The following is a 57671-nucleotide window of genomic DNA, read 5'->3' on the forward strand; positions in this document are numbered from 1 at the left end:
GCTGTTCTGTCGCTCCGACAAGGGCATGGAAGTACTCGGCCCACCGCAGCGCTTTATTGTTAACGCCAACTGGAAAACGGCGGGCGAGCAATCGGCGGCCGACGGTTTCCACACGCTGACCTTGCACCGCTGGTTGGGTGAAGTGGGTAATTACGCCAAGAAAGGTGAGGGCGAAACAGCCGACCTCAGCCCGGAAATGATCGGCGTTGAAATCAGCTCGCCCCACGGCCATGCGTTACGCTGCATCGACCTGGCGCGCAAGATCAAGCGCCTGACCGGCCTCGATCCGGCAGAGTTGAGTGTGCAGCAAAAGCTCGAAGCATTGCCGCCTGCCGGCATGACCGCGGACATGGTCGAGCAGTTGGCACGCAATCTGACCGAAGATCAGTTGAAAGTGCTCACCAGCATGCCGCCGCAGGTCGGTGGGATGTTCCCGAACATTCTCTTCGGCTTTGTCTACATTCCGCAGCCAGATGGCACTGTCGTCGGCTCGATGACGCTGCACGCCTACGTACCGCAAGGTCCGGACAAGCTCGAGTTCGTCAACTGGGTATTTGCCGAGAAAGACGCCTCCCCGGAACTGCGCGACAAAATGCTCAAGCAAACCATCCAGCTGTTCGGCACCTCGGGCATGGTCGAACAGGATGACTCCGATACCTGGCCGCACATGACCCTGGCCGCCAAAGGCGCGATGGGCCGCAAGAGCACGATGAAATACCAGGCAGTCTTTGAAACCGGAGCACCTGAGGGCTGGCCTGGCCCCGGCATCGTCAACGAAGGTTTCACCAAGGACGATACCCAGTGGCACTGGTGGTTGTACTGGCACGAGCTGATGACGGCTTCGGACGACCAGTAAAGCGCCCGTCAGGCCGGGTTCGATGGCGGTCCTCGCGGGCCGCCATCGCCGGTAACGGCATCAACAAGAATAACAGTGAGGGAATGACTCATGGCTCAGGTTCAACAACGCGGTGTGGAGGATATCCAGCCGGGTTCCCCTGTCGGTACCAAACGGGTGCCTGTAGGTTCGCCGATATACAACGATGTGGTGACCTTTCTCTACGAGGAAGCCACGCTGCTCGACCAGATTCGCCTGCAGGAGTGGGCCGAACGCCTCGACACCGACCTGGTGTACACCGTGCCGCTGCGCCAGACGCGCCTGGCGGCCGAACTGAAAACCACCATCGTGCGCAGTGTTCAGCATTACCACGATGATTACCGTTCGATCATGGGCCGCATTTTGCGCCTGTCCGGCAAAAGTGCCTGGGCGGAAGATCCTCCCTCGCGTACCCGGCGACTGGTGACCAACGTGTTTGTCGAAGAAACCGACAAGAGCGATGAGTTTGTGGTGACCAGTTACCTGCTGCTGACCCGTAGCCGGTTCAAAGACCACCACGTCGACATCATCAGTGGCGAACGCCGTGATGTGCTGCGTCTCGGCGAGGCGGGCTTCAAGCTGGCACGGCGCGAAGTCATCATCGACCAAGCGGTGCTCGGAACGCCCAATCTGGCCGTCTTCCTCTAGTTCGTATCGGCGGTCTTTTTGGCTATGCCCGCGACTCACGGGCATAGCCAGCTCATGGAGCTGCCGCAGGCTGCGATCTTTTGATCTCGCTGTTCAGCGACTGTCTGACTGCGAGTCGCCGTGCCTCCAGGGCGCCAGCCGCACTGCTCTTGACGCAAGAGCGGTGCGGCTAGTGCCGCTGTCTGAGCCATTCCTGGTCCTGGGCGCACAAGCTGTGCTGCTCGTGAGTGAAGTCCAGGGTCGAGCCCTTCATGCGCAGGGCCTGATCGGCGCGTTCGGGTTGTTGGCTGTAGCACCGGGCGGTGTTCGCGGCGTGAATCTGCTCGTCGAGGTCGTAGGCGCGCCCCATCGAAATCAGTGTGCAGCGGCGAAGTAGCAGAGCCGCTTCGGCGGCTTCTTCACTGAGGGCATTCAGTGCCCAGCGTGCCATGCCTTCGCGAAGGTTGATGCCGCAATAGGGTGAGGGGCCTTCGATCATTGTGCCATTCACTTCCCAGGTCAGGTCTTCATTGCCATCGCGTATCAGGATCGCGCGGGTGCGGTGGTCGATGCGCTGGCCGATATTGACGTCATAACGACGTTGCTGGGTACCGCGTGCGGCGGCTGCGATGGCAAGACCCGCCAGGTCGAGCAGGTGGGTGCATTGATGACTGGCATCGGTCTGCCGGGTGACGGAGTGGGCTACCCGGTCCAGTTTCATGCCCAGCAACTGCTGTAGTTGAGCGCAAGCCTGCGAGCACAAGGAATAGGGATAGCGCAGCGCTTCACCGCCAATGGCGGTGACTTCACCATCCTGGTGGCGGACCCATGCGCGGAAGTGGTGGAAGTCGTCTTCCAGAGCGGCGCGGACTTCACCCGTGCCATTGGCAGGATGGGCAATGATGTCCACGCGGCGACGAAATGCAGTCATCCTCAATATCCTTGTTTCAATGCTGTTCAGGCTGACAAAATCAGATATATTTGAACACTATAATCAAAAATGTTCACTAAAAAACAAGAAACGGAGTGACTATGGCACTGCTAAACGAACAGGTTGCGCTGATTACTGGCGCAGGCGGCGGAATCGGCCGCGGCATTGCGCTGAACTTTGCCAAAGAGGGCGCGGCCGTGGTGGTTGCCGAACTGGATGTCGCCAGTGGAGAGGCCGTAGTCGCCGAATTGAAAGCGCTCGGCGCCAAGGCGGTATTCATCAAGACCGACGTGTGCAGCAAGGCCGATATCGAAGCCGCCGTGCAGTTGGCCGTTGATCAGTTTGGTGGTTTGGACATCCTGGTCAACAACGCCTTTGCGCCCACCCCCAATGTCCTGCTGGAAGATAAAACCGATGCGATGCTGGAGCAGACCCTGGGCTCTACGGTATGGGCGGCCTGGTGGGCGATGAAGGCCGCGCTACCGCATATGAAAGCGCGGGGCGGCGGCAAGATCATCAACTTCTACTCCATCGATATCGAGATCGGCGCCTGGCTGCATGGCGACTACAACACGGCGAAGTCGGCGATCGTCGGGCTGACCCGTAGCGCGGCTTCTGAATGGGGACGCTTCAACATCCGTACCAATGCCATTGCCCCTACCGCGATGGGCGCCACCTTCCACAAACTCGCCGCAGAAAACCCCGGCTTTGCCGAAATGTCCGCTTCAATGCGGCCGCTGGGCCGCTGTGGCGAGCCTGAAGCCGACATTGGTCCGGTGGTGGTGTTTCTCGCGTCGGAGATGTCGCGTTTTATCACTGGCGAGACCATCCACGTCGACGGTGGCCTGCATCTGCCCGGCTACAACTCTCGCCCTAAAGGCATTCCCGTGCGCGAGTATTGATTTCACCCGATTAATGTAGAAGCGAGCTTGCTCCGGGCGGCGTTCCGACGATGAACTCAAGGACAACGCGTTCTACCAGAACGTACGCGTTATCGTTAAAGTCCATCGCAAGCAAGCTCGCTCCTACAAAGGCGACGCCAGGCTCAAGAGACGCGAAAGCCCGCTTCAAGGCGGGCTTTCGACGTTGGCCGACACAAGTCGGGTAGGACAGTTACTTTTTGGACACCACGATCGACGTGGTTTCCAGATCCCAGGTAGTGTCGGTTTTGCCTTCATCGCGCAGCAGATACTTCAACACCCGACCTTGCGGGTTTTTTGGCAAACTGCTGCGAAATTCGATATAGCGCGGCAAGGCATAGTAGGGCACCGAATCGGTGGCCCAATGGAACAGTTGCTCCGGTTCAAGCGTCACGCCCTCATGCAGCACGGCAGTCACCTTCACATCATCCTCGCCCCTATCTGAAGGGACCGCGTGGACTGCCACTTCGGCCAGGGCCGGGTGAACAGCAAAGGCGGCTTCCATCTCGAAGCTGGAAATGTTTTCACCCCGGCGGCGCATATAGTCCTTCTTGCGGTCGACAAAGTAAAAGAAGCCGTCATCATCGAACCTGCCGACGTCGCCGGTGTGGAACCACATATTGCGCATCAACTTCTGAGTGTCCTCCGGACGACGCCAGTAGCCCTGGAACATGATGTCCGGACGTAGCGGGCGCACCACGATTTCGCCCGAGGAGTTGGGCGGTACTTCCTGATCGAGGTCGTCGACGATTCTTACGTCAAAATCCGCAATGCGTTTTCCCGAGGAGCCGGGCGCGGCGTATTCACCGGCGGCCAGCGAGGTGATGACACAGGCTTCGGTCAGGCCATAGCCGTTGCCGCCGACCAGTTTGGTACCGAAACGCTCGCGCCAGATTTTTTTGGTTTCTTCGGTGTAGGGGTTGCCACGCGCGGTATGGATTTGCCCGACGCAGCGCAGCATCGCTTCGTTGTCTGGCGCCTGGGCGAGGAGGCCGCCCATGCCGCCCAGGATCGAGGCGATGGTCGCGCCCGAGCGTTCCACTTCGGGCCAGAAGTTCGAGACCGAGAAGCGCGGGAGGATCGCCGCGCGCGCGCCCACCAGAATGCTGGCGATGATCGATACGCACAGCGCATTCATGTGGAACAGCGGCAGTGGCGTGATGGTGACGTCATCGGCACTGGCTGGACCGGCACGCAATTGCAGGCGCGCCAGGTTGCACATGAAGTTGTAGCTGATCATGCAGCCCTTGGAAGGGCCTGTGGTGCCTGAGGTGTAGATCAGGCAGGCAAGGTCTGAAGGCTGCGGTTTATTGGCGAGTGGGGTGGCGTCATGGCCACGCCATTCATCCAGGGGCGCAATGCGAATCGGGCATTCGGGTGCCGCCTCGAGCGTGCCACGGTGAAGGATGTGGTGAACGTCCTGCAGTTGTCCCGCGAGCGGCGTGATGCGTGGCAGGTAGGCCGCTTCACAGATCACCACCGAGGTACCGGTATCGGCGATCTGATGGCGCAGAAACTCGCCCTTGAGCGCGGTGTTGATCGGCACGCTCACGGCGCAGAGCTTATTGATGGCCAGCCAGGTGGTGACCGCATCGATATTGTTATCGAGCATGGTCAGCACGGTTTCACCGGCTTTCACGCCAAGCGTAGAGAGGGCATTGGCCATCTTGGTCGAGAGTGAGTCAACCTTGGAATATGTGTATAACTCACCGCCGAAATCCAGCAATATTTTGTCTGGATGCCTTGCTACCGCACGATCTAACGCGTCGATGACAGTGTCTCGATCTCCCACTGCCCAGGTTTCTGGATTTCCACTGCTGCCCATATATTTTCTCCTTTTAGGCATTGACGACCATTGGTCTGCCTGATTTTATTTTGAAGAGAGAATTAGATTCTAAATACAAAATATGAAAATGTCTTTAGCAATAAGTTGAACATATCGTGTTATTTATGCACAGATCCTGTGGTAACGTTGCGCTATCTTTACTCCCCTTGAGCCCGTCAATCCATGCCAAAAGCCGCATCCCAGAAAGCAGAAGCGCCTTCGCCGGCCTCCAGAACGAAAAAAAAAAGCGCTGCCTGCTGCAGCGGCGAGCCCGGTCAAAACTGTCGAGCGACGTACCGCCGCCAACGCAGTGGCAGGGGTCAAGGTCAAGCCGAACCGCCGGTCGGAAGAAACCATCGCCAATATCCTCAAGGCCACTGAAGAAGTGGTTCTGATGTCTGGCGCGGATCGTATTTCGATCCTGGATGTGTGCCAGGTGGCAGGTGTTTCCCGGGGGACCTTTTACCGCTATTTCGCCTCACAAGAGGACTTGTTGGACACCTTTTCCCGGCATAAGCGCGAAAGTTTCCACAGTTCGCTGTCCCAGGAACTGGGCCATATCAGTGACCCGGAAGCGCGTCTGAACGCGCTGTTTGCCTACCTCGACAACTACCTTGAGCAGAGTCGGGCACGACGCCTTCTGGTGGTCGCGCCTGACTACGCGCTGGGCTTCTTCAGACGAATTTTCCATGATTCGATCGTGCGGTTTCAGGATGGCCTGGGCATCGTGTTCGACGACTGGGACGAGCGCCTCGGGGTGCGTCTGGACCGTGAACTGATCTGCGAAATGATCATTCGTTACGTGCTGAGCGAAATCCTTGTGCCGGAAGCGGCGGGGCGTCGATTGTTCCCGGTGCGGGTGAAGAAACTGCTGGGCGCGCTGATAATGGGTTCCACCTCCCGGACCCGCCGCTGAGCTTCAAGCATCACCCATCGTTCTAACCAAAGCCCCCGTATTTCGGGGGCTTCGCGTTTCTGTGGGCTCATTTTCTCCCGCCTGTACTTCACGCTTTTCCCCGTCTGACTCGTATTTTTTAACTGTTCAGAGCGTTTGCGACGCAGGCCGAGGGCTCTGGCTCAGGCTTCTTCACGCCTTATAAAAATAAATTGAACAGTATTTTGATTTCTGCTCAATTTAAATTTAAGCTTTGGTCAGAGCAGTGAGCCCCCGGCTTCCCTTTTTCGCGGCGATTTGATCCTGGCCACGTGAAGGCACCGCGCTAATAACCAACAAAAAGTGCCAACTTCGAGGTACCTAGACATGCTTATCGATCTCCACGCCCACGCACCGCACCCTGGCTATTACAACCAGCACCCTCACTGGGGGCCGTTCTTCGAGCAACACGCCGACGGCGATATCAAGCTGCGTGTAGGTGACTGGATTCTTGGCCTTGGGTCGCCAGAGCGTAAGGCTGCCGTGCGCTCCGGCAAAGGTCCCAAGCTGGAAGAATATTTTGCTCGCTGGGCTGATCCGAAAGTACGCCTGGCGGGTATGGATGCCGCGGGACAGAACCTGCAAGTGGTTTCCGTCCCATCCCATTGCTACATGTACTGGACCGAAGCCGAATTCGCCGTACCGTTCGCCCGCACCGTCAATGAGACGCTGGCGCAGTACTGCTCCGCAGCCCCTGATCGCCTGATGTTCTGGGCTCACGTTCCTTTGAATGCACCAGAAGCGGCGGCGGCTGAATTGCGTTACGCCTGCACCGTATTGGGTGCTAAAGGTATGGTCGCCGGCGGCGCCAACTTCGGCGGCCTGGAATTCGATTCGCCGGAACTCGACGTGGTGTGGAAAACCCTCTGCGACCTGGATCTGCCGATGTTCATTCACGGCTACAACCAGTCGGTTACCTGGGGCAAGAACGCCAACGACGACCGGTACGAAACCACCGCAATCGTGGGCATGCAGTACGACGAAAGCCGTTGTTTCTGGAACCTGATTTGCGGCGGTGTGCTGGATCGCTTCCCCGACCTGAAGGTGTACATCACCCACGGTGGCGGTTATGTCCCGTACCAACTCGGCCGTCTGGCCAAGACCAACGAAAACCTCGACGTCAAATACAACAAAAAGCCGCTGCTCGAGTACATGAAAAACTTCTACTTCGACGTCGAGCTGCATGAAGTGCCGATGCGCCAGGCCCTGGTCGACATCATCGGCGCGGACCATGTGCTGTACGGCAGCAACTTCGGGGGCAGCGATGCGGTGCGTCACGACCTGACCCACGGCCTCAAGTTGTCCGACGCGGACCTGCGCAAGATTCGTTATGAAAACGCCTGCCGCTTGCTGCACATCGATCCTGCCAAGTTGGGCAAGGTAGGTGCCTGATGAAACTGGCGCGATGTGAGTATTTTGAAACGGGCATTTTCTGGGCCGTGGTGGATGTCGCCCAGGATCAGGTGACACCGATTTCCGGCAATTACAAAGACTGGGCACCCGGTGTGGCCGCCGGACGCGGTATCAGTTCGTTGCGTTTCGCCGGGCCAGCGCTGCCGCTCTCGAAAGTGCGCCTGTTGCCACCGATTGAACCCGTCAACCGGGTGGTCGTGGCAGGCGCGAATTACGCCAAGCATCTGGTGGAGTTCGGATTGAGTGCGCCGTCCCAGCCGGTAGCGTTTCTCAAGGCCTATGGCGCGCTGATTGGCGCCCATGACCCTATTCGCTTTCCGCCGCTGACTGAAGAACTCGATCACGAAGTCGAATTGGTCGCGGTCATCGGCACTGACGAGATCGACCTGGAAAACCCGCTGGCTTGCGTGCTCGGTTACACCGTCGGCAACGACGTCAGTGCCCGAGACCTGCAGCGCAGCGGGCCGGCGGGTATCGGCATGGACCTGTTCGCGGCGAAAAGCCAGGACCGGACCACCGGTCTTGGGCCCTGGATCGTCACCAAGGACGAGTTTCCGGAAGGCTCGCCGCGGCTGCGCCTGACCCTGAAAGTGAACGGCGAAGTACGTCAGGACGGCTCGACGGGCGAAATGACCTGGGATGTGGCTCAATTGATCCGCTTCGTGCAACAGCGTTCGAGTTTTGCCGGGGGTGACGTGCTATTCACCGGTTCGCCAGCCGGAGTGGGGATGGGCACCGGTCTGTTCCTCAAGGAAGGCGATGTAGTCGAGGCCAGCGTCGAGGGCATTGGCACGTTGCGCAATGTGGTCAGTAAAAAGAACCGCGCCTAATCGAGAGCCAAACATGAACGCCAATAAAGAAAAAGTAGTAGTCGTCGGTGCTGGCCTGATGGGTACCGGTATTGCACATGCGTTCGCCAGCTCCGGGTTCAACACGTTGCTGGTCGACACCAATGCTGCCTCATTGACGAATGCCCGGGCAAGCATCGAAAAGATCCTTGCCGATGGCGTGCGCCTGGGCAAAGTCAGCGAAGAAAAAGCCCAGCAGTCCCTGGCCAACCTGCAGACCTGCGGTGATTTGAGCGAAGCGGCAAGCGGTGCCAACTGGCTGGTGGAAACGGTCTCCGAGCAGTTGGCAGTGAAGAAGGCGGTGCTCGCTCAAGCGGCGCCACTGCTGGCGCCGGACGCGATTATTGCCACCAATACTTCGGCCCTCAGCGTGACCGAGATTGCGGCGTCGGTGGAGTGTGCAGACCGCGTGATCGGCATGCACTTCTTCAACCCTGTGCACAAAATGAAACTGGTGGAGCTGGTACGGGGTTTGGCTACAAGCGATGAGGTGGTGACGCGCACTCGCACCCTGTGCGACCAGATCGGCAAAACCTCGATCATCGTCAATGAATCGCCAGGCCTGACCACCAGCCGCATGTCTGCGCTCCTGGGTAACGAGGCGATGTGGATGCTGCAAGAGGGGACAGCCACTGCCGAAGACATCGACACGGCGCTGCGGCTGGGTTTTAACCATCCGATGGGCCCGTTGGAACTGGGTGACCTGACCGGTTGGGATACGCGGCTGTCTGTTCTGCGTTATCTGCACCAGACCCTGGGTGAGAAATTCCGGCCCTGCCCGCTGATCATCAAAATGGTCGCCGCCGGGCGTCTGGGACGCAAGTCAGGGCAGGGGGTTTACCGCTATGAAGAGGGTAAGCAGGTGCCGGGTTCAGGACTCAAGGCGAGTGCGCTATGAAAGACATCGTCATAGTTGATGCGGTGCGTACGCCAATCGGCAAGTTCCGCGGCAGCCTGGCCGGCGTGCGCGCCGACCACCTCGGGGCGCTGGTGCTCAGCCGCTTGCTGGAACGGGTCGATCTGTCGCCGACCTTGGTCGACGATGTGATATTTGGCAATGTCACGCAAATTGGCGAGCAGTCCGCCAACATTGCCCGCACGGCCTTGCTCGGTGCCGGTTGGCCGGTCACCGTCGCGGGGCTGACCATCGACCGTAAATGTGGTTCGGGCGAAGTGGCGGTGCATCTGGCCGCTGGCGCCATTGCTGCAGGGAGCGCCGATATTGTGGTGGCCGGTGGCGCGGAAAACATGAGCCGTGTGCCCATGGGCAGTAACCGCCAAATCCACGGTGAGGCGTTTGGCTGGATGGCAGCGCAACGCTATGAACTGACCAGCCAGGGTGAAGCGGCCGAGCGCATCGCCGACAAGTGGTCGCTCAGTCGCGATGCCCTGGATGATTTTGCCTTCGCCAGCCACCAGCGCGCTGCTGCGGCGTCTGATGCCGGGTACTTCGATAACGAAATAGTGCCGGTTGCTGTCGAGGAACTGCGTGAGTTGGAGCTGACGGAATCCGTCGCTGTATTGCGCCAGGACGAAACCATTCGCCGTGATACCTCGCGGGAAAAGCTGTCGACGCTTAAAACCAGCTTTCGCCCGGACACCGGTCGCATCACCGCTGGCAACTCGTCACAGATCTCCGACGGTGCGGCGGCATTGCTGTTGATGAGTGCCGACACTGCGAAAAAACTGGGGCTTCGGGCGCGTGCGCGCGTTGTGGCCTTCACCACCGTCGGTTCCGATCCGACGTTGATGCTCACCGGCCCCATGGCTGCTACCCGCAAGGTGTTGGGCAAGGCAGGGCTGAACATCAACGACATCGACTTGTTCGAAGTCAATGAGGCGTTTGCCTCCGTGCCTCTGGCATGGATGCAGGAGACCGGTGTGTCTCACGACAAGTTGAACGTCAACGGTGGCGCCATTGCCCTTGGTCATCCATTGGGCGCCAGTGGTGCGCGATTGATGACCACCTTGTTGAACGAGCTTGAGCGCCGTGGTGGTCGTTTTGGTCTGCAAGCCATTTGCTGCGCCGGCGGCATGGGCACGGCAACCATCATCGAACGGCTCGATTGAGATGGCGCGCCTGCCGCTGATTCCTCTGGATGCCATGCCGGCTGCGTTGCAGGACGCGGTCGAGCGTGGCCAGCGCAGTCGCATGCTCAGCTCGACGACGCCGGTACAGGTCTGGGCGCATCGACCACAGGTAGCGCTGGCATGGTTGGGTTTGATGGAGAGCCTGCACAGCGACAGTCTGCTGGATGAGCGTTTGCGCGAGCTGGTGCGGCTGAAGATTGCCAGCATCACCACCTGCAAGGCCTGCCAACTGGCGCGCAAGTCCGACGCTGTCACTGAACAGGATATTGCCTGCATGGCGACGGACAGCGAGTACTTCACGCCAGCCGAGCGTGCCGCGCTGCGCTACGCCGAATTGTTTGCCAGCGATTACCTAGCGATCGACGACACGCATTTCCTACGACTCGGGGAGTTTTTCTCCGTCGCTCAGGTGGCGGAGCTTGGGCTGTACTGCGCGCTGATGTTGGCGGGTGGGCGCATGACGCTGGTACAACAGGCCTACTGACACGTCTCGCAGTACAAGCAGTTGATCGAAATACTAATAAGTGTCCAATATCGTTCTGTTAAGGCCTATGATTAGCCGAAAGGCATGGCCTTAAACGGGCCGACTGAAAAAATAATGACAAAAACAACGGAGACGATCATGTCCACACCGGCGCAGAACGACCTCACGAAGGCTTTTACCGACGTAGCCAGCAATTATCGCGGCACCAGCGATATCGACCTGCACGCGACCTACCGCGATATGCGCGCCAACTCGCCCGTGCTGCAAGACAATTTCATGGCTCGCCTGGGCGTGCCCTCGATTGCCGGGCTGGATGCCAACCGACCAACCTTCACCTTGTTCAAGTACGACGATGTCATGGCGGTCATGCGTGACGCTGGCACCTTCACCAGTGGTTTTATCGCCGAGGGACTGGGTGCATTTTTCGATGGCTTGATCCTCACGGCAATGGACGGGGAAGCCCACAAGAACATCCGTAATCTGCTGCAGCCGGTGTTCATGCCAGAGACAGTGAATCGCTGGAAAGAGACCAAGATCGACCGGGTGATTCGCGAGGAATATCTCAAGCCGATGGTACCGGCCAAAGGTGCGGACCTGATGGATTTCGCCCTGTATTTCCCGATCCGGGTGATTTACTCGTTGATCGGCTTTCCCGAGGACCGTCCCGAGCAGATCGAGCAGTACGCAGCCTGGGCCCTGGCCATTCTGGCTGGCCCGCAAGTCGATCCGGAAAAAGCCGCTGCTGCCCGTGGTGCCGCCATGCAGGCCGCACAGGCGTTGTACGATGTGGTCAAAGTGGTGGTGGCCGAACGTCGCGCAGAGGGCGCCACGGGCGATGACTTGATCAGCCGGCTGATTAACGCCGAGTATCAAGGCCGGTCGCTGGACGATCATGACATCGCCACTTTTGTGCGCTCGCTGCTTCCTGCCGCCAGTGAAACCACGACCCGTACCTTCGGCACCTTGATGTCGTTACTGCTGCAAAACCCGGAAGTGCTGGAACGGGTGCGCAATGATCGCAGCCTGGTAAACAAGGCCATCGATGAAGCGGTGCGCTTTGAGCCGGTGGCCACCTTCAAGGTGCGTCAGGCCGCCAAAGACCTGGAAATTCGCGGTGTGCCTATCCCTAAAGGGGCGATGGTGCAATGTATCGTGACCTCCGCCAACCGCGATGAAGACGCATTCGAAAATGCCGACCGATTCGACATCGACCGCAAACCCAAACCCTCGTTCGGCTTCGGCTTCGGCCCACACATGTGTATCGGCCAGTTCGTGGCCAAGACCGAGATCAACTGCGCGCTCAATGCCGTCCTCGACTTGATGCCCAACATCCGCCTCGACCCGAGCAAGCCCGGCCCGCAAATCGTCGGCGCGCAGCTGCGCGGGCCGCACTACCTGCATGTGCTGTGGGACTGACAGGTGCTTGTATCTTGATTTAATATGAACACATTCAAAAAAAGTGTTTAATTAAATCAAGATGTGCACTATGATTCAGACACAACAACAAGCCCGAATGCGAAGGGGAAAACAATGAAAGTTGAAGATCTGATTCTCGTCAGTGTCGATGACCACGCGATCGAGCCGCCAAATGCTTTTGCTCGCCACATGCCTGCACGCTTCAAGGGGCGTGAGCCTCATGTGGTCAAAAAAGGCGATCGCGATGTGTGGGTGTTCGAGGAGCAGGCCACTGGCTACATGGGCCTGAACTCCGTGGTCGGTCGGCCCAAAGAGGAATACGGCATGGAGCCGCTGGGCTACGAGCAAATGCGCCGTGGCACCTGGAACATCAAGGACCGTGTCGACGACATGAACGCCAACGGCGTGCTCGGTTCATTGTGCTTTCCAACCTTCCCGGGCTTTGCCGGGCAGCGTTTCCAGGGGCACGCTGACCGCGATGTGTCGATGGCGGCCATCCAGGCCTACAACGACTGGCATTTGCACGACTGGTGCAACGCAGCGCCAGGCCGCTTCATCCCGCTGATGATCGTGCCGTGGTGGGACATGAAGGCCGCTGCAGCCGAAGTCGAACGACTGGCCAAACAGGGCGTGCACGCGCTGTCGCTGTCGGACAACCCGGCCATTCACGGTTACCCGTCGATCCACAGCGATTACTGGGACCCGTTGTGGAAAGCCTGCAGCGATAACAAGGTGGTGATCTGCTGCCATATCGGCACCGGTGTAAAAGCCAACCACGCCTCGGATTTGTCGCCTATCGACGCCTGGATTACCTCCATGCCGATTTCCATCGCCAACTCCGCGGCTGACTGGATCTGGGCGCCAATGTGGAAGAAATTCCCGGACCTGCGCATGGCGCTTTCCGAAGGCGGCATCGGCTGGATTCCCTACCTGCTGGAGCGCGCCGACTTCACCCATCGTCATCACAACGCGTGGACCAACTCCAACTTCGACGGGAAGATGCCCAGCGACATCTTCAACAAGCACTTCATCACCTGCTTTATCGAAGATAATTTCGGCCTGAAGAACCTCGATTACCTGAACGCCGAGATGGTCACCTGGGAAAGCGATTACCCGCACTCCGACTGCACCTGGCCGAACTCGCCGGAAACCGCGTGGGAAGGGTTGCAACACCTGCCCAAGGAGATGATCGACAAGGTCACTCACTTGAACGCAATGCGTGAGTTTTCCTTCGATCCGTTCTCCATCCATGGTCGGGAAAACTGCACGGTCGCCGCGCTGCGGGCCCAGGCCACGCACGTCAGCACCGAGCCTGCCCTGGGTCTGGGTGGGGCCGATCATGGTCGCCACGACAACAAGCCAGTGACCTCCGGCGACATCAATGCGATGTTCGCCGAGGCTGACGCGCAAACCGCGTTGTAAGTTGCTGCTGTTCCTACAGTCGCCGGCCAACGGCGGCTGTGGAGCGGTTGCCGTTCTGTGGTCGCTTCGTTCGAAGCGATTGCGCCTGTGTTCAGCGTTAGAGAGCGCATATGGCCATCAGTCAATTTTCCTACAGCAATATTCCCCCCGAGGCTGAAGCGCTTCGTACGCAAGTGCGGGCGTTCATTCACGAAACGCTGGCCGATTACCCACCGACCTTGAGTGCCCAGTCCTGGATGGGTTTCGACGCTGAGTTCAGTAAAAAACTTGGCGCCAAGGGTTGGGTCGGCATGGCCTTGCCCAAGGCCTACGGCGGTGCGGCGGCGGGCCCCTTTGCCCGCTACGTAATTATTGAAGAATTGCTGGCTGCCGGTGCGCCGGTATCGGCTCACTGGATCGCCGACCGGCAAAGCGGGCCGCTGATCAATCGCTTCGGTACCGAGCAACAAAAACAGCATTACTTGCCCGCCATTTGCCGGGGTGAAAGTTACTTCTGCATCGGCATGAGCGAGCCCAATTCCGGCTCGGACCTGGCTTCGATCAAAAGCACCGCGGTCCGTGAGGGCGATAGCTGGCGGGTCAATGGCCAGAAGGTCTGGACCACTAACGCCCACCATTCGCACTACATGATTGCCCTGGTGCGTACCGGTGAAAAACAGGCAGCCAGGCATGAAGGCATGTCGCAATTCATCGTCGACCTGAGCCTGCCCGGCATTACCATCCGACCGATTCGCGACCTGGCCGGTGGCGAACACTTCAACGAAGTGTTTTTCGACAATGTGCGGCTGCCCGCCGACGCCTTGATCGGTACTGAAGGCAAAGGATGGGACCAGGTAACCGCCGAGCTGGCCTTCGAACGCAGCGGCCCTGAGCGGTTCCTCAGTTGCATGGCCTTGTTGAAAACGCTGATTGACGCGGTGGGCAAGACACCCGATGCGTTACAGGCACGGGAGATCGGGCGCCTTTCGGCCAAGCTGCTGACACTGCGCAACATGTCGTTGTCGGTCACGGCGCAGCTGGCAGCGGGGGAGCATCCGGCCTGGGCGGCCTCCTGCGTGAAGGACCTCGGCAATGCCTTCGAGCAGGAAATTCCCGAGGTCGCCCAGCTATTGCTGGAAACCGAACCACGGCAAGACGGCGGCAGCGAACATGCACGCGTGCTGGCCTACCTGACTCAGATGGCGCCCTCATTCTCACTGCGCGGGGGCACTCGTGAAATTCTGCGCGGCATCATTGCCCGCGGCCTGGGGTTGCGATAATGCGCGAGCTATTTGAAACGACGATTGAACGCCTGTTTGCCGATTTGGCGACGCCGGCGTATGTGATGGGTTGTGAGGGCGGCGAATGGCCGGCCGAGCTATGGGCCGCGCTGGACGAGTCGGGCTTTACCCTGGCGGGCGTGTCCGAAGCGCTGGGAGGCGCTGAAGCCAGTTGGGCCGATATGTATGTGCTGGTGCGTGCCGCCGGGCGCTTTTCAGTGCCCGCGCCATTGGGTGAGGCCCTGCTCGCCAACTGGCTACTGAGCAAGGCCGGCCTGGAGGGGAGGGCAGGCGCCCTGAGCATGGCGGCCAGCGCCGATCTGATCATCGATGGCGAGCGCGTTCATGGCACTGCCTATTCGGTTCCCTGGGGGCGAAATATCGAAGCGGTGGTGGCGATTGCCAATAGCGCAACCGGTGTCCCGCATGTGGTGTTGCTACCACGCAGCGCCGCCAGCGAACTCACCCTGAGCCTTAATGTGGCAGGTGAACCACGGGATGACCTGGGGTTCACCAGCGCCCAGGTACTGGCGCACGGGCCGCTGCCCAGGGGGCTCGACGCCAATGTCCTGGAGCTGGGCGGCGCGATGCTGCGCGCGGCGCAGATTGCCGGGGCATTGCACGCGCTATTGGACATGACCGCCAACTACGCCGGTGAGCGCAAGCAGTTCGGCAAGGCCATCGGTTCGTTCCAGGCCATTCAACAGCAACTGGCGGTATTTGCCGAACAGGCCGCCGCCGCCGGCATTGCCGCCGAGGCCGCCTTTACGGAGTCCCGTTGCGGACTCGCCGCGCTGACCATCGCCGCGTCAAAAATCAGTACGGCAGAGGCTGCCAGCGTTGGCGCCGGCATTGCCCATTCGGTCCATGGCGCCATTGGTTTTACCGAGGAATACCCACTGCATCTGCTCACCCGTCGGTTGTGGGCGTGGCGCAGCGAGTTCGGTTCGGCCAGCCTTTGGAGTCAACGTCTGGGCGTGCGGGTTTGCCAAGGGGGCGGCGAGGGGTTCTGGCCGTTGCTGACCGGTCATGGCCAACAATCATTAACCCGACTTGCGAGTAATCCGGCATGAGCCCCTTTCTTCAGATTGAGCGCGAGGGCGCAATCGTCACTGTGCGCATGAACCATCCCGATACCCGCAATGCCTTGACTACGCACGAGCAGATTCAGGAGTTTGTCGACCTCTGCGCCGAACTGCGCCGCGACCATTCGGTGCGGGTCATGGTGCTCACAGGTAACGGCAGCGCCTTCTGTGCCGGCGGCAACGTCAAGGACATGCGCGAACGCGGCGGCATCTTCGCCGGCTCGCCCTATGAACTGCGCAACACTTACCGCGATGGCATTCAGCGCATTCCCTTGGCGATCTACGAGCTGGATATTCCGGTGATCGCCGCGGTAAACGGCCCGGCGATGGGGGCGGGTCTCGATCTGGCGTGCATGTGCGACATCCGGCTGGCGGCGCCCAAGGCAATCTTCGCCGAGAGTTTCGTGCGCCTGGGCATTGTTCCGGGAGACGGTGGCGCCTGGCTGCTGCCACGCATCATCGGCGTCCCGAAAGCCAGTCTGATGGCGTTTACCGGTGACGCTATCGATGCCGCAAAAGCGCTGGAATGGGGCCTGGTGGAGCAAGTCTGCACCCACGAAACGCTCCAGGCGGAAGCGCAGGCATTGGCACGGCGGATCGCCAGCAATCCGGGCCACGCGTTGCGCCTGTGCAAGCGCCTGCTGCGCGAAGGCCAACATATGCGACTCGACTCGCTGCTGGAGTTGTCTGCGGCGTATCAGGCGCTGGCGCATCACACCGAAGACCATCAGGAGGCGGTGGCGGCTTTCGTCGACAAGCGCGATCCCGATTACCAGGACCGCTGATCACCCATTGCCCACAACAAGAATCGATCTGGAGTAAGCACCATGCGTGGCGTATTTCGAGAAGACCACAACATGTTCCGTGATCAGGCCCGCCGTTTCGTCGACCGCGAAATCGTGCCCTACCTGCATGAGTGGGAAAAGAACGGCATTGTTCCCAAGGAAGTCTGGCTCAAGGCCGGAGAGAACGGACTGTTATGCTCCACGGTGCCCGAAGAATACGGTGGCCCGGGAGGCGACTTCGGTCACTCGGCGGTCATGATCGAAGAACTGGCACGAGCCAACGCCACCGCCGTGGGTTTCACCACTCACTCGGAAATCGTCACCCCTTACATCGTTGCCTATGGCAGCGAAGTGCAGAAGCAGCAATGGCTGCCGCGTATGGTCAGCGGCGAATTGATTGGCGTGATCGCCATGAGCGAGCCGGGCATCGGCAGCGACCTGCGAGCCATGCGTACTTCGGCGCGGCGTGACGGTGACGACTACATCGTCAACGGCCAGAAGACCTTCATCACCAACGGCGGTAATGCCGGCCTGGTGGTCACCGCCACCAAGATGGACCCTGCGGCCAAGGAACTGACGCTGATCTGCGTCGAAGAAGGCCGGGCCGGCTTCGCCAAGGGACGTCTGCTGGAAAAGATCGGCCTGAAAGGGCAAGACACCGCCGAACTGTTTTTTGATGAAGTCCGGGTGCCCGTCGGCAATCGATTGGGCGAGGAGGGCATGGGGTTCAAATACCTGACTCACCAACTGGCCTGGGAACGCTTGATCATCGCGATCCGCGCCGCTCAATCGATCGATACGCTGCTGGAAGAAACCATTGGCTACACCCGCGAGCGCAAGGTCTTTGGCAAGCCGGTGCTCGACTTCCAGAACACCCGCTTCAAACTGGCTGAAGCCAAGGCCCAGGCTACCATGTTGCGGGTGTTCGTCGACGACTGCCTGGCCAAGGTGATGCGAGGTGAATTAACGCCAGAAATCGCGGCAATGGCCAAACTGCTGGGCTCGGAAATGCAGGGCAAGTTGCTCGACGAGTTCCTGCAACTGCATGGCGGCTACGGCTTCATGAGCGAATACAAAATCAGCCGCGCCTGGGTAGACGCCCGAGTGGCGCGCATCTATGGCGGCACCTCGGAAATCATGAAAGAAATCATCGGCCGTACCCTTTGAAGCACCCTTGCATGAGGCAAACAGATGAGTAATTCCCTTTACGACATTTCGCTGAAGCAGATCGATGGCAGCGTCAGCAGCCTTGGCGCCTATCGAGGCAAAGTCCTGCTGGTGGTCAACGTCGCTTCAAAGTGTGGCCTGACCCCGCAATACGAGGGCCTGGAAAAACTGTATCAGGACAAAAAAGCCCAGGGCCTGGAAATACTGGGTTTTCCCGCCAACAACTTCAAGGAGCAAGAGCCGGGTAGCGACGGGGAAATCGTCGAGTTCTGTTCAGTGAACTATGACATTCACTTCCCGTTGTTCTCGAAAATCTCGGTGGTCGGCGCGGACCAGCATCCTCTGTACACCGAGCTGACTGCCGCACAGCGCGAGTCCACGGGTGAAGGTCCTTTTCGGGAGCGCCTGAAGGGGTATGGCATCACGTCCGACAACACAACGGACGTGCTCTGGAACTTCGAAAAGTTTCTGATCGATCGCCAGGGCACAGTCGTTGCTCGCTTCGCTCCGGATGTGGCGGCGGATGATCCTCGTTTGCTCGAGGCCATCGAAGCTCAATTGGCCCAAGAGGCGTGAAGCGGTGCTGACAGTCGATACGGTTAGCGCGCTGCGTGCACTCGTGGCCCATGCTCGCGCTGAAAACAGGAAAATCGCCCTGGTGCCGACGATGGGCAACTTGCATGACGGTCATATCGCGCTGATCCGTTACGCAAGGCAGCGCGCTGACTTTTTGGTGGCCAGCATCTTCGTCAATCCACTGCAGTTCGGGGCGAATGAGGATCTGGCCAACTATCCTCGCACGCCCGACGCCGACCGGGAGAAGTTGGTCAACGCCGGCTGTGATGTGCTGTTTGCCCCCGCTGTCGAGCAGATCTATCCGGATGGAATGCGCAACCAGGCCATCGTCAGTGTGCCGAACGTGTCTGAAGGTCTGTGCGGTGCGGCACGTCCTGGTCACTTTGATGGCATGGCCACTGTCGTCGTCAAGCTGCTGAACATCGTCCAGCCAGACGTGGCGGTTTTCGGGGAGAAGGACTATCAGCAGCTGGCGGTCGTCCGCTCGATGGTCAGGGATCTCAATATGGTGACTGACGTGGTCGGTGCACCGACGATCCGGGCCGCGGATGGCTTGGCATTATCGTCCCGCAACGGTTATCTGAGTGAGCATGAACGTTCGGTCGCCCCCGTCCTTTACGCTTGCCTGAAGCAAATGGCGGCGAGTATCGAGAGGGAGCAGCAGGTGACTGAGCACCAGTTGATTGAGTGTCATCAGCGCATAAGCGACGCCGGTTTTCAGCTGGAATACTTTGAAGTCAGGAATGCCCGGGATTTAAAGCCTCTGACCAGCAGCGATACGCACCTGGTGATCCTGGTGGCGGCGCGCATCGGCAAAACGCGGCTCATTGACAATCTGACGGTGGACCTTCGGCCATCAAAAGAATCACCACAGGAACAACGCCCATGAGCCTTTATCGAGCTTTGACTGTTCTTGGCCTGAGCCTTGTCTCCCTTGTCGGCATGGCTCAACAAGCGTCAGTGGATGCCTATGATACCGACACCCAACGTGCCAACGCCTTGCTGGTAAAAGCTGTTGCCGAATATAAAGCCAAGGGCGACACCGCCCTGGCCGAGTTCAGTCGACAGGGAGCCTATGTCGATGATGAGCTGTACATCTACGTGGTCGATACCTCCGGTGTGATGCTTGCCAGCGGTGGGCCTTCGGTTTCGCTGGTCGGAAAACCGGTGATCAGCGTCCTGGACGACGACCTCAAGGCGGCATTCGAGCAAGCCATTGCACAGCCGGACGACGGCGTTGTGCGTAGCGCCGAATACCGCTGGTGGAACTGGCAACACGGCAAGGTCGAACGTAAACGCGTGTTCTATCAACGTGTGAAAGATCGGGTGATCTCCGTGGGTTACTACATGCCGCGGTCCAGTCCCGAACAGGCACAACAGCTGCTGCGCGAGATCTCGGGGCAAGTTGCCAGTGACGCGAAAACCACCCTCGGGCGCATTAATCAGCACGATAAACAGCTCACCCAGGATGATCTCTACGCCTTTGTGGTGGACCTGAAAACCCGGCGGTTCGTCGCTCACGGCTTTTCGCCGCGGCTGATCGGCACCGACTTCAAGTCATTGCGCTCAACCGACGGCAAGCCCATCGGCGAGGACATACTCAAGCAGATGAGCGCCCATGAAGCAGGGGAAATTACCTATCAATGGCGCAATCCCATGACCGGGCAGAACGAATACAAGAGGACTTTCCTGCAGCGGGTGAACGGGTACGTGGTCGCTGTGGGCTGCTATGCAATCAAGTGATCGATGATGCGCGATATCGGTGTCTTGAGCCGTGACAACGACAAGGCAACCCGCAGCCATGGGTTGATCCTGTCGATCATTGGCTTCAACTTTATCTCGTACGTCTGCAGTGGCTTGCCGCTTGCGGTGTTGCCGGGTTACGTCCTCAATGACCTGGGCTTGACCTCGATTTTCGCCGGTGTGGTGATCAGCTCGCAGTACCTGGCGACACTCCTGGCCCGCCCTTTGGCCGGTGGCGTGGCCGATCGCCTGGGTGCCAAATACGCGGTGGTGTGTGGGCTCAGTGGCTTGATGTTGAGCGGCACCCTGACGGCGCTCGCCATCATCCTGCCCACCCAACCCTGGTTGACCTTGACGCTGTTACTGTTGGGAAGGCTGGTGCTGGGGGCGTCCACGGCCATGATCTCCACCCCCTGCTGCACCTGGGCCATCGGGTTATGTGGTGCACCTCGGGCAGCGCAGGTCATGTCCTGGAACGGAATAGCGGCTTACGGCGGCACGGCGGTCGGCGCGCCGCTGGGTGTGCTGCTGCTTGATTCATTGGGTATCGCCAGTGTGGGGCTGTGCACCGTATTGCTTGGCTTGGTGTTCCTGCTCTTGGCTCTGGGCAAGCGCCCAGCCCCATTGGTTGCCGGCACCCGCCTGGCATTTTATCGAGTCCTGTTCGCGGTCATGCCCAATGGCCTGGTGCTGGTTTGCAGCTCGGTGGGGTTTGGCGGGCTGACGGCGTTCGTCGCACTCTATTTTGATAGTCTCGGCTGGGACAACGCCGCTTATTGCTTGAGTGCATTCGGCGCAGGTTTTATCGTTGCCCGATTGTCATCGCCGGGAATACTGCAGCGATTCAGAGGGTACCAGGTGGTGGGTGGCTGCCTGCTTGTACAGACCTTGGGCATGCTGCTGATATGGCTTGCGCCGTCTCCTGCACTGGCCATTGCCGGCGGGGCATTGACCGGGATAGGGGTGTCATGGGTCTATCCGGGGCTTGGGGTGGAGACATTGGCCAGCACTCCGGCCGCGAACCGGAACTCGGCGCTCAGTGCCCTTTCATTATTTTTCGATATTGCAGTGGGAATGGCCGGTCCGGTGATGGGCCTGCTTGCCTCAGGTTTTGGCTTTGCTGCGATATTTCTCGGGGCTGCACTGATGTCGGCAGGCGGGTTTCTAGTAGTGCTCTGCTTATGTTGGCGCAAAGGCCGTATACGCGATTAGCGTTGTTAGTTCAGGTCTGGATTGGGTTTGGTGTATTGCGCCAATGAATCATTGAGTGACCTCATGGTCATAGCACTGACTTTTTCCATCAGGACTTTTCAATGAAGCGCGCAGTAATGATTTTCCTAGCTGTATCAGGCTCTATCCTGCTGGTCGGCTGCGGGCATCACCGTGACGGTGGAGACAGGCATGATCGGGGCCACCACGATCGTGGCTACGAACGTGGTCATGATGATCGCGGGAATGGTCGATACGATCGTCGTGATGATTATCAGCGGCATGATCGGGATCGGGATCGGGATCGGGATCGTAGAGACGACTGACCCCTGACAACGACGCCCCGTAGCGGGGCGTCTGTAGCGCAATACCCGGTCAACCGATTACAGCGGGTTGACCAGATGCCCGCCATCCACGGTCAACACTGCACCCGTCATGAAAGCGCCGGCGTCGCTGGCCAGCAGCAGAAATGGCCCTTCCAGTTCCCGCAGCTCACCCAGGCGGCGCAGGGGTACGCTGTCGCGGATGTAAGCCTGGCCCTTGTCGCTGTCAAAGTAGTCGTCGTTCATTTCGGTCTTGAAGTAGCCCGGTGCGATGGCGTTGACGCGAATCTGATAGCGCGCCAGTTCCAGGGCCAGTGACTTGCTCAGCTGGACCACGCCGGCCTTGGCAGTGCAGTAGTGGCTATGGCCGGTGCCGACCCGCAAGCCCAGGATCGAGGCAATGTTGACGATGCTGCCGGGCTTCCCGGCCTTGGCCAGGCGTTGCGCAGCGACCTGGGCGACACGCCAGACCCCGTCGAGGTTGGTCGAGAGCATCTGCCGCCAGTCTTCCTCGCTGACGCTCGCACCTGTTGCGCGTTACCGATGCCGGCGTTGTTGAGCAGCACGTCGACCACGCCGAATGCCGCCTCGGCAGCATCGAAGGCGGCCTCGACGCTGGCCCGATCGGTGACATCGAGTGTCACGGCCAGGGCCTGGCCGCCTTCGCGCTGAATGTCTTCAGCCACGTTGCCCAGACGTTCCAGGCGCCGGGCCGCCAGCACCACTCGGGCGCCAGCCTGCGCCGCCACTCGAGCCAGGTGCGCGCCGATGCCACTGGAGGCGCCGGTGACCAGTACGGTTTTGCCAGCCAGGGAAAAGCTGTTGAAAATGTCCATCACAGCACCTCGAACAGGCCGGCCGCACCCATGCCGCCACCGACGCACATGGTCACCACCACATATTTCACACCGCGCCGTTTACCTTCCAGCAGGGCATGGCCGACCATCCGTGCGCCGCTCATGCCGTAAGGGTGGCCGATGGCGATCGCACCGCCGTTGACGTTCAGTTTGTCCGGATCGATGCCCAGGGTGTCACGGCAGTACAGGACCTGGCAGGCGAAGGCCTCGTTAAGTTCCCACAGGCCGATATCGTCAACGCGCAGGCCCTGTTGCTTGAGCAGCTTGGGCACCGCCAGCACCGGGCCGATGCCCATTTCTTCCGGGGCCAGGCCGGCCACGGCAATCCCGCGATACAGGCCCAGCGGCTTGAGGTTGCGCTGCTCGGCGAGGCGCGCATCCATCAGCACGCAGGCGCTGGCGCCGTCCGACAGTTGGCTGGCGTTGCCGGCAGTGATGCAGCCGCCGTCGATCACCGGCTTGAGTTTGCTCAGGTCGCCCAGCACGGTCTGCGGGCGATTGCCTTCGTCTTGGTGCAAGGTGACCTGCTCGTGACTGACGGCGCCGGTAGCCTTGTCGACCACTTGCTTGGTGGTGGTGACCGACACCATCTCGTGGCTGAACAACCCGGCCTGTTGGGCCGCGGCGGTGCGCAGTTGTGACTGCAGGGCATAGGCATCCTGGGCTTCGCGGCTGATGCCGTAGTGCTGGGCGACCCATTCGGCGGTCTGCAGCATCGGCATATAGGCATGCACGGCGTTGCGGACGACCTGCGCATCCTGCTCGGCCATGGCCCATTCCATATGGTGATTCTGCACCAGGCTGATGTGTTCCTGGCCGGCGCCCAGGGTGACCTGCATGCCGTCGACCATGATTTGCTTGGCGGCGGTGGCGATAGCCATCAGGCCCGAGGCGCACTGCCGGTCCAGGGTCTGGCCGCTCACGCTGGTGGGCAGGCCGGCCGCCAATGCGGCCATGCGGCCCAGGTTCCAGCCGGCGGTCCCGGCCGGCATGGCGGTGCCCATCACCAGGTCCTCGATTTCGTCGGCTTCGATACCGGCGCGCTCGACGGCTGCGCGAATGGCGTAGCTGGCCATGCTCGGCGATTTCAGGTTGTTGAACGCGCCTCGAAAGGCTTTGGCGATCGGCGTGCGGGCGGTGGAAAGGATGACGGCTTCACGCATTTTCAAATGTCCTGTGCAGGGTGAGGGCGCCATCGGTTGATGGCCGCACAAAAAAGATCAGCGCCGTTCGATGATCAGATTTTCTCGATCCGGGTCTTGCCGGCGGCGACCAGGCGCTCGAGCAGCGGGGCAGGCTGCAGCCACATCCGGCCGTAAGCCCCCAGGCTCTGGCGGTAGTGCTGGATGCGGCTCAGCAGCACATCCAGGCCGAGTGTCTCGGCATAGTGCAGCGGGCCGCCGCGCCAGGCCGGGAAGCCATAGCCGTTGATCCAGACCAGATCGATATCGCTGCTGCGTTGAGCGATGCCTTCGTCCAATAGCTGGATGCCTTCGTTGATCAGCATGAACAGGCACCGATCATGAATTTCCTGGTCGCTGATCGCGCGTCGTTCAATCCCCAGGTCGCCTGCGATGTCCTCGGCAATCGTGACTGTCTCGGGGTCTTCAAGGCGCTCGCGGCCCTGGTAAATGTAGAAGCCCCGCGCCGTTTTCTGTCCGTAACGACCGAGGGCATAGAGTGCGTCGGCGACCTTGCAATAGCCGGGGTCTTGCTCGATCACATCACGGCGTGATTCGCGCACCAGGAAGCCAACGTCGATGCCGGCCAGATCGGACATGCTGAACAGGCCCATGGCCAGTCCGAGGTCGGTCAGTACCTTGTCCACCTGTGCCGGGCTGGCGCCTTCGAGCAACAGGCGATGAGCTTCGCGGGAGTAGGGTTCGAGCATGCGGTTGCCAATGAAACCAAAGCACACACCGGACACCACCGGGATCTTGCCGATGCGCCTGGCGATCTTCAGCGTGGTGGCCAGTGCATCGGCTGCCGTGGCCTGGCCGCGCACCACTTCCAGCAGGCGCATCACGTTGGCCGGACTGAAGAAGTGCAGGCCGACGACATCCTGCGGGCGGCGGGTGACAGCAGCAATGGCATCGACATCCAGGGTCGAGGTGTTGCTGGCGAGGATGGCTCCAGGCTTGCACACCTCATCCAGGGTACGGAACACCTGCTGCTTGACGGCCAGGCTTTCGAATACGGCCTCGATGACCAGGTCGGCATCGGCGATGTCGGCATAGTCGAAGGTGCCGTGAAGCAGCTCCATGCGCTGTTCCAGTTGCTCGGCGGTCAACTTGCCGCGCTTGATACTGATCTGGTAGTTGTTGCGGATCTGTAGCAAGCCACGGTCCAGCGCTTCAGGCTTGAGCTCAAGCAAGGTGACCGCAATACCCGCGTTGGCAAAGCACATGGCAATACCGCCGCCCATGGTGCCAGCGCCAATGACGGCGACTTTGTCGATGGGGCGGATCGGCGTCCGGGCATCCACGCCCGGCAGCTTGCCCACTTCACGCTCGGCGAAAAACACATGCCGCAGGGATGCCGACTGGCTGGACGATTCGACTTGCCGAAACAGTTCGGCCACTTGCGCCAGGCCCTCGGCCAGCGGCAGGGTGCAGGCGGCTTCGAGTGCGGCCAGCACCTGCTGTGGGGCGAGCTGGCCTTTCCAGCGGCGCTCGTTGGCGCTGCGGTATTGAATGAAAAAATTATCCGGCAGGCCGCTGGCCGGATTCGGATAGGCAGGGCAAGGGCGGGCCGGGGCGTGGCTGGCGAGCAGTTCCCTGGCCCATGCGCGAGCCTCGTCCAGCAGGCTCTCGGCGCTGCCGGCCAGGCGTTCGAGCAAGCCTTGCGCCAATGCTTGCCGGGCATCGATCGGTTGGCCGCTGGCGATCATCTCCTGTGCCTGTGCCGCGCCAATCAGGCGGGGCAAGCGCTGGGTGCCGCCGGCGCCAGGGATCAGCCCCAGTTTGACTTCCGGTAGGCCAAAACGGGCATTGGGTTCGCCGATGCGGTAGCCGCAGGCAAGGGCCAGTTCCAGGCCGCCGCCCAGGGCCAGGCCGGAGATCGCGGCAATCAGCGGCTTGTCCAGTTGCTCCAGGCGCTGGAGTATGGCAGGCAGGTGCGGGCTGGCGAACGCCGCCGAATGGCCGAACTCGTTGATGTCGGCACCGGCACTGAAGGGCAAGCCGTGACCGTGCACGATGATGGCGTGCACGGCCGGGTCGGCGGCCGCCTGCTCGAAGGCTTGCAGCAGCTCGGCACGCATGGCCTGGCCGAGTGCATTGACCGGCGCGTGAGACAGGCCGATCAGGGCCACTTGATGGTCGACTTGATAGTGGATCAGGGCACTCATGGAGCGTCTCCTTGCAATCGTTGAAATGCGTGTGGGAATGGCTTCAGAACCAGCGGTCCTGCATGTCGAGGCAGAGGCGATTACCCGCGCTCAACAGCCGCGCACAGGCCTCGAGCGGCGCCAGCTCCCAGTCCATGAAGTAGCGGGCAGCCTGTAATTTGCCCTGATAGAAGTGGGCTTCGCTGTTGTCGGCGCTCAGCCCCGGCTGGTTCAGTGCGCGACTGGCGAGCAGCGCCTGGCGTAGCCATAGCCAGCCCACCAGCACCCGTCCGAACAGGTAAAGGTAGGCGGTGGCATTGGCAAGGCCGGCGGTGGCATCGGCAGCGACCTGGGCCTGCAGGTCAGTAGTGACCCGTTCAAGGATGCCCAGGGCCTCTTGCAGCGCCCCGGCCAGTGGTGCGCAGACGGCATCGTCGCGGGCCTCGACCAGGCTGTTGCGCACGACGGCGAGAAACAGTTGATAGCCCTCGCCCCCCTTTGGACCCAGTTTGCGTCCCAGCAGGTCCAGGCCCTGGATGCCTTCGGTGCCTTCATGAATGGGGTTGAGCCGATTGTCGCGGTAGTACTGCTCCAGTGGGTATTCACGGGTGTAACCCGCGCCCCCCAGGACTTGAATGCCAATGTCGCTGGCAATCACGCCGTAGCGCGACGGCCAGGACTTGACCATGGGGGTGAGTAGATCGAGCAATTCAGCGGCGTCGTGGCGTGCTTGCGGGGTCGCGGCGCTGTGGGCATCTTCAACCAGCGAGCTGGCATACAGGCACAGGGCCAGGCTGCCCTCGGCATAGACCTTTTGTTGCAGCAGCATGCGGCGTACATCGGCGTGCTCGATGATCCGCACCTGCGGTGCCAGCGGATTTTTGCTGTCCGGCAAGCGACCTTGCGGGCGTTCGCGGGCGTAATCCAGTGCATGCAGATAGCTTTGAACGGCCAGGCTGGCCGCGCCCAGGCCGACACCGATGCGCGCCTCGTTCATCATCTGGAACATATAGCCCAGGCCTTTGTGAGCCTCGCCCAGCAGATAGCCGACGGCACCCCCTTGCTCGCCGAAATTGAGCACCGTGGAGGTGGTGTTGCGGTAGCCCATTTTGTGCAGCAGGCCCGCCAGCGCCACGTCGTTGCGCGGGCCGATGCTCTGATCTTCATTGACCAGGAACTTGGGCACCAGGAACAGCGAAATACCCTTGACCCCAGGCGGTGCCCCTTCAATACGGGCCAGCACCAGGTGCACGATATTTTCAGTCAGTTCGTGGTCCCCCCCGGAGATGAACATCTTCTGGCCGAATACCCGGTAACTGCCATCGGCTGCGGGTCGCGCCACGGTGCTCAGGTCACCCAGTGCCGAGCCCTGGCCAGGCTCGGTGAGTGCCATGGTGCCGCTGAAGCGGCCATCGAGCATGGGTGGCAAGAAGCGCTCACGCAGCTCATGACTGGCGAAATTGCTCACCAGGTTGGCCGCGCCAATTGTCAGGAACGAATAGGCGACAGTCGAGATGTTGGCGGCATTGAAATAGGCCATGCATGCCCGTAACAGCACTTCTGGCAACTGCAGGCCGCCATCCGCGAAATCGTGGTGAGCGGCGAGGAAACCCGCCTCGGCAAACGCGTTCCAGGCCACCTTGGTTTCGGCAATCACCTGCACTCGCTGGCCGTCGAAGGTCGGTTCCTGGCTGTCGCCCTTGTGGTTGTGCGGGGCGAAATACTGCGCTGCCACTTGGCGTGCGGTGTTCAGGGTCGCGGCAAACACGTTGCGATCATGATCGGCGTAACGAGGGCGCTGCAACAGCGCCTCGGTGTCGAGCAGTTCGTACAGCAGAAAGCTCAGGTCGCGTTCATTGAGTAACAGGTCAGTCATGGCGGCTCTCGTCGAATGCAGGAAGACGTGCCATGGACGAGGGATCCATCAGGCAGCGCATGGCTCGACTTTTTAGCAGGCGTCGATGTTCCGCGCGTCCTACCTGAGGTGGATTTAGGGGTGGAGCCGCTTTGATGAGGGTGGAGGCGCGAACCTCAGTCGATCAATTTCAAGGTGCGTGCCGCTTGCAAGGCACTGTCGCGGTCGCTGGCATCCAGCTTGCGGAACAGGTTGTTGATATGGGTCTTGACCGTGCTGAGGCTGATATACAGGCCTTCGGCGATCTGCGGGTTGCCCTGGCCCCGGGCCACTCGGCGCAGCACGTCCTGCTCGCGGCGGGTCAAGGGCTCCAGTAACCCGGGCGTTTCAGCGGCCCCGGGGATGGACGGGGGGCGCGGCAGGAAGATCAACTGTTCGCGCGACGGCAGGGGTTGTTGCAGTTCAAGCTGGCGCCGGGTAGCGGGGTTGAGCAGTTGCTTGAACAGCTCGCCAAATGGGCGACCTTCGTGCTGCAGCAATTGACCGAAGCCATGGCGGGCTGCCAATTGCATCGCCTGTTCGAGCACGGCGAGGGTGGCGCTGCGTTCGTCGTGATCTTCATGCAGGGTGGCCTGGAGCAGATACAGGTCAACCTGCAGTTGCTGATTATCCTCCGCCCGCGCTTGCTCCTGCAGGTTGCCGACAATGCTCTGGGCGGCCTGGTGCTGGCCCAGATAACGCTGGACCCAGGCATACGCCAGCCACTCTTCGGGTTGCAGCTCATGGCCATAGCGCCGCTGGCACCAATGCCAGTCCTTGAGCCATTGGGCGATGAAGGCTTGATCGTCCTCGCGCACCGCAAGCCGGGCGCGACAGGCGTTGGCCTGGCGATACAGGGCATACAGTTTGAACTCGCGAGCGAGTCGCCGGACTTCATCCCAGCGCTCGCGGGCCTGGGGCAGGTTGCCTTGCGCCGCCAAGGTGCACGCCTGGTAGTGCAGGACCCATGGCAAGCCCGCGCTATGCGGAAAATGCAAGGCGATGACCTCCGCCTGGTTGAGGCATTGGGTTGCCTGTTCCAGGCGATTTTGTTGCAGCAGGACCAACCCCAGCCCCAGATGCCGGTACAGGTCATAAAAGCTGCGGGGTATGTTCGCGGGCAGCGGCTGGTCGAGCGCGAGGAAGCGCTTGCGGGCCAGTTCGGGCGTACCTTGGGCCAATTCGATCTGGCCGAGCAGCATCTGCACGCTGTTGGTGTAGCCGCTGAGCGCCAGCGTTTGCAGTTCCGTCAAGGCGCGCTGCGCGTCCTGTCGGGCCGCCTGCAATTGTCCCAGGGCAAACAGGCCGCTGGCGCGATTGAACAGCAGCACCGCGGTAGCCGCGTTGGTTTGCGGATACTGCGCCAGCGCCTTGTCGACAATGTCCAGGCCGTGGCTGAAGTTGCCCCCCAGAAAGGCCAGGCGACTGCGCAGGAAAGCCAGGGTCTGATGCACACGCTCCGGGTGCTTTTCAGGGATCACCTGGCGGTGCAACAAACGCTGCAGTTGCGCCATGCAGACGCTCGCACGGCCAATGTCGTTGGTGACGATGAGCGTACTGGCTTCGGTGATTGCCAGGGTGAAATGATCGATCCCGATCTCGCCCGGCACATCGGCGAGGCAGTCGACGATGGACTTGACCCGGCCTTCGCGCAACAGGTCGAAACTGTGGTGCTCGATCACCGCGAGCAGGCGGTTGAACTCTCTGGCGCGCCCTAATTGATAAACCGTTTCGGCATAGCAGCATTGTTCCTGCAGCCAGTCCGCGGCCATCCGGTGCAGGCGCAAAAGTTGTGGCTGATCTCGGCGGCGCAGGCGCTGATACAGGGTGCGCCGCAGCATTGGGTGATAGCTGTAGGGCAAGCGTTCGCCACAGCGTTGCTGGATAAACACGTCCTGGCGCTGCAATTGTTGAATCAACCGAGGTGCGTTGCTCTGCCCACTCAGTTTGACGGCCAGTTCGCCGTCGAAGGTGTTGACGACCGAAGTGCGCTCGAGAAAGGACAGGAGCTCATTGGGCAGGTGCCGCAGCACTTCTTCCTGCAGAAACCGGGCGGTGTAGTCGACACTTGCGAGAGCCGTCACGCCTGTTTCCGCAGACTCGTGGGTGATCGGGTGCGCATGTTGATCATGGTTGCCAAGGCCGAACAGAATGCCGCTGATCCAGCCTTCGCTGGCAGCCAACAGGTGGTAGCCGCTGTCACTGCTCAGCGCCACACCGCGTGCGGTGGCCAGTTCCCGGACCTCCATGCTGTCGAGTACCAGGCTCTGCGCGTCCAGTATCTGCAGCCGATCGTCCCGCCGCAGATGAGTGAGACGCAGGGCCGGCGTACCTTCGCAGGCCGCCATCAGCCGCAGGTGGGGAGGGGCGTGCCGCAGCAATTCGTCCAGGTAGCGGCAAGCCCCTTTGGCCCTTAACAGATGCAAGTCATCGAAGAACAGCGTGAAGCGTTCATGACGCTGTTCCAGGTCCGTGAGGATCGCGGCCCAGAGTGACGGCTCATCATGGGTGCTCAGCGAACGCTCCGGCAAGGGCAGCCGCAGGAGCCTGCTCAGGTGCGCGAGAAAACTCAGCGGCTGGTTGTCGCTGGCATCACAGCGGTACCAGGCCCAGGGTTCGCCCAGGCTGGCGGCATACTGGGCAAGCAGGGTGCTCTTGCCATAACCGAGGGGGGTGGCGATCAGGGTCAGCAGGCAACCTCGTTCGGCGGATGCCTGCAGGCGCTGCAGCAACTGCGGTCGCACAATTGCGCGGGAGGGTAAGGGCGCCGAGCGCAATTTGCTCGGTTGGATCGAGGGTTGGTTCAGCGCCATTGTGTATTTCCCACACTCTGCTATCGGACGACTTTATTGTGCTGTGCCTGCAAATAGCAACCGCCCGGTGAGCGCGCCCTGTGTCGAGCCAGGCTTGCGTCAGCGCAGCAGCGACGCCGTTGCTATTGCAGTCGCCGCCAAAGCGTAGATCGACTGATGCCCAGTCGAGTCGCCGTTTGCGCCAAGTTGCCGTCGCAGGCTTTGAGCATTTGCTGTACGTACTGCTTTTCTTTTTCCTTGGCGACGCTTTTCAAATCGGTGATTGCCGCTGCTGCCGGGTCCGGAGCCTGGGGCAAGGTCTGACGGTTCAGCAACTCGGGGATCACCAGGGCGAGGCCCAGGTCATCGATCGCTGTGCCTTGCAACAGATCCTGGGCCGAGAGGGTGGCGCGTTCGATGATGTTTTCCAGTTCGCGGATGTTGCCGGGCCAGTGATACGTCATGAGGTTGGGCAACAGTGCGTCCAGCAGTCGCGCTTGCAATGGCGAAGGAGGATTGTCACCGTTCAGGCGATGCACAATGTCGCGAGCAATGAGGGCGATGTCTTCACTGCGCTCCCGTAGCGGCACCGTCTGCAGGCGCAGGATGTTCAGGCGATAGTAGAGGTCGCTGCGAAATTCCCCGGCGTCGATGGCTTGAGAGAGGTCCTGATGGGTGGCAGCGATGATGCGGATGTCGATGCTGATCGGTTCTGTCGCGCCAAGGCGCAGGACTTCGCGCTCTTGCAGAACGCGCAGCAGGCGGGTCTGCAGTGAGACCGGCATGTCGCCGATTTCATCGAGGAACAGCGTGCCGCGGTGGGCGGCTTCGAGCAGGCCGGGTTTACCGCCTTTGCGCGAGCCGCTGAAGGCGCCTTCCTGGTAGCCGAACAGTTCGCTTTCCAGCAGCGATTCGGGAAAAGCCGCGCAATTGATCGCGACGAACGGGCCACGCTGGCGGCTGCTGATATTGTGGATGCCTTGCGCCAGCACTCCTTGCCGGTGCCACTTTCGCCAGTGATCAGCACGGTAGAGGCGGTCGCCGCGTAGCGCTCGGCCAGCTTCAGCATCTGTCGGGTGGCCTGGCTATTGCCGCTGATTTGCTCAAGGCGGTATTTGGCCGAGAATCCGCCAGGGCGATGGGTTGAACGAATACGCTGGTCGGCGCGTTGTACCGCCGAGGTGTCCTGGCAAGTCAGCACCAGGCCGGTGCGTTGGCCGTCTTCCAGGATCGGCAGGAGATTGCTGACGACCATGTGCTGGCCCAGGCGGATCACGGTGTTTTCTTCGCCGACGCCGCCGCGCAGCACCTCGTCCAACGCCAGTTCCGGGCAGAGTTCCTGCAGGGGGCGGCCCAGCATCCGGCTTGCCGGCATACCCAATAGCGCTTCCAGCGCAGGGTTCAGCGATTGCACGATGCCCAGGTTGTCCACGGCGGCAACGCCTGTCGGAATGTGCTGCAGCACCCCGTCCAGGTGCCGGCGTTTAGCGATCTCGATGCGCTGGCTGTGCAGGATTCCCAGCGCCTCTTCCAGCGCTTTGCGCACGGTGCCCTGGCTCAAGGAAAGCACCCCGTGCAGGCCGGCCCGTTCCGCCAGTTCGACCACGGTCGATGAGCCAATCACTGTCTGGCAGCCAAGGGTGCGAGCGCGCTCGACCGCCTGCCGGGCTTCTTCGAGCGTGATGTAACACGCCTGGTGGATCTGCACCGTGAACAGCGCCGCCATCGAGTCGAGGTCGGCGTTGATCCGCGCGTAACTGAGGACTGCGATGTGCGGGGAGCGCAGTCGCGCTTGTTCCAGGGCTCGCAGCAGATCGGCGCCCCCCACCCGCATCGACAGGACGGGGCGAGTCAGGTGTCTGCGCAAGTAGGCAGCGGTAGCGCCTGCGCAGACGAACACTTCAACCTCGTTGTTTTTCTCCAGCTCGCGAGCCAGTGGCAGGGCCTCCTCGACGGTGGTGTCCAGCACCCGGATGCTGGTTTCGGCCGAGTACTCAGGCAGCACGCTGTTCACCACCCGAGCCAGATGGCTCAGTTGCAGTGGGTGCTCCAGGTGGCTGATCAGGACGATGATCCGGGGGTGGCGGGGCTGCATGGCCAGTGAGCTCTTTCTGCTGTTTCAAGTAGGTGTCATATATGACTGGAGTTGTTTCCAGATTGCAACGTCGAGGGCTCATGCAACGTCCTGCCAGCAGCGGGCTGGATGGCTGGAGCGCCCGTGTTACCGAGGGTTGAACCCTCTATCGCCACGGGATGAAAAAACTGGCCCGGCAATTGCTCAAGCGAAGCTGCCATCTTTAATTCCTACATAAATCCAACAAGTCAGGTGCGGCGATTCATGAGAGGTCCGAACGAAGCAGCGGTGACAGTGCCGCAGCCCGAAGAACAGCTGAAACAAACCCGGCTTGAAACCTTCCTTTGCGTCCAGGCTGGCGCGCAACGGGTCACCCTTGAACAGCAGCAGCGCCTGTCTGGCGGCGCTATCCAGGAGAACTGGTTGCTGGACGTGAGCGTGGAGGGCGGCCCGTATGCGGGTCGCCAGCGCTGGGTCCTGCGCAGCGACGCACAGTCGGCGGTACAGGAGAGCCTCAGTCGCGCGCAGGAATTCGCGGTGCTGAGCTCGGTCCACCGTGCTGGCGTCAAGGTGCCGCAGCCACTCTGGCTGTGCGAAGACGCCTCGGTGCATGGGCGGGCATTTTTCATCATGGCGTGGGTGTCCGGCATCGCCGCCGGTCACCGGCTCACCAGCCAGTTGGGCGCTGAAGGCGATCCACAGTTGGCGGCTGACCTGGGCGCCAACCTGGCGCGCATCCATCGCATCTTGCCTGCCCAGGCCCGACTGGATTTCCTTGGCGACCCGCAACAGGTATCGGTGCAGGCTTCGATTGACTCTCACCGCGTGGTAATCGACCGCCTTGAGGTGTTTCAGCCCGTGCTGGAGTGGGGGCTGCGCTGGTGTGAAGCAAACGCGCCGAAAACTTCTGCCCCGTGTTTGCTCCATGGTGATTTCCGCACCGGCAACTACCTGGCCGAGTCCAGCACGCTGCAAGCGGTCCTGGACTGGGAGTTCACCGGTTGGGGCGATCCGCGTGAAGACATCGGCTGGTTCACCGCCCGTTGCTGGCGGTTCGCCCGACCTGATCTGGAGGCCGGCGGCATCGGTACGCTGGAACACTTCATGCGCGGTTACAGCGAGGTTTCCCCGCTCAGTCTCGAGCGCGACGAGTTGGTGTTCTGGCAGGTCATGGCCACGTTGCGTTGGGCGGTCATCGCCCTGCAACAAGCCCAGCGGCACTTGTCCGGTGAGGAGCCCTCGCTGGAACTGGCGCTGACGGGAAGGCTGATCCCCGAACTGGAGTTGGACATATTGCGTTTGACTGGAGGGTTGCGCCGATGAACATCCGTCCCGATGCGAGTGAGCTGCTGGCGATTGCCCGCCAGACCCTGCTCAGCGAGTTACTGCCGCAGCTACCGGACAGCTTGCGCTACAAGGCGCTGATGGTCGCCAATGCCATGGCGATTGCCGGGCGCGAGTGCCGTCACGGCGAGTGTGCGGATGCCGTCGAGGCTCAGCTGCTTGCGGCACTGCTGGACGATAGCGAGGCGTCACTGACGGATGCCCGTCAGGCCCTTTGCCAGGCTATCCGCCAGGGTCGTTTCGATGAGCCGGGGCCTGATCAGGATCGCCTGTTCCCGGCGCTCTCGGCGATCACCCGGGCGCGGCTGTCCATCAGCAATCCGAAGGCGCTCGGCCAATGAATACCCAGCCGGTCTATCGTCGTCGTTGCTACCTGGTACGCCATGGTCATGTGGATTATTTTTCGCCCGCCGGCCAGCCGTTGGATCCGCGCAACGTGCCGCTCTCTGCCCTGGGAGAAGATCAGGTACGCCAGCTGGCGCAGGTGCTGGCGTCAGTCAGTTTCGACCGTGCGCTGTGCTCCGATTACCCGCGAGCCCGGCAGACCGCTGAAGTGTTGCTGGGTGATCAGCCGATTGAGCTCCAGGCATGCGCGCAGCTACGGGAAGTGCGTGCCGGCCGCCTGCGCGAGATTGCGCCTGAACAGGTGCAACGGCAGGTCAGCTACGCCTTTGACAGTTTCGCCGAGCCTGACGGCAGATTTATCGGCGGCGAGCGCTGGAGCGATTTCGACAGCCGCATCATGGCCCGCTTCGAGGAGGTCCTGGCCGAGCCCGACTGGCAGAGCCTGCTGCTGGTCAGTCATGACGCCGTCAATCGCCTGCTGCTGGGCTGGGCCCTGGGTGGCGCGCGCGGTTGCGCCGCGGGCCTGGAGCAGGACAACGCCTGTCTGAACATCATCGATATCGACATGCAGGCCGGCCGCATCCTGCGCCGCTACGTCCGTGTCGTGAACCTGACGCCTTACGACCTCCCCAAGGCAGGCCAGCGCCAAACCGTGATGGAGCGCATCCACGCGCAACTCGCGCCTCTTACTGAGCAACGACCCTAGTCGTATAGCACCAAGGACCCTCATGAACTTCACGATCCCCCAAGAATTGCAGGACCTGCGCGACAAGACTCGCGCGTTTATCGCCGAGCAGGTGATCCCCACCGAAAACGATCCTCGGCTCACGTCTCACGGCCCCAGCGAAGACTTGCGTCAAGAGCTGCTGGCCAAAGCCCGTCAGGCCGGTCTGCTGTGCCCGCATGCCAGTCGCGAAATGGGCGGTGCAGGCTTGAGCCACTTCGCCAAAGCGATCGTCTTCGAGGAGGCCGGCTATTCACCATTAGGCCCCATTGCGCTGAATATCCATGCGCCGGACGAAGGCAACATTCACCTGATGGACGAGGTGGCCACGCCGGCCCAGAAAGACCGGTGGCTGCGGCCTTTGGTCAGTGGGCAGATTCGTTCCTGCTTTGCCATGACCGAGCCTGCGCCTGGCGCCGGCTCCGATCCGTCGATGATGAAGACCGTCGCCGTGCGTGACGGCGACCACTACGTCATCAATGGTCGGAAGTGGCTGATTACCGGGGCCGACGGTGCCGGGTTCGCGATCATCATGTCGCGCATGGAAGAACGACTCCGCGACCATGTTCCTGGCTGATATGAACACACCCGGGATCATCCACGAACGGCAACTCAAGACCCTGGACAGCTGCTTTGCAGGCGGCCATTCAATCCTGCGTTTTGAAAATGTGCGGATTGCGGCCACCGATGTGCTGGGCGAAGTCGGCAAGGGCTTCCGCTACGCGCAAGTGCGCCTGGCGCCCGCGCGGCTGACCCACTGCATGCGTTGGCTGGGCGCTGCCCGCCGGGCCCACGATATCGCCTGCGACTACGCGCGAACCCGCGATTCGTTCGGCAAAACCCTGGGTGAACACCAGGGCGTCGGCTTCATGCTGGCGGACAACCAGATGGCGCTGCACAGCACGCGCCTGGCCATCTGGCATTGCGCCTGGGTGCTGGACGAAGGCGGTCGGGGCAATGTCGAGTCGAGTATGACCAAGGTGCTGAGCGCCGAAGCCCTGTGGCATGTGGTCGATCGCTGCGTGCAGATTCTGGGTGGCCGCGGTGTGACGGGGGAAACCGTTGTCGAGCGGATCTTCCGCGACATCCGTCCATTCCGTATCTACGACGGCCCGAGCGAGGTGCATCGCATGAGCCTGGCGAAAAAGATCCTCGACGGCCACAAGGACTTTGCCTGAGCCCTGCCGTTACTCGCTTGCGACGCCAGTCGCGCCGTGACCGGCAGCGAGATAGCGGTGGATGCAGGGCACTTGTGCAGCACGTTATAGATGAATTTTTGATGAGGGCCACGAGCCCTTATCTGATCGGACTGGACGTTTAAACCAACATGAACCCACTGCACAACAAAGTCGCCGTGATTACCGGTGCCGCCAGCGGCTTCGGTCGTGAACTGGCAATTGCCTGTGCCAACGAAGGCATGCGCCTTGCGTTGACCGACATCGATGAGAAAAACCTGCAGGGCACGGCTGACTTGCTGCCATCGGACACGCACGTGCTGACGATGAAATGTGATGTCGCCCAGGCCGAACAGGTCGAGCAGCTGGCGGTGGCGACCTACGCGCGCTTCGGCGCCGCGCACCTGCTGTTCAACAATGCCGGCGTTCTGGTCGGCGGCCCGCTGTGGACCACGACTGTGCAGGACTGGGCGTGGATGATCGGCATCAACGTGATGGGCGTGGCGCATGGTATCCGCAGTTTTGTGCCGCGGATGCTGGCGCAAAAGGATCAATGCCACATCGTCAATACCGCGTCGGTCGCCGGCCTGCTGTCGGTGCCTGGCAACGGGATCTATTGCGCGACCAAGCATGCGGTGGTGACGATGTCTGAATGCCTGCAGCTGGAATTGCAGGAGGAAAACGCCTCGATCGGCGTGTCGGTGCTGTGCCCGGCCTTTGTACCGACGGGCATCGCCGATGCCGGGCGAAACCGTCCGGCCGAATTGGCTGACACCAATCCACTCAAGGAGAAGTACGAAGCACAGGTGCGCAAGGCGACGCAGGCCGGGAGGCTCAGCGCGGCCGACATCGCGCGCATTACGCTTGATGCAGTGAAGCAAAACCGCTTCTACATTCTGCCTCATCAAAAGATCAAGAGCCTGATCGAGATGCGCATGGGCGACATCCTCGACGAGCGCAGTCCGACCCAAACCCCACGCTGAAGCATCGCTTCCCGGGCTGCCGCTTGCGGTGAGGTCCGGGATCGCGAAGTTTACTCGAGCCCAGAGACGCGACGTGGCTTTGACGTGAGCAGCGCGCGATTGAAAACTCATTTTAAAGCCAATAAAAGTAAATGTTTTGTCGATCCGCGACCATTACGGCGTCCCGCATATCTACGCCCAGGATCTACGTGGGCTGTATTACGGTTATGGCTATGCGGTTGCCCAGGACCGTTTGTATCAGATGGAAATGGCCCGTCGCTCCAGCAATGGCACGGTTGCCCAAGTGCTGGGCAAGGGCTATCTGGAGGCCGACAAGGCCACTCGCTCAAATTTCGATCCCGCCAGTATTCGCGCGCAATTGCAGGCCTTGCCTGCCGATGACCGACAGATTTTTGAAGGCTACGCGGCGGGTTTCAATGCTCGCATCAAGGAGGTCCTGGCCGACAAGCCGCGCTTGCTGCCGATAGAGTTTGTCGAGGAAGGTTTCGAGCCCGCACCCTGGAGTGCTGAAGATGTCGCCAATATCTGGGTTGGGCTGATCCTTAACCGATTTTTTGCCGGTACCCAGGAAGTCGCCAACCTGCAATTGCTGGAGCGACTCAAAGCATCGCGTGGTGATCTGATTGGGCAACAACTGTATGACCAGATGCGTTGGCTTGAGGACCCGAAAGCACCAACGACCTCGGCAAAGGCCGCCGGACCGCTGCGAAACTACAATGCGGCGCAAAACCTGCGGCCCTTGTCGGTCGCGGCGGCACAGGATTGGCGTAGCCTGCAGGTCGCCCGTTTAGGTGAAGCAGCGGCGGACGCCATGCCTACCGCCAGCAATGCCTGGGTCGTTGCCCCGGCGAAAAGCCAGGACGGTCGTACAGTGCTGTTCAACGGTCCACAGCAGGGGTGGTTCAACCCCAGTATCACCTACAGCGTTGGTTTGCACGGGGCCGGTTATGACTTTACCGGCAGTACCCCGGTGGCCCTGCCGGCCATTCTGTTCGGCAGTAACGGGCATATCGCCTGGGGATCGACTGTCGGGTCCCTGGACACCAACGACGTCTATCAAGAGCAACTCAACCCGCAGAATCGTTTTGAGTATCGCCACGACGGCCATTACACGCCGATGCACAAGCGAATCGAGACCATAGCGGTGAAGGGCGAAGCGCCCTACACGCTTGAGGTGTACTCGACCGTCCATGGTTTTGTCAGTACCTGGGACGTACCCAATCAAACGGCTTACAGCCAGAAGCGCAGCTGGGAAGGGCGTGAAATCGAAAGCCTGCTGGGGTGGGCCAACCTGGCCAAGGCCCGCAGCTGGGATGAGTTTCTGCTTCAGGCCGAGCGGGTCAGCGTCTCCATCAACTGGTTCTATGCGGACGCCCAGGGCAATATCGGGCACGTGGCGGTGGGCAAGCAACCACAACGCCCGGACAACCAGCCGGTACAGTTTCCGGCATCGGGTGATGGCAGCATGGAGTGGCAAGGTTTCCTGCCCTTTGACGCCAACCCGCGCAGCTACAATCCGGACCAGGGGTATCTGGTCAGCTGGAACAACCAACCCGCACCGGGCCTACGCGCCGACGGTGCCAACTACTCCCATGTCGATCGGGTCAACGAGTTGATCGAGCCTTTGCAGGCCAAGGCAAAACTCAGCCTGGACGACATCTGGAATGTGGATCGCCGTGGCGCATTTGCTGACCTCAACGCGCGCTATTTTGTGCCTGCGATCGTCGCGGCCACCCGCAGCCTGCCGGGTTCCGATCCAGCGCGCCAAGCCGCCGATATCCTGCAACAGTGGAATCTTCAAGGCCGTGACGATCAGGGCAAGGGCGTCTATGACAGCCCGGCGGTGCCGATCATGCGGGCGTGGTTGCCGGCCATGTACAGTCGGGTATTGCAAGATGATCTGCCGGCAGAGATCTTTCAAACCTATGCCCAGGCCGGTTACCCGGACCAGTACAGCGGTGCCTCGCCACAGCCAGGGAAAGCCTCGAAGTTGTTGTGGAATGCGCTGCAGGGCAAGCAAGCCAGCGTTCCCCAGCGGTATGACTTCTTTAATGGAGAGTCGCCTGATGCGGTGGTCCTGGAAGTCCTGCGCTCCACGATCAAATCCTTGCAAGCCACCCAGGGCATAGACCTGCAGGCCTGGCGCACACCGGTGACCAGCATGCGATTCGCCGCAGTCAACTCGATTGGTGTGCCTTGGGCTTCGAAAGACCGACAACCCACCCTTGCACCGTTCATGAACCGTGGCAGCGAAACCTTCAGGGTCAGCCTGGGTCGCGACGGGGTGAGCATGTGCTCTGCGGCGCCTCCGGGTCAGAGCGGTTTTGTCGCGGCCAATGGAGAGGCGGACAAGCATGTGGCGGATCAGTTGGCGCTTTATCGTGAGCATGGCTGCAAGCAGGATTGGCTGAGCGAGGAGCAGGTCGAGGCAAATCTTGAGTCGAGCATGACGTTGCATTACTGATGAAACCGCTGGGCCTGGACGGGGTGCAGAGAAGGGCGCTGATTGATTTTCTCGATACGCTGTGAGGCACAGGACAGCAACACTCCGTTGGGACACATGACGGTTTACGAGTATCGCATTCTGAACTTGGCGAGCAAATCAGGGAGGCCCCTGTTCAATTTCTTACATCAGGCCAGCAGCACCCAGGCGCGCGATTTGCTCAACAAGTACTTCGGTAGATTTACTGGTTATTTATTGTAGAGGTTAAGCTTCGATATAACCCTTGAGGTGATAGCAATGCACTGATCAGTGTCCCCGTCAGCCTTAGCCTTTTCGGCATCCTTGACGCTCTGGGTCACCAGATTTTTAACTTGGGGGTCGGTCGTTGCGACACTGTTCATCTTGTCTTTGAGCGATTGGATATTCGTCGAACACAAGTCGCTCTCCGCAGCCTGAAGGCCGAAAGATATTGATGACAAAAGCAATCCACATATCAGTATATGTTTCATTGTTGAGTCCTCTTTTGAACCAGAATAACCAGCGAATTTAGCTAAGAAGATATAGCAGTGTTTTCCTGGCGTGCTGTCTCAGAAATAAATTAAGCGGCGCGCGCTGGTGCGCGACCTCGATAGAGTCAGCATCATCGAAAAGCTTACCCATTATCGAGTTGCGCCTGAAGTGCAGCCCTGTGTTCGGGATGGGCGATGTCCAGCAATTTTGCGACGCGTTGAGTGAGCGTCGTGCCGCGCAGATCTGCTACGCCGTACTCGGTGACGACAATGACCGCGTCGCTGCGTGCAATGGTGACGGGGCCGTTTAACCTCACCACGATTCTGCTATGACCGCCCGCGGTAGAAGGTAGCGCGATAATCGGCAGTCCGCCTTTTGAACGCCGTGCGCCACGGATAAAGTCGACCGCTCCGCCGATGGCGCCGACGTAGCTGCCCGCGGCCATCTCCGAATTGACCTGACCGCTCAAGTCGACTTCGACGGCCGAGTTGATCGCGACCAGTTTGTCGATGCGCTCAAGGACGTGCGCATCGTGGGTATAGCGGGTCGAGCGTAATTGGATCGCCGGGTTGTGGTGGGCATAGTCATGCAGCAGGCTGCTTCCCATGAGAATACCGCCAACGCTGATGCCTCGGTCGACTGTCTTGCGCTGGTTGGTGATAGCACCGCTTTGCATCAGGCGCGCTACGCCGTCTCCTAGGCTGCCTGAATGCACGCCCAAATGGCGATGGTCGCCTAATGCACTCAAGACGGCGTCGGGTATGGCACCGATGCCCATCTGCAAAGTGGCGCCATCTTCGATCAGTCCGGCGATATGCCTGGCGATGCGTTGATCGTTTTCCCGGACAGGGCCGGGCGAATTTTCCATGGGCGCCCGATCGGTTAACAGGATGGCGTCCAGATCATTGTCGTCCAAGGTTCGGTCGCTGTAAGTCCATGGCGCCCGAGCATTGATTTCTGCGATCACCAGGCGTGCGCTGTCGAGTGCGGGCAGCAAATACTCGCTGGCTAGGCTCAGGCTGTAGCGACCCTCGGCATTGGCGGGCGCCAGTTGCAGCATCAACACATCGATGCGCAAAGCACCGCTGCTGATCAGGTCCGGTAGTTCGGAATAGTGACTGGGCATCACCTGCAGCAACCCGGCATTAGCCAACTGGCGGTTGGCCCCCGCGCCGCAATACGCGATGAAATCCACGTGATCGGCGTGCTCGGGTGTACAGGTCGGGCTGTTGGCGATCCCCAGCATCACCCGGAACCGGCCGATCTTTTGCCGCTGGGCCATCAGTGCCTGGGTCAAAGGCAGGGGCTCGGCATTGGCCTGCCCCCACATGACCGTGTCGCCCGGTTGGATCAATGCAGCCAGGTCCAGCGATTCGAGGTGCAACAGCTGTGGCATCGGGGCGATCTCGGCGACAGTCAGCCGCAGCTGCTGGTTGGGCAGCCAAAGGCTTCAAAAAAGGCAGGGGGGTACGGCGGCACGAAGGCCGCCGTGGTCTTTAAATGATTGAGGACGGGTGCTTGGCCAGTGGCGTGACCTGGATGGTCATGTACGGGAACAGTGGCAGGCTGGACAGCAGCGCATGCAGTTCGTCGTTGCTGGCCACGTCGAGAATGCTGATATTCGAATACTGACCGACTATTCGCCACAGGTGCGGCCATTTGCCTGCCTCCTGAAGCTCGGTGGCGCGTTTCTTCTCGGCGACTTTGATCGCCTCCACAGTGTCAGCAGGGATATCGCGAGGAATGTTTACGTCCATCTTTACGTGATAAAGCATGAGTTCTACTCCGATTGGATATTGCTGTTGATCAATGGACGGTCGGCCACCCTGGCGCTGTGATCGTCCGGGTTGTGACCCAGGTTGGCGTCGACATCTTCCAGGCGCACACCGCGGGTTTCTGGCAGCAGCAACACGGCGATAATGGCCAAGGCGTAGGCCACCAGGCAAAAGCCACCGATCGCTTGCGCCAAGCCAAAACGCTCAGACAAAACCCCGACGCCCGCGATGGACAACGCACCCAGGGATTTACCCAGGTTGTAGGAAAAGCCCATGCAGGTGGTGCGTATGTGGGTAGGGAACAGCTCGCTCAGGAAGGGCCCGACGACGGCGAAAATGCCCGTGGCGAAGGCGCCGACAGGGAAGCTCATCAGCATCAATACGGTGGGGCTCATCGGCACGAGCATGTAAACCACGGTGAAGATCCATGCGCCCAGGCAGAAGACCAGCAGCGCAGGTCGACGCCCGTAGCGATCAGAGAGGTACGCAGTGAGGACGAAGCCGGCGAACGCACCAGCGCACATGATCAGCATCGTGATGACGACTGGACCTGGCTTCAGCCCGCGGACCTGCACCATCAGCGTTGGCAGCCACGCCATGATGGTATAGGCGGCGGCCTGCAGCCCCGTCACCAACAGGGCGCCCAGCAGGGTCAAGCGGATCACGGAAGGGCGGAAAGCGGAGAGGATCGAGGCCTTCTCGTTACTGGCGGCCTTGGCTTCCTTGAAAATTTCGGCGTCCTTGACGTTGCGGCGGATAAACAGCACGAACGTAGCCGGAATGATCCCCACCCAAAATGCGACACGCCACGCCATCTCCGGTGGCAGGTAAGCCAGTAGCGCAGTCATCACCACCGCCGACAGGGCCCAGCCCACCGAGAATCCGCTCTGTACGAAACCTAACGCCTTGCCGCGATGCTCGGGACGAATGACCTCGGCCATCAGCGCCGCACCCACGGCCCATTCACCACCGAAGCCCAGGCCTTGCAGGGTACGCACGACCAGCATTTGTTCGAAGGATTGAGTAAAACCTGCCAGTACGCCAAAGAGCGTGAACCAGCAGATGGTGAAGATCAGAATCCGCACCCGACCGTAGCGGTCGCTGAGGATACCCGCGGCCCAACCGCCCAGTGCCGCGGAGAGTAGCGCGGCGGTGCCGAGGATGCCGGCCTCGCCCTTGGATATCTGCCAGACCGCCATCAGGGTCGGCAACAGAAAGCTGAACATCTGGGCGTCGTAAGTATCCAGCGCCCAGCCGGAAAAACATGCCCAGAACGTTTTACGTTCTTGTGAGGAGCCGGTTTTGTACCATTCGAACATATCGCCGTCCTTCATGTTATTGGACTTTTTATTGGAGGGACCTTGGGCCTGCGAAGCCGTGATCCAGACTGCAGCAGTAACCGCGTTGCGGCCATTTACCTTTGCGAAACCTAGCCTTCCAGCCTGACTAAAGCTCAGGCATTGCGTGATGAAATCAATAAGTCCTGGGCCATGCTGGCGACCAGTCGACCGTCTCGCCGATAGATGTGAGTCATGGTCAGCCCGCGCCCGGAGAGGCTGCGCACCGCATCGTTGACGAACAGCAACCACTCATTGACGTCGATCTCCAGGCTGTGAAACCACAGCGTGTGGTTGAGGTTGCTGACGTAATGGTTTTGCCAGAGATCAAGCATTCCTTGCCCGGGCGCCAGGCTGGCGTTCAGCCAACCGTCAGACAAATATGCCAGTGCCGCATGGTGCAGGCAGCCTTCGGCCGCAAGCGGTTGGTTCAGGCGCACCCAGTAAGCGATGTCGCGGCGCGCAGCGGGGCGCTCGAAATGATCCTGATGAATCAGCCGGATATCGAGTACCGGTCGGGCACTGAAACGCAGTTGCACGGCCTCGCTGTCCAGCGGGTAACGCTCGGCCAGTTCAGCCAGGGTCGGCAGGCTTTCCGGCGCAGGCATTGGTTGCTGCAGTTGGTGCGGATCGCCGGGTTCGGACTGTGCCACTTGAAAGCTGGCATTGGCGCTGAGCACCAGGCCTGTACCCTGGACACCATAGACGTGGCGCGTGGACAGACGTCGCCCATCTTGCAGCGCCTCGACGCTGTATTCGATAGTGTCTTGGGGACGCGCACCCTGCAGAAACGTCATTTGCAGCATGCTCGGGCTGCGTCCGTTCGCCGTCTGCGCCGCGGCCCATAACGCTTGTCCCAGCATCTGACCGCCATAGACCCGGCCGTTGGCATTGATGTCATAGGCATAGCTACGCCAGTTTTGCTGGCCCGCCGGTTCCAGGGTCAGCAGTTCAGTGAGATCGCGTTGGTCCCAACGGCGCTCGCTGTTCATTGGCACAGGGGCGCCAGAGCGCTGTGGGTCGAAGACGTGTGCAAGGTCGACGAGTCATCGCGCAGGGTCATCGCACTGAAGTCCAGCGGCACTTGTGTCACTTCCTGCAATGCCTGCGGCGTGATGTCACCGATCAACTCGAGCACTTTTACGCCAGTGGCGGTGATATCCATCGTTGCCAGCTCGGTGTAGACACGACTCACGCAACCCAGCCCGGTCAATGGGTAGGTACACGCTGGCAGTAATTTGCTGCGACCATCTTTGGCCAGATGTTCCATCATGACGAAGACCCGCTTGGCGCCGATGGCCAGGTCCATTGCGCCACCCACTGCCGGAATCGCATCCGCGGCGCCGGTGTGCCAGTTGGCCAGATCACCGCTGGCCGACACTTGGAAAGCGCCCAGTACGCAGACATCCAGATGCCCGCCACGCATCATCCCGAAGGAGTCGGCATGGTGGAAAAAAGCGCCGCCCGGGGCGAGCTCGATGGGTTCTTTACCCGCGTTGATCATGTCCCAGTCTTCTTCGCCAGGCGCGGCGGCCTGCCAGCGGCCCAGCACGCCGTTTTCACTGTGCAGGAAGAAGTCTTTATCCAGCGGCAGGTGGTTGGCTACCAGGGTCGGCAAGCCAATTCCGAGGTTGACATAAGAGCCTTCGGTAATGTCTCGCGCGACTCGTTGCGCCATGGCGATGCGTACATTCTTGTCCATACCAATCATCCCGCTCGATTTAGAAGTGTCGCTGATTCGCCGGCCGGGTCGCGGCGCAACACCAGGTGCTTGACGAAGATTCCCGGCGTGACGATGGTCTCGGGATCCAGTTCGCCCAGCTCGTAGAAGCGCTCAATGGAGGCAATCGTGTTTTTTGCCGCCATGGCCATCACCGGGCCGAAGTTGCGTGCGGTCTTGCGATACACCAGGTTGCCCCAACGATCACCGGCCTCGGCCTTGATCAAGGCGTAATCGACGTGGATCGGATACTCAAGCACATAATCGCGGCCTTTGATGCTGCGGGTCTCCTTGCCTTCAGCCAGCAACGTGCCGAAGCCCGTGGGTGTAAAGAACGCGCCAACACCGACGCCAGCAGCGCGCAAGCGCTCCGCCAGATTGCCTTGAGGCACTATCTCCAACTCGATCTTGCCGGCGCGATACAGGGTTTCGAAAACGTGAGAGCCGGTCATGCGCGGATAGGAGCAGAGAATCCGACGGACCCGACCCGCCTTGAGCAGTGCAGCAAGACCGGAATCACCCTGTCCCGCGTTATTGCTGACGAGCGTCAGGTCGCGAGCGCCCTGGTCAATCAGCGCCTCAATCAAGTCATCGGGCATGCCCGCACCGCCGAAACCGCCCACGGCGATGGTGGCCCCATCGGGAATATCAGCGAGAGCCGCCTGTACGCTGGTGGAAAGCTTGTCGATCATGAATGTGGTCCTTGTTGTGAGATCGTCCACCGTTATCGTCCAGCGCAGGGATAAAGGCGGGGTACAGGCAGTTGAAGCGTCGGGTGCGTGGCCCGGACGCTTCAACTGCCTGGTCTGATCAGCTTGCCCAACGCCGCGGGCAGTCACAATTTCGGTCTTCGGAAGGCTTGATTAACCGCTGATTAACAGCCGTTCGACGAAGGCGTTAAACACCCGCCAAGCCGACCGTCATTCCACCGCAGACGTACAGCACTTGACCGGTGACAAAGCCACTTCGGGCGTCTAGAAAGAACGCGGCAGCCTGGGCGATATCGTCCGGCATGCCCAGGCGCTTGACGGGAATCGAATCGATGATGGCCTGAGTGCGAGGGCTGTCTGGTGGATTGGCACGCTCAAACAATTCAGTACGAATCGGGCCAGGGCCGATAGCGTTGGCCGTAATACCAAAGCGGCCCAGCTCCAGCGACCAGACCCGGGTCATACCTAATAATCCTGCCTTGGTAGCGGCATAGGCGCTGCGTAGCTCTTTGCCCAAGGCCGCGCGTGAAGACATGTTGAGGATGCGCCCGAAACCAGCCTCTTTCATGCCGGGCAACAGGGCTTGCATGCATTGCAGCGAGCAGCGCAGGTTGAGTGCCCAGACCTGCTCCAGCTCCTCAAGGCTTTGCTCTTGCGCGCTGTTGGGGCAGACCATGCCGACGTTGTTGACCAGTCGGGTGATAGGTCCGCCGGCAAGCGCTTGTTCCAGCGCCTGCGCGGTGGCTTTCACATTACTGAGGTCGGCAATAAGGCCATCTCCGATACGGTCGATAATCACCGGTTCGAAGCCGTCTTTAATGCAACGCTCAGCAATCGCGGCGCCAATACCTGAGGCGCCTCCAGTAATCAGTATTCGTTCTCTGGACATAATGTGTTCCTAGACTGTTGCGACAGGATTCAACGGCGCACCCACGGCTCCCGGCAGACGCAAGGGTGGGGCGGTCAGCAGAAAACGATTGCGCTGGTGGGCGCGTAACCATTTGGCCAGAGGCGTGAGGTGCCACAGTTCACCCAGGTGAATACCCAGCTTGAACAGGCAGTGGTGATGCAATGGCATGACTGAGCAACAGCCATCACCATGCCCATTCGGGAAGATTTCCACCGAGTAATTGTCGGCAGCGATAGCGACCAATCCGCTGTCAGTGATCCATTGCAGCAGACGCTGGTCATTACCGTCGAGCACCGCTCCAAGCGAGTCCAGGACCTGGGGGGCCGGTTGCTTGTTCATCCCAAGCAGCGCTTCGGCGTAACCGGTGTGCAGGCAGACAATATCGCCAGGTTCGACCTTCACCTGATCGGCATCGAGCACGTACATCAATTCGTCATAGCCAATATGGGTACGGGCATCGCCGTAGTGATGGTGCAGGTCGATCATCACTCCGCGGCCTTGCACGCAGGTTTCGGCCATGCGTTCGATGCCCAGGGCGTAGGCGCATGAAGTGCTGTGGGGTGGGATTTCGCCCTCAAAGCCGCAATCGGCGATATCGCTGGGGCCGACGACATCAATGCCCGCTGCATAGCCATTGTAATAAAGCGGCTCAGCCACCCCGTCGCCGTTGGCATCGAACAGGGCGCCAACGTGAGAGAGGGCGTCCCACTGGGTGGAATATTGCAGATGCAGAATGGCCAGGTCGTCGCTCAGTACGTCGGGGCGGCCAGCCTGGATGCGGTCGTACTGATAATTCATGTTGACCCCGCCTTTACGCAACAAGGGGCGCAGAATCGGAGGCCGGCGATTGACGTTCATGGCGTTGCCGCCCGGGTAATCCAGCGGCAGGCTCAAGCAGAAAGCCAGGCCTTCGCGGACCTCGGCGATGCCCTGCAGAACCTTGTCTGCGGTGAGCAGGTTGAGTCGGCCCTTCTGATCGTCGGGGCCAAAATCTCCCCAGTTCGAGCCTTCGGGACGATGTTTCCAACGGTGATGGGTCATGCGGCCTTCCTTTTTATTATAAATCGCAGGCGGCCGTCAGCCGCTCATGGGCTTTGAGCCTCCTTCTCTCAGGCTCGCGTAGCACTGGCAATCTTGTGTTCTGTAGCTCGGCATCAAGTGCTGTTCACACCGCTGGGGCAGCACTGTCCGAGGCGTGGCACCATTCGACCAGGCTATTGGCGAAATCCCGGGCAAACGACGAAAGCCCGTCAAAATCTTGCGCGCAAAGCTGGAAGGTTCGGACCGCCCAAGGATCGAGCAGGGTGCACGACCCGATGTTTTGTTGGCCCTTGAGCCGGGTGAATCCGGCCTGGGGCACGATGGCAATGCCAGCACCGGCTTCGACCATGCGGAAAATCGCATCGGAGCTCGCTACCTGCACACGAATCGTCAACGGTGTATGGAGCGCAGCGGCGGCCCGACTGAGGAATACGTGGATCGCGCTGCCTTCGAGCAACGAGACAAAAGCGTATTGCAGGGCTTCTTTGAAAAACACTTCGCTGTTGGCCAGTATGGGGTGCCCGAGGGGAGCGATGACCATCAGGCGACTGGACACCAGCGGCACGCTTTGCAGTCCGTCGGTGACCACGCTGCCCGACACGATTCCAAGATCGGCGCCGCCATCGCGAATGCTGCGCACAATGTCGTCGCTGAGGCGCTCGCGCATGTCGATATGCACGTCTGGATGGGTCTTCAGGTACTCGCCCACGACCGGCGGCAAGTATTCGGTGATGGCCGTGGTATTGGCCAGCAACCGCAACTGACCCTTCAGGCCAATGGCATATTCCTGCAGGTCACCCGTGAGCAACGCCAACTGCGCGAGGATCACTCGCGCATGTTGCAGATAGGTCTTGCCCGCGTTGGTCAGCGTTACGCCCTGAGGTGAGCGTTCGAGCAGACGCATGCCCAGGTTGTCTTCAAGGTTCTTGATGCGATTGCTGGTCGCGGGAACCGAGAGAAACGAACGTTCGGCGCCGCGAGTCAAGCTGCTGGTTTCCGCAATGTTGATGAACAGGCGGAAGTCAGTGATATCAAAATGGGTCGCCATTATTCTTCAACTTCTTGATCGGAGATGACCCAAGGTAATGGCAGTCTCCATCGCCTGTCCATAAACGAACGCCTGCGTCTGGACCGCCGGTTTACCACTGCGCCGGTTCAAACAGAAAGCCATCGCCCTGGCGCCGGATATAGCCGCAATGTGGCTCGCCAAAGTGCACCGGCATGATCAGCGCTTCTCGATCAGCGGCGCGATTGAGGAATTCCATCCGCGTAGTGCGGGCAGTGTCTTCCCAGATGCAATAACCGGAATTCACGTCTGGACGCACGATCTGAATCGGGCTGTGCAAGATGTCGCCGCAGAACAGACCTTCCTCACCGCGAGAGCGTACGCGGAATGCCACTTGCCCGGGGCTGTGTCCCGGCGCAGGCTCGACCACCAGGCAATCGGCGATTTCCTGTGGCGACTCCATCATCACGCCAAGCCCTTCGTCGATGATTGGCATGACGCTGTCAAAGAACGAATCGCCGAACACGTCGATGACGCCTGATTCCTTGTTCTTGCCTTCCTTGCAGAAGTCGAAGTCTGCTTTGGGAATATAGTAACGGGCGTTGGGGAACGTCGGCACCCAGCGTCCGTCTTGCCATGTGGTGTTCCAGCGACGTGATCGGCGTGCAGGTGCGTCAATACCACATGGGTTACTTTTTCCGGAGCCGCACCCGCGGCGGTCATCCATTCGCGCACCAAGGTATTGAGCATGTTCATCCGCGGGATGCCCGCACGCGGCTTGAAGTTTCCGACACCGGTGTCGACCACGATGATGTTGCTACCGGCGTGGACCACCCAGAACTGGATGGTCACGATCAGTTTGTTCATGTGTGGCACCCAATGATTGGGGGCCATCAATTGTTGGTGCTCTTCGAGAACGCTGCGGTCGATCGAGGGGAACAGAAAGGCGGGATCGTGGGTCGGTCCTGCGTATTCGAGGATTCGGGTGACTTTGATATCGCCGATCATGCGTGACTGCATCATGGTGTGTTTTCCTCTTTTCTCTTATTAGGCTCAGTTAGGCAGCGTGCCCGCTGACGGCAACCCGATGTTCAGGTTTGGCCATGAAATCGTGATAAATCTCGGCGCCAGTACGGCCCTCGAGAATGTAATGTTCAAGCAGGGCGCCGACCCAGCGCGGGCTCTGCACCGGCATGAAATGCCCCGAGGCAACTTGTAGCGCTTCGATGTGGTTGGCAAAACCCGCGAGCCGATTGATTTCCGCGGGCGGGCGCAAGCCATCGTATTCACCTGCTACCAGCAGTGTATGGAGTGGCAGGCGCGGCAGGTCGCTCTCTAGCTCGATGCGCGCAAGCATCGCAAAGATAGCGGCGAAGCTGTGTGGGTCTGCGCTCAGCCAACGAAGGTTGAAACGTTCGAATGCAGCAGTATCTGTTCGCAAAGGCGCGGGCCAGGTCCTGTCCAGCAGTGCCGGGATCAGTGTTCTCAATCCTTCGCGGCGGATCGTGCTGGCGCGTTCCAGAGTGGCCTCGCGGGCCGTGGGCGCCACGCCACAGGCAGGCGCCAGTCCGATCAGGTGGCTGACCCTTTGCGGATAAAGGGCCGCGAAGCGAATGGCAATGGCAGCGCCCACCGCGACCCCAACCAATGCCAAGGGCCCCTTGATCTGCAGCCTGTCCAGCAATGCAGCGAGATCGTGGATGTGTGCATCGAGATCGATTTCGCCGACGATTTTTTCTGAAAGTCCTGAGCCGCGCACATCATAGCGCAGTGTCTGGAACTTCCCCTGGAGGAGGGTGCAAACCTGGTCCCAGCTTTCCAGGGTGCCGCCCATTTCATGAATCAATACCAGCGCCGGACCTGTCTTTGGACTCAGTTCATAGCGCAGTACCTGGTTGTTTACCTTCACCCAGTTCATGTCGCTGCCTCGCTCAGACTCGCTCGAAAATCGCGGCCATACCCTGGCCGCCGCCGATGCACATAGTTTCCAGTCCATAACGCACATCGCGTCGGCGCATTTCATGGAGCAGGGTAGTCATGATCCGCAGGCCGGTCGCGCCAATCGGATGCCCTAAAGAAATACCCGAGCCGTTGACATTGACCCGTTCGATATCCTGGATGTCCCAGGCGCGCAAGACCGCCAGTGCCTGTGCGGCAAAGGCTTCGTTGACCTCGATCAGGCCCATGTCGGCCAGTCTCAGACCTGTGCGTTGAAGCAGTTTGGCCACGGCAGGCACCGGGCCGATACCCATGCGTGCCGGGTCACAACCGGCCGAGGACCAGTCCACCAGCCGAGCGATCGGTTGCAGTTTATGCCGTGCTGCGTATTCGCGGGACACCACCAGGCAACCGGCAGCGGCATCATTTTGCTGGCTGGAGTTGCCCGCGGTGCACACCCCATCGGGCAACAGTGTGCGCAGGCTTGCCATGGTTTCCAGACTGGCATCAGCGCGGATGCCTTCGTCCATGTTCACGCGTTCGCTTGCGCCTCGCTTGCGTGGCACATCAAGGGCAATGACCTCGTCGGCAAACCGTCCTTCGCGCCATGCCGTTGCTGCATTCAAGTGGCTGCGAACGGCGAAGCGGTCAGCGTCTTCACGAGAAATATGGTAATCGCGGGCCAGGTTTTCAGCGGTCTCCGGCATGCCCGAAATACGACCGAAACGAGCTTCGGGTTGTGAGCGTTCACGGCCTCGTTCCAGGCGGTCGTGAATTTTCACACTGCCGGCGCGCGCGCCCCAGCGCATGTCGTTGCTGTAGTACTCGATGTTGCTCATGCTCTCGACGCCGATGACCATGACCGCTTCGGCGTGACCTGTCTGGATACGCATCGCTGCATCGGCGATGGCCTGCAAACCCGAACCGCAGCGCCGGTCTAGCGAATAACCCGGCACCTCGATGGGCAAGTCGGCCAGCAGCGCGGCATAACGGCCCATGCAGGGCGCCTCGCTGTTGGCGTAAGACTGGGAAACGATGACTTCGTCCAGAGAGTCGGGGGCGAGGTTCAGGCGACTCACCAGGGTACGAATCACGGTAGCCGCGAGCTGATCAGCAGTCAGTGAGGCGAGTGCGCCACCAAATTTGCCGATAGGCGTTCTCAGCGGCGACACGATCAAAGCGTCTTTCATCACGCAGGTACCTTTTATTATGGGCGTGTGCGACATGTTCAAACCAGCATGGCGGAGGCGGGTCTGCCAGACAATTTCGTTTAGCAAAAGGCAGCGTTTCGTGCTGCTTAACCACCGCCCTTTGGCGGCGATGTTTTCCTCAGCGCAAGTACCGCTTAAGCAAATTCCAATACCCAAGCCCTAAAGGGCTGCCCATGCTGGCTTCGCCCTGAGCGTCCGACGCTGTGGCGACCCAATAAAAACAATTCTCGGAAACCACCCCCCATGCAAAAGCTTCCCTTGGCGCATGCGTGCGCGCTTACCTGTGTTGCGCCAATCCTGACCCTGCCTTGCATCGCCCAAGCTGACTTTCTCGGCGACAGCAGCACCACGCTCAGCCTGCGCAATTTCTACTTCAACCGTGACTTTCGCCAGGACAATGCGGCGCAATCCAAGCGTGAAGAGTGGGCGCAAGGTTTCATGTTCAACGCTAAATCCGGCTACACCGAAGGCCCGGTAGGCTTCGGTGTAGACCTGTATGCCGCCCTAGGGGTCAAACTGGATTCGTCCGACGCCCGTGCCGGCACCGGCTTGCTGCCTAACGCATTTGGAAACGCCGGGCCGGATGAGTTCAGCGATCTGTCCGGGGTGTTCAAGGCCAAGGTGTCGAAAACCGAACTTAAAGTCGGTGGTTTGATGCCCAAGTCTCCCGTAGCGCTGTCCAGCGATGCGCGGCTGTTACCGCCGTTTTTCAATGGTATCGCCCTGACGTCCACTGACGTCGACAACCTGATGCTTGATGTCGGGCAATTTCGCAGCGTCAACTATCGCAACTCCAGCGCTAATCACGATGACCTGAGAACGGGTAACTATTCGGCCAGCAGTGATCGTTTCGATTACGCCGGTGCCGCCTATACCTTTGGTCCGCAGCTGACCGCCTCCTTTTGGCGGGCGGAGCTTGAGGATGTCTACCAGCAGAATTACTACGGCCTGTTGGCTACTCAAACGCTCGGCCGTTGGACGCTCGGCGGCAATCTGGGGTATTTCGATTCCTCCGAGGCGGGAGCCCAACGGGCAGGAACGATCGACAACGGCCTGACTTCGGTGCTGTTATCGGCCAATCTGGGTGGGCATACCTGGCGGGTCGGCTACCAGGATAACCGCGGGCGTTCACCGTTTCCTTTCTTGCAGGATGCTGATCCCAACGTCGCCAACGTGGTGCAAATCCTGGACTTTACCCGCGCCCACGAGCGTTCATGGCAAGCTCGCTACGATGTGAACATGACCGCCTTTGGCGTGCCGGGCCTGACCTTTCTCGCGCGCTATTTGCGCGGTGACGGGTTCGAGGTGGCGGGTAGTAACGCCCAAGAGTGGGAGCGGGATCTGGACGTGAGCTACGTCATCCAGAGCGGACCGCTGAAGAACCTCGGAATGCGCTGGCGCAACGCGATGGTGCGCTCGGATGCGCTGGGAGACCTGGACGAAAACCGAGTGATTCTGTCGTACACCTACGCGTTCAAATAACTGAGCTGACCGCGCTCCACTGAAACCAAAAAAGGACCATCAGAGGCTGGTGGTCCTTTAGCCGTATCGCTTGGCGTCAGGCGTTATTGGCTGCTTCCAGGATATTGCGTGCACGTTGAATCACTGGGGCGTCGATCATTTGCCCGTCGAGTTGGAAGGCGCCTGCTTGATCTGCGCCCGCCAGCACGCGACGGGCCCAATCCAGCTGAGTGGGGGTTGGCACCAATGCCCGATGCACCACCTCGACCTGGCGCGGGTGGATACACAGCATGCCTGCAAACCCTTTGGTGTGTGCGCTCAAGACAAAGTGCTCAAGCCCGATGGGGTCGTCGATGCGAGCAAAGACGGTCTCCAACGGTGGGGCCAAGCCAGCGAGACGACTGTGCAGCAGCAGGGCGAACCGAACCTGATCGAGCATGCATTCAGCGCCAGCGGTGCCTGCAATCAAGCCGAGGTCCAGGCTCATGTCCAGGCCGCCGTAGGTCAGCCGATCAACCCCGCCAACCTGCGAAATGGCTGCAAGGGCCTGCAACCCCAAGGCGCTTTCAATAATTGGCCAGACAGGGCGGCCAGTGGCAACAACGCGGGTCACCTGTTCTGCGCTTTCAGCCTTTGGCAGCATGACGCCGCACACGCCAGATTGGCCTGCGCAGAACGCCAGGTCGGCCTCGTGCTGCCCGTGACTCGCCGTATTGATCCGTACCCAGACGCGGGCAGTCGGCGTGGCCTGCAAAAACGCTCCGAGATTTTCCCGGGCCAGGGTTTTGTCCGACTCCTGTACGGCGTCCTCGAAATCGACGATCACGGCGTCGGTGCCGCTGGTCAGCGCCTTGGCGAACCGTTCGGGTCGGTTGCCAGGCACGAACAGCGCCGAGCGCATCAGATGGTCATTCATGATTCCCCTCCTTAGAAGCTGCGTGGCAGTTCAAGCAGATGCTCGGCGACGTAGGACAGAATCAAATTGGTTGAGATCGGCGCCACCTGGTACAGACGGGTTTCGCGGAACTTGCGCTCCACGTCGTATTCGCAGGCGAAGCCAAACCCGCCATGGGTTTGCAGGCAAGCATTGGCCGCTTCCCAGGAGGCCTTGGCCGCCAGGTATTTAGCCATGTTGGCGCTGGCCCCGGCGTTTTCGCCGCTGTCGTATTCCTCGCAGGCGCGCCAGCGCATCAGGTCCGCCGCTTCAATCTCGACATGGGCTTCGGCAATCGGGAACTGCACGCCCTGGTTCTGCCCGATCGGGCGACCGAACACCACGCGGTCGCGGGCATAGGCGCTGGCTTTTTCGATGAACCAGCGACCGTCGCCGATGCATTCGGCGGCAATCAACGTACGCTCGGCGTTCAACCCATCGAGGATATAGCGAAAGCCCTTGCCCTCTTCGCCGATCAGGCTGTCCAGCGGCAACTCCAAATTGTCGAAGAACAGCTCGTTGGTCTCATGATTGACCATGTTCGCGATCGGTTGCACGGTCAGGCCATTGCCGATGGCTTCACGCAGGTCGACGAGAAAGATCGACATGCCTTCGGATTTTTTCTTCACCTCGGCCAGAGGCGTGGTACGCGCCAGCAGGATCATCAGGTCGGAATGCTGGACCCGCGAGATCCAGACCTTCTGGCCGTTGATCACGTACTTGTCGCCGCGCTTGACCGCTGTGGTCTTGATCTTGGTGGTGTCGGTGCCGGTGGTGGGCTCGGTCACGGCCATCGATTGCAGGCGCAATTCACCGCTGGCCAGTTTCGGCAGGTAATAGCTTTTCTGCGCCTCGCTGCCGTGCCGCAGCAGGGTGAACATGTTGTACATCTGCCCGTGAACGGTGCCGGAGTTGCCGCCACAGCGGTTCACTTCCTCAAGGATCACCGAGGCTTCGGCCAGGCCGAGGCCGGAGCCGCCGTATTCGGTCGGGATCATCGCCGACAGCCAGCCAGCATCGGTCAAGGCCTTGACGAAGGCTTCGGGAAAGCCTTTTTCTTCATCGACCTGGCGCCAGTAAGCGGCATCGAACTCGGCGCACAGGGCGCGTACGCCTTCGCGGATGGCATTGAAGTCTTCGTTGTTATTGGGGTTCATCTCAAGTCCTATGGAGTGATGCAAAACTCAGTCGAATTCGACGCTTGCGTGTTGGCTGATACCGGTCTCATCGCCTGCCCACAGGTCGGCGAAACCGTGCCGGGAATGGTGTCCACCGACCTTGAACCGGGCGGGCGCTATCAGAGGGCGAATGCCGCGAAAGGAAAACTGCCGAACACGTGCCAATGGGTTTGCCTGTACGAAAGCGGCCAGGTTCAGGGTGGCGGTCAGCGGACCATGGACGACCAGGCCGGGATAACCCTCGGTCCCGGTGACATAAGGCCAATCGAAATGGATGCGGTGGGCATTGAAGGTGACGGCTGAGTACCGGAACAGCAGCAGCGGATCGGGGCTGATGTTTTCGCTCCACTGCGTTTCGGGAAGCGGCTCACCGGCGCTGAGCTTGGGTGGGTTCGGTTCACGGTAAACAATGTCTTGCTCTTCGCTTATGCACAGCTGCTCGTCTTGCCACAGATCATGAGCGAGCGTGACGAATAGCAGGGATCCGGTGCGGCCCTTTTTTTCCTCGATATGCTTGATCGTTGTGTGACGGCGGGCGCAGGCCCCGACGCGCAGAGGATGGATGAATTCGACCCGGCTGCCCGCCCACATGCGGTTACGTCCATGGGCAGGCGGCATGAATTCGCCCAGCGTCGGATGCCCGTCATGACCGAGCTGATGTTGTTCGGCGCAGTCATCAAAGAAGCACCAGTGCCACAGCCAAGGTAGCTCCTGGCCGTCAGTGGGTGCTGGGACATTGAACATCGCTGCGATGCGCCGCACCAAAGGGAGGCTGAACTGGTCATTGCGCACCTGTGTTCGGCCGACCCAGTTTCCCGGTTCGAAATCTTGCATGCTGTGCTTCCCCTATTGGCTGCAGTTGCAAACAGGATGAAGGGGGAGAGCAGAGGGGGGAATTGGCTTTTGCGTAAGTCAGTGTGAAGCTTTGCCTAAGACTGGGCAGGCAAGATGCAATGCCGTCTTCCATTTTTTGAAATTGCTGTCGACGACCCAGCCGATCATGCTGCTGCCAGGCTTTTGTGGGAGCAGGCGGCTATAAACACATTTTTGGATACACGCCAACAAGCGCTTTCGCTGTTTGCCAGCAAGGGCTACAGCAATGTCGGAATGCGCGAGCTGGCCTCGGCCCTGGGGATCAACTGCGGTTCGATCTACAACCACATCGAGAGCAAGGAAGCGTTGCTCTACGAGTTGTTTGAAGAGCTGCTGGGGTTGTTACAGACCAAGGCGATGCAAATACAGCGCAATGCCGAGGCCCCCAAGCGGCTGCGAAAAATCATCGAGATGCACTTGAGCCTACAGGACCGCATGCCCTGCCACTTTCAGCTGCTGGAACGGGAGTGGCGTCATCTAAGTGAGCCTTGGCTCGATCAGGCTGATGCCCATCGTGCGCGGTATGAACAGATCATCGCTGCAGCTATTGGCCCTTCAGCGTGCAGCCACGCTTGCACAAAAAGCATCGTCACGCTACTCAATCAAGCCCCCGCCTGGCTGCCAGCGTTGAGACTCACGGTGAGCGCCCGCCTGGATCTGGTCTACGCCATGGTCGAATTGATTATTGCCCAGGTCATTAGCGATTAGACGGGGCAGCGGACAGGTGGAGCGACAGCCCGGGCTTCTTAGCAAAAGCAAAAGGCCGGCTTTCAATAACGCAAATGGGCACATCAACACGACTGGTTCATGCTCGGCCCCCTGGATGCACCCCCATAACAATAAGGATCGGCCCATGTTCTCCTGGTATAAAAGCGGCACCCCGCGTGAGAAGAAAACCTTTTGGGCCTGCTATGCCGGCTGGGCTCTGGACTCCTATGACATGCAGATGTTCAGCTTCCTGCTGCCCACGTTGATCGGGATCTGGGGGCTGACCAAAGGCGAGGCGGGCATTGTCGGGACATCGGCCTTGCTGTCGGCGGCCTTGGGTGGATGGATCGCAGGCATCCTGAGCGACCGCTTCGGGCGGGTGCGCATCCTGATTTTCACGGTGTGCTGGTTTACCTTCTTTGGCGTCGTCGCAGGGTTTGCGCAAAATTTTGAGCAATTGCTGGTCGC

The 57671-nt window shown here is 60.3% G+C and carries 49 protein-coding genes and 4 pseudogenes (2 of these 53 cut by a window edge); 29 read left to right on the top strand and 24 right to left on the bottom strand.

The window, feature by feature from the left end:
* A protein-coding gene (locus tag BZ163_RS31735; RefSeq protein ID WP_128874223.1) for an aromatic ring-hydroxylating dioxygenase subunit alpha crosses the window boundary here: on the top strand, positions 1-856 show its 3' portion. 545 nt of this gene lie to the left of the window's left edge; 856 of the gene's 1401 nt are visible here — the last part of the coding sequence; its start codon lies beyond the left edge, outside the window; the stop codon is at positions 854-856.
* 90 nt (positions 857-946) lie between these two features.
* Positions 947-1522 (top strand): aromatic-ring-hydroxylating dioxygenase subunit beta, encoded by a 576-nt coding sequence (locus BZ163_RS31740; RefSeq protein WP_128874224.1) that lies wholly within the window; start codon positions 947-949, stop codon positions 1520-1522.
* A gap of 169 nt (positions 1523-1691) precedes the next feature.
* On the opposite strand, the gene BZ163_RS31745 is transcribed toward BZ163_RS31740, so the two are convergent.
* On the bottom strand, positions 1692-2432 hold the full coding sequence (locus BZ163_RS31745) for a DUF2889 domain-containing protein (RefSeq protein WP_128874225.1): 741 nt from the start codon (positions 2430-2432) through the stop codon (positions 1692-1694).
* A gap of 101 nt (positions 2433-2533) precedes the next feature.
* Between BZ163_RS31745 and BZ163_RS31750 the strand changes: the two genes are divergently transcribed.
* Positions 2534-3334: an SDR family NAD(P)-dependent oxidoreductase gene (locus tag BZ163_RS31750; protein WP_128874226.1), complete on the top strand. Its 801-nt coding sequence runs from the start codon at positions 2534-2536 to the stop codon at positions 3332-3334.
* A 211-nt stretch (positions 3335-3545) separates the two neighbouring features.
* On the opposite strand, the gene BZ163_RS31755 is transcribed toward BZ163_RS31750, so the two are convergent.
* Entirely contained in the window at positions 3546-5177 is a 1632-nt protein-coding gene (locus BZ163_RS31755) for an ATP-dependent acyl-CoA ligase (protein ID WP_128874227.1), read from the bottom strand.
* Between the two features lie 310 nt (positions 5178-5487).
* Here BZ163_RS31755 and BZ163_RS31760 point away from each other — a divergent pair, with 310 nt between their 5' ends.
* From BZ163_RS31760 to BZ163_RS34985, 17 genes are all read left to right on the top strand, one after another.
* The gene (locus BZ163_RS31760; protein ID WP_128874228.1) at positions 5488-6093 is read left to right on the top strand and encodes a TetR/AcrR family transcriptional regulator; all 606 of its coding nucleotides are present in this window, start codon (positions 5488-5490) and stop codon (positions 6091-6093) included.
* A gap of 345 nt (positions 6094-6438) precedes the next feature.
* Positions 6439-7503, top strand: a complete 1065-nt coding sequence (locus tag BZ163_RS31765) for an amidohydrolase family protein (RefSeq protein ID WP_128874229.1) — start codon at positions 6439-6441, stop codon at positions 7501-7503.
* Positions 7503-8354: a fumarylacetoacetate hydrolase family protein gene (locus BZ163_RS31770; RefSeq protein WP_128874230.1), complete on the top strand. Its 852-nt coding sequence runs from the start codon at positions 7503-7505 to the stop codon at positions 8352-8354. The genes BZ163_RS31765 and BZ163_RS31770 overlap by 1 nt, the downstream gene beginning before the upstream one ends.
* A gap of 13 nt (positions 8355-8367) precedes the next feature.
* Positions 8368-9270 (top strand): 3-hydroxyacyl-CoA dehydrogenase, encoded by a 903-nt coding sequence (locus tag BZ163_RS31775; protein WP_128874231.1) that lies wholly within the window; start codon positions 8368-8370, stop codon positions 9268-9270.
* Entirely contained in the window at positions 9267-10442 is a 1176-nt protein-coding gene (locus BZ163_RS31780) for a thiolase family protein (RefSeq protein WP_128874232.1), read from the top strand. The genes BZ163_RS31775 and BZ163_RS31780 overlap by 4 nt, the downstream gene beginning before the upstream one ends.
* Before the next feature lies 1 nt (position 10443).
* Positions 10444-10947, top strand: a complete 504-nt coding sequence (locus BZ163_RS31785) for a carboxymuconolactone decarboxylase family protein (RefSeq protein WP_178110522.1) — start codon at positions 10444-10446, stop codon at positions 10945-10947.
* 138 nt (positions 10948-11085) lie between these two features.
* A complete protein-coding gene (locus BZ163_RS31790) occupies positions 11086-12363 on the top strand; it encodes a cytochrome P450 (protein ID WP_128874233.1) in 1278 nt (425 codons plus the stop codon).
* Between the two features lie 114 nt (positions 12364-12477).
* Complete coding sequence (locus BZ163_RS31795) at positions 12478-13785, top strand: amidohydrolase family protein (protein ID WP_128874234.1); 1308 nt, start codon at positions 12478-12480, stop codon at positions 13783-13785.
* A 110-nt stretch (positions 13786-13895) separates the two neighbouring features.
* On the top strand, positions 13896-15044 hold the full coding sequence (locus BZ163_RS31800; RefSeq protein WP_128874235.1) for an acyl-CoA dehydrogenase family protein: 1149 nt from the start codon (positions 13896-13898) through the stop codon (positions 15042-15044).
* Positions 15044-16117 carry an acyl-CoA dehydrogenase family protein gene (locus BZ163_RS31805; protein WP_128874236.1) on the top strand — a complete coding sequence of 358 codons (1074 nt, stop codon included), beginning with the start codon at positions 15044-15046 and terminating at the stop codon, positions 16115-16117. The genes BZ163_RS31800 and BZ163_RS31805 overlap by 1 nt, the downstream gene beginning before the upstream one ends.
* Positions 16114-16914, top strand: coding sequence for a crotonase/enoyl-CoA hydratase family protein (locus BZ163_RS31810; RefSeq protein WP_128874237.1), 801 nt, complete (start codon positions 16114-16116; stop codon positions 16912-16914). Before BZ163_RS31805 ends, BZ163_RS31810 begins: the two co-directional genes overlap by 4 nt.
* Before the next feature lie 42 nt (positions 16915-16956).
* A complete protein-coding gene (locus BZ163_RS31815) occupies positions 16957-18081 on the top strand; it encodes an acyl-CoA dehydrogenase family protein (protein WP_128874238.1) in 1125 nt (374 codons plus the stop codon).
* A gap of 24 nt (positions 18082-18105) precedes the next feature.
* Positions 18106-18657 (top strand): glutathione peroxidase, encoded by a 552-nt coding sequence (locus tag BZ163_RS31820; RefSeq protein ID WP_128874239.1) that lies wholly within the window; start codon positions 18106-18108, stop codon positions 18655-18657.
* Positions 18658-18661: 4 nt separating this feature from the next.
* Positions 18662-19546 carry a pantoate--beta-alanine ligase gene (panC, locus tag BZ163_RS31825; RefSeq protein ID WP_128874240.1) on the top strand — a complete coding sequence of 295 codons (885 nt, stop codon included), beginning with the start codon at positions 18662-18664 and terminating at the stop codon, positions 19544-19546.
* On the top strand, positions 19543-20400 hold the full coding sequence (locus BZ163_RS31830) for a cache domain-containing protein (protein ID WP_128874241.1): 858 nt from the start codon (positions 19543-19545) through the stop codon (positions 20398-20400). Before panC ends, BZ163_RS31830 begins: the two co-directional genes overlap by 4 nt.
* Before the next feature lie 6 nt (positions 20401-20406).
* Positions 20407-21612 (top strand): MFS transporter, encoded by a 1206-nt coding sequence (locus tag BZ163_RS31835; RefSeq protein WP_128874242.1) that lies wholly within the window; start codon positions 20407-20409, stop codon positions 21610-21612.
* 189 nt (positions 21613-21801) lie between these two features.
* Positions 21802-21942, top strand: coding sequence for a hypothetical protein (locus BZ163_RS34985; RefSeq protein WP_168187426.1), 141 nt, complete (start codon positions 21802-21804; stop codon positions 21940-21942).
* Positions 21943-21992: 50 nt separating this feature from the next.
* On the opposite strand, the pseudogene BZ163_RS31845 reads toward BZ163_RS34985, so the two are convergent.
* From BZ163_RS31845 to prpR, 6 genes and pseudogenes are all read right to left on the bottom strand, one after another.
* Positions 21993-22768, bottom strand: a pseudogene (locus BZ163_RS31845) (SDR family NAD(P)-dependent oxidoreductase).
* A complete protein-coding gene (locus tag BZ163_RS31850) occupies positions 22768-23952 on the bottom strand; it encodes an acetyl-CoA C-acyltransferase (RefSeq protein ID WP_128874244.1) in 1185 nt (394 codons plus the stop codon). The pseudogene BZ163_RS31845 and the gene BZ163_RS31850 overlap by 1 nt, the downstream one beginning before the upstream one ends.
* 74 nt (positions 23953-24026) lie before the next feature.
* Positions 24027-26138 (bottom strand): 3-hydroxyacyl-CoA dehydrogenase NAD-binding domain-containing protein, encoded by a 2112-nt coding sequence (locus tag BZ163_RS31855; RefSeq protein ID WP_128874245.1) that lies wholly within the window; start codon positions 26136-26138, stop codon positions 24027-24029.
* A 43-nt stretch (positions 26139-26181) separates the two neighbouring features.
* Positions 26182-27993 (bottom strand): acyl-CoA dehydrogenase, encoded by a 1812-nt coding sequence (locus tag BZ163_RS31860; RefSeq protein ID WP_128874246.1) that lies wholly within the window; start codon positions 27991-27993, stop codon positions 26182-26184.
* 155 nt (positions 27994-28148) lie between these two features.
* Positions 28149-30824, bottom strand: a complete 2676-nt coding sequence (locus tag BZ163_RS31865; protein ID WP_178110523.1) for a LuxR C-terminal-related transcriptional regulator — start codon at positions 30822-30824, stop codon at positions 28149-28151.
* A gap of 122 nt (positions 30825-30946) precedes the next feature.
* Positions 30947-32898: pseudogene (gene prpR, locus BZ163_RS31870) on the bottom strand (propionate catabolism operon regulatory protein PrpR).
* 243 nt (positions 32899-33141) lie between these two features.
* Between prpR and BZ163_RS31875 the strand changes: the two are divergent.
* The 6 genes and pseudogenes from BZ163_RS31875 (at position 33142) to BZ163_RS31905 (ending at position 39912) form a co-directional block, all read left to right on the top strand.
* Positions 33142-34200, top strand: coding sequence for a phosphotransferase family protein (locus BZ163_RS31875; protein ID WP_128874247.1), 1059 nt, complete (start codon positions 33142-33144; stop codon positions 34198-34200).
* Complete coding sequence (locus tag BZ163_RS31880; protein ID WP_128874248.1) at positions 34197-34562, top strand: DUF6285 domain-containing protein; 366 nt, start codon at positions 34197-34199, stop codon at positions 34560-34562. The genes BZ163_RS31875 and BZ163_RS31880 overlap by 4 nt, the downstream gene beginning before the upstream one ends.
* Positions 34559-35272: a histidine phosphatase family protein gene (locus BZ163_RS31885; RefSeq protein WP_128874249.1), complete on the top strand. Its 714-nt coding sequence runs from the start codon at positions 34559-34561 to the stop codon at positions 35270-35272. The genes BZ163_RS31880 and BZ163_RS31885 overlap by 4 nt, the downstream gene beginning before the upstream one ends.
* A 22-nt stretch (positions 35273-35294) precedes the next feature.
* Positions 35295-36468, top strand: a pseudogene (locus BZ163_RS31890) (acyl-CoA dehydrogenase family protein).
* Between the two features lie 149 nt (positions 36469-36617).
* Positions 36618-37448: an SDR family NAD(P)-dependent oxidoreductase gene (locus BZ163_RS31900; RefSeq protein ID WP_128874250.1), complete on the top strand. Its 831-nt coding sequence runs from the start codon at positions 36618-36620 to the stop codon at positions 37446-37448.
* Between the two features lie 136 nt (positions 37449-37584).
* Positions 37585-39912 carry a penicillin acylase family protein gene (locus tag BZ163_RS31905; protein ID WP_168187427.1) on the top strand — a complete coding sequence of 776 codons (2328 nt, stop codon included), beginning with the start codon at positions 37585-37587 and terminating at the stop codon, positions 39910-39912.
* 631 nt (positions 39913-40543) lie between these two features.
* Here BZ163_RS31905 and BZ163_RS31910 read toward each other — a convergent pair.
* From BZ163_RS31910 to BZ163_RS31965, 13 genes and pseudogenes are all read right to left on the bottom strand, one after another.
* The gene (locus BZ163_RS31910; RefSeq protein ID WP_128874252.1) at positions 40544-41797 is read right to left on the bottom strand and encodes an acetyl-CoA hydrolase/transferase family protein; all 1254 of its coding nucleotides are present in this window, start codon (positions 41795-41797) and stop codon (positions 40544-40546) included.
* Positions 41798-41897: 100 nt separating this feature from the next.
* Positions 41898-42176: a muconolactone Delta-isomerase gene (catC, locus tag BZ163_RS31915; protein ID WP_128874253.1), complete on the bottom strand. Its 279-nt coding sequence runs from the start codon at positions 42174-42176 to the stop codon at positions 41898-41900.
* 5 nt (positions 42177-42181) lie between these two features.
* The gene (locus tag BZ163_RS31920; RefSeq protein WP_128874254.1) at positions 42182-43495 is read right to left on the bottom strand and encodes an MFS transporter; all 1314 of its coding nucleotides are present in this window, start codon (positions 43493-43495) and stop codon (positions 42182-42184) included.
* Between the two features lie 134 nt (positions 43496-43629).
* Positions 43630-44505 carry an acyl-CoA thioesterase II gene (locus tag BZ163_RS31925; RefSeq protein ID WP_128874255.1) on the bottom strand — a complete coding sequence of 292 codons (876 nt, stop codon included), beginning with the start codon at positions 44503-44505 and terminating at the stop codon, positions 43630-43632.
* Positions 44502-45224 carry a 3-oxoacid CoA-transferase subunit B gene (locus BZ163_RS31930; RefSeq protein ID WP_371916841.1) on the bottom strand — a complete coding sequence of 241 codons (723 nt, stop codon included), beginning with the start codon at positions 45222-45224 and terminating at the stop codon, positions 44502-44504. The genes BZ163_RS31925 and BZ163_RS31930 overlap by 4 nt, the downstream gene beginning before the upstream one ends.
* Positions 45221-45925, bottom strand: coding sequence for a 3-oxoacid CoA-transferase subunit A (locus BZ163_RS31935; RefSeq protein ID WP_128874257.1), 705 nt, complete (start codon positions 45923-45925; stop codon positions 45221-45223). The genes BZ163_RS31930 and BZ163_RS31935 overlap by 4 nt, the downstream gene beginning before the upstream one ends.
* A gap of 205 nt (positions 45926-46130) precedes the next feature.
* Positions 46131-46832, bottom strand: coding sequence for an SDR family oxidoreductase (locus BZ163_RS31940; protein WP_128874258.1), 702 nt, complete (start codon positions 46830-46832; stop codon positions 46131-46133).
* Between the two features lie 9 nt (positions 46833-46841).
* Complete coding sequence (locus BZ163_RS31945; protein ID WP_128874259.1) at positions 46842-47894, bottom strand: cyclase family protein; 1053 nt, start codon at positions 47892-47894, stop codon at positions 46842-46844.
* A gap of 124 nt (positions 47895-48018) precedes the next feature.
* Positions 48019-48942: a LysR substrate-binding domain-containing protein gene (locus BZ163_RS31950; protein ID WP_128874260.1), complete on the bottom strand. Its 924-nt coding sequence runs from the start codon at positions 48940-48942 to the stop codon at positions 48019-48021.
* 91 nt (positions 48943-49033) lie between these two features.
* Positions 49034-49519 carry a hypothetical protein gene (locus BZ163_RS36180; protein WP_256579187.1) on the bottom strand — a complete coding sequence of 162 codons (486 nt, stop codon included), beginning with the start codon at positions 49517-49519 and terminating at the stop codon, positions 49034-49036.
* An 80-nt stretch (positions 49520-49599) separates the two neighbouring features.
* Positions 49600-49923, bottom strand: a pseudogene (locus tag BZ163_RS36630) (MBL fold metallo-hydrolase); the annotation flags it as partial.
* A 34-nt stretch (positions 49924-49957) separates the two neighbouring features.
* Positions 49958-50818 carry an alpha/beta fold hydrolase gene (locus BZ163_RS31960; RefSeq protein ID WP_128874261.1) on the bottom strand — a complete coding sequence of 287 codons (861 nt, stop codon included), beginning with the start codon at positions 50816-50818 and terminating at the stop codon, positions 49958-49960.
* 13 nt (positions 50819-50831) lie between these two features.
* The gene (locus tag BZ163_RS31965; RefSeq protein WP_128874262.1) at positions 50832-52028 is read right to left on the bottom strand and encodes an acetyl-CoA C-acetyltransferase; all 1197 of its coding nucleotides are present in this window, start codon (positions 52026-52028) and stop codon (positions 50832-50834) included.
* A gap of 264 nt (positions 52029-52292) precedes the next feature.
* Between BZ163_RS31965 and BZ163_RS31970 the strand changes: the two genes are divergently transcribed.
* Positions 52293-53531: an OprD family porin gene (locus BZ163_RS31970; RefSeq protein ID WP_128874263.1), complete on the top strand. Its 1239-nt coding sequence runs from the start codon at positions 52293-52295 to the stop codon at positions 53529-53531.
* 76 nt (positions 53532-53607) lie between these two features.
* On the opposite strand, the gene BZ163_RS31975 is transcribed toward BZ163_RS31970, so the two are convergent.
* The 3 genes from BZ163_RS31975 to BZ163_RS31985 are packed head-to-tail and all read right to left on the bottom strand — an operon-like array spanning position 53608 to position 56456.
* The gene (locus BZ163_RS31975) at positions 53608-54426 is read right to left on the bottom strand and encodes a CoA ester lyase (RefSeq protein ID WP_128874264.1); all 819 of its coding nucleotides are present in this window, start codon (positions 54424-54426) and stop codon (positions 53608-53610) included.
* 11 nt (positions 54427-54437) lie between these two features.
* Positions 54438-55601, bottom strand: coding sequence for an acyl-CoA dehydrogenase family protein (locus BZ163_RS31980; RefSeq protein ID WP_128874265.1), 1164 nt, complete (start codon positions 55599-55601; stop codon positions 54438-54440).
* 27 nt (positions 55602-55628) lie between these two features.
* Positions 55629-56456, bottom strand: coding sequence for a MaoC family dehydratase N-terminal domain-containing protein (locus tag BZ163_RS31985; RefSeq protein ID WP_128874266.1), 828 nt, complete (start codon positions 56454-56456; stop codon positions 55629-55631).
* Between the two features lie 213 nt (positions 56457-56669).
* Between BZ163_RS31985 and BZ163_RS31990 the strand changes: the two genes are divergently transcribed.
* Both BZ163_RS31990 and BZ163_RS31995 read left to right on the top strand, forming a co-directional pair.
* Positions 56670-57203 carry a TetR/AcrR family transcriptional regulator gene (locus tag BZ163_RS31990; protein WP_256579182.1) on the top strand — a complete coding sequence of 178 codons (534 nt, stop codon included), beginning with the start codon at positions 56670-56672 and terminating at the stop codon, positions 57201-57203.
* A gap of 145 nt (positions 57204-57348) precedes the next feature.
* Positions 57349-57671, top strand: the start of a protein-coding gene (locus BZ163_RS31995) for an MFS transporter (RefSeq protein ID WP_128874286.1). It continues 961 nt past the right edge of the window; only the first 323 of its 1284 coding nucleotides appear in the window; the start codon lies at positions 57349-57351; the stop codon falls past the right edge of the window.

Source organism: Pseudomonas sp. VI4.1 (genome assembly GCF_002029345.1).
GTDB lineage: Bacteria > Pseudomonadota > Gammaproteobacteria > Pseudomonadales > Pseudomonadaceae > Aquipseudomonas.

Excerpts from the sequence above, each read along its gene's own strand:
- BZ163_RS31925 (WP_128874255.1), bottom strand. The coding sequence starts at position 44,505 with ATGAACAGCGAGCGCCGTTGGGACCAACGCGATCTCACTGAACTGCTG.
- BZ163_RS31865 (WP_178110523.1), bottom strand. The coding sequence starts at position 30,824 with ATGGCGCTGAACCAACCCTCGATCCAACCGAGCAAATTGCGCTCGGCG.
- BZ163_RS31805 (WP_128874236.1), top strand. The coding sequence starts at position 15,044 with ATGCGCGAGCTATTTGAAACGACGATTGAACGCCTGTTTGCCGATTTG.
- BZ163_RS31770 (WP_128874230.1), top strand. The coding sequence starts at position 7,503 with ATGAAACTGGCGCGATGTGAGTATTTTGAAACGGGCATTTTCTGGGCC.
- BZ163_RS31775 (WP_128874231.1), top strand. The coding sequence starts at position 8,368 with ATGAACGCCAATAAAGAAAAAGTAGTAGTCGTCGGTGCTGGCCTGATG.
- BZ163_RS31795 (WP_128874234.1), top strand. The coding sequence starts at position 12,478 with ATGAAAGTTGAAGATCTGATTCTCGTCAGTGTCGATGACCACGCGATC.
- BZ163_RS31875 (WP_128874247.1), top strand. The coding sequence starts at position 33,142 with ATGAGAGGTCCGAACGAAGCAGCGGTGACAGTGCCGCAGCCCGAAGAA.
- catC (WP_128874253.1), bottom strand. The coding sequence starts at position 42,176 with ATGCTTTATCACGTAAAGATGGACGTAAACATTCCTCGCGATATCCCT.
- BZ163_RS31930 (WP_371916841.1), bottom strand. The coding sequence starts at position 45,224 with ATGATTGGTATGGACAAGAATGTACGCATCGCCATGGCGCAACGAGTC.
- BZ163_RS31790 (WP_128874233.1), top strand. The coding sequence starts at position 11,086 with ATGTCCACACCGGCGCAGAACGACCTCACGAAGGCTTTTACCGACGTA.
- BZ163_RS31765 (WP_128874229.1), top strand. The coding sequence starts at position 6,439 with ATGCTTATCGATCTCCACGCCCACGCACCGCACCCTGGCTATTACAAC.
- BZ163_RS31985 (WP_128874266.1), bottom strand. The coding sequence starts at position 56,456 with ATGCAAGATTTCGAACCGGGAAACTGGGTCGGCCGAACACAGGTGCGC.
- BZ163_RS31970 (WP_128874263.1), top strand. The coding sequence starts at position 52,293 with ATGCAAAAGCTTCCCTTGGCGCATGCGTGCGCGCTTACCTGTGTTGCG.
- BZ163_RS31850 (WP_128874244.1), bottom strand. The coding sequence starts at position 23,952 with ATGCGTGAAGCCGTCATCCTTTCCACCGCCCGCACGCCGATCGCCAAA.
- BZ163_RS31885 (WP_128874249.1), top strand. The coding sequence starts at position 34,559 with ATGAATACCCAGCCGGTCTATCGTCGTCGTTGCTACCTGGTACGCCAT.
- BZ163_RS31815 (WP_128874238.1), top strand. The coding sequence starts at position 16,957 with ATGCGTGGCGTATTTCGAGAAGACCACAACATGTTCCGTGATCAGGCC.
- BZ163_RS31745 (WP_128874225.1), bottom strand. The coding sequence starts at position 2,432 with ATGACTGCATTTCGTCGCCGCGTGGACATCATTGCCCATCCTGCCAAT.
- BZ163_RS31750 (WP_128874226.1), top strand. The coding sequence starts at position 2,534 with ATGGCACTGCTAAACGAACAGGTTGCGCTGATTACTGGCGCAGGCGGC.
- BZ163_RS31810 (WP_128874237.1), top strand. The coding sequence starts at position 16,114 with ATGAGCCCCTTTCTTCAGATTGAGCGCGAGGGCGCAATCGTCACTGTG.
- BZ163_RS31740 (WP_128874224.1), top strand. The coding sequence starts at position 947 with ATGGCTCAGGTTCAACAACGCGGTGTGGAGGATATCCAGCCGGGTTCC.
- BZ163_RS31855 (WP_128874245.1), bottom strand. The coding sequence starts at position 26,138 with ATGAGTGCCCTGATCCACTATCAAGTCGACCATCAAGTGGCCCTGATC.
- BZ163_RS31935 (WP_128874257.1), bottom strand. The coding sequence starts at position 45,925 with ATGATCGACAAGCTTTCCACCAGCGTACAGGCGGCTCTCGCTGATATT.
- BZ163_RS31755 (WP_128874227.1), bottom strand. The coding sequence starts at position 5,177 with ATGGGCAGCAGTGGAAATCCAGAAACCTGGGCAGTGGGAGATCGAGAC.
- BZ163_RS31880 (WP_128874248.1), top strand. The coding sequence starts at position 34,197 with ATGAACATCCGTCCCGATGCGAGTGAGCTGCTGGCGATTGCCCGCCAG.
- BZ163_RS31945 (WP_128874259.1), bottom strand. The coding sequence starts at position 47,894 with ATGACCCATCACCGTTGGAAACATCGTCCCGAAGGCTCGAACTGGGGA.
- BZ163_RS31900 (WP_128874250.1), top strand. The coding sequence starts at position 36,618 with ATGAACCCACTGCACAACAAAGTCGCCGTGATTACCGGTGCCGCCAGC.
- BZ163_RS31940 (WP_128874258.1), bottom strand. The coding sequence starts at position 46,832 with ATGTCCAGAGAACGAATACTGATTACTGGAGGCGCCTCAGGTATTGGC.
- BZ163_RS31980 (WP_128874265.1), bottom strand. The coding sequence starts at position 55,601 with ATGAACCCCAATAACAACGAAGACTTCAATGCCATCCGCGAAGGCGTA.
- BZ163_RS31975 (WP_128874264.1), bottom strand. The coding sequence starts at position 54,426 with ATGAATGACCATCTGATGCGCTCGGCGCTGTTCGTGCCTGGCAACCGA.
- BZ163_RS31835 (WP_128874242.1), top strand. The coding sequence starts at position 20,407 with ATGCGCGATATCGGTGTCTTGAGCCGTGACAACGACAAGGCAACCCGC.
- BZ163_RS34985 (WP_168187426.1), top strand. The coding sequence starts at position 21,802 with ATGATCGGGGCCACCACGATCGTGGCTACGAACGTGGTCATGATGATC.
- BZ163_RS31950 (WP_128874260.1), bottom strand. The coding sequence starts at position 48,942 with ATGGCGACCCATTTTGATATCACTGACTTCCGCCTGTTCATCAACATT.
- BZ163_RS31785 (WP_178110522.1), top strand. The coding sequence starts at position 10,444 with ATGGCGCGCCTGCCGCTGATTCCTCTGGATGCCATGCCGGCTGCGTTG.
- BZ163_RS31965 (WP_128874262.1), bottom strand. The coding sequence starts at position 52,028 with ATGAAAGACGCTTTGATCGTGTCGCCGCTGAGAACGCCTATCGGCAAA.
- BZ163_RS31800 (WP_128874235.1), top strand. The coding sequence starts at position 13,896 with ATGGCCATCAGTCAATTTTCCTACAGCAATATTCCCCCCGAGGCTGAA.
- BZ163_RS31780 (WP_128874232.1), top strand. The coding sequence starts at position 9,267 with ATGAAAGACATCGTCATAGTTGATGCGGTGCGTACGCCAATCGGCAAG.
- BZ163_RS31960 (WP_128874261.1), bottom strand. The coding sequence starts at position 50,818 with ATGAACTGGGTGAAGGTAAACAACCAGGTACTGCGCTATGAACTGAGT.
- BZ163_RS31830 (WP_128874241.1), top strand. The coding sequence starts at position 19,543 with ATGAGCCTTTATCGAGCTTTGACTGTTCTTGGCCTGAGCCTTGTCTCC.
- BZ163_RS31820 (WP_128874239.1), top strand. The coding sequence starts at position 18,106 with ATGAGTAATTCCCTTTACGACATTTCGCTGAAGCAGATCGATGGCAGC.
- BZ163_RS31920 (WP_128874254.1), bottom strand. The coding sequence starts at position 43,495 with ATGTTCGAATGGTACAAAACCGGCTCCTCACAAGAACGTAAAACGTTC.
- BZ163_RS31910 (WP_128874252.1), bottom strand. The coding sequence starts at position 41,797 with ATGCCACAGCTGTTGCACCTCGAATCGCTGGACCTGGCTGCATTGATC.
- BZ163_RS31860 (WP_128874246.1), bottom strand. The coding sequence starts at position 27,993 with ATGACTGACCTGTTACTCAATGAACGCGACCTGAGCTTTCTGCTGTAC.